The following is a 57671-nucleotide window of genomic DNA, read 5'->3' as shown; positions in this document are numbered from 1 at the left end:
ATTATGTCCTCGACATCGGTCCGGCTGCCGGCATCCATGGCGGCCGCATCATCGCCCAGGGCACGCCGCAGCAGATCATGGCGACACCCGCCTCGATCACCGGCAAGTACCTGTCGGGCGAACTCGAAGTGGCGACGCCAGCGGTGCGCCGCGAGGCGAAGAAGAACCGGCGCATCAAGGTGGTCGGCGCGCGCGGCAACAATCTGAAGAACGTCACTGCGGAAATCCCGCTCGGCACCTTCACGGCTGTCACCGGCGTGTCGGGCGGCGGCAAGTCGACCTTCCTGATCGAGACGCTGTTCAAGGCGGCCTCGCGCAGGATAATGGGCTCGCGTGAGCATCCGGCCGAGCACGACCGCATCGAGGGGCTGGAATTCCTCGACAAGGTCATCGACATCGACCAGTCGCCGATCGGCCGTACGCCGCGCTCCAACCCGGCGACCTATACCGGCGCCTTCACGCCGATCCGCGACTGGTTCGCCGGGCTCCCTGAGGCCAAGGCGCGCGGCTACCAGCCGGGCCGCTTCTCCTTCAACGTCAAGGGCGGCCGCTGCGAAGCCTGCCAGGGCGACGGCGTGATCAAGATCGAGATGCACTTCCTGCCGGACGTCTACGTCACATGCGACGTCTGCCACGGCAAGCGCTACAACCGCGAAACGCTGGACGTGCTTTTCAAGGGCAAGTCGATCGCCGACGTGCTCGACATGACGGTCGAGGAAGGCGTCGAGTTCTTCTCGGCGGTGCCCGGTGTGCGCGACAAGCTGGAGACGCTGAAGCAGGTCGGCCTCGGCTATATCCATATCGGCCAGCAGGCGACGACTTTGTCGGGCGGCGAGGCGCAGCGCATCAAGCTCGCCAAGGAACTGTCGCGCAAGGCGACAGGCAAGACGCTCTACATCCTCGACGAGCCGACCACCGGCCTCCACTTCCACGATGTGGCGAAGCTGCTCGAAGTGCTGCATGAGCTGGTCGACCAGGGCAACACGGTGGTGGTCATCGAGCACAATCTCGAGGTGATCAAGACCGCCGACTGGGTTCTCGATCTCGGTCCCGAAGGCGGCGACGGCGGCGGCGAGCTGGTAGCCTCGGGCACGCCGGAAGCGATCGTGCGCGAGAAGCGCAGCTACACCGGCCAGTTCCTGAAGGAGCTTCTGGAGCGCCGGCCCGGGGGTAAGCGCGAAGCGGCGGAGTGATGGCAGGTAACGGCCTGATCTCCATCGAAAGCCGCTTCGATGCCGTCGCGGCCATGGCTGCCGGTATGAAAAAGGCTGTCGCGGCCGCGGCCGGAGCGGGCCAATCATGAGACTTGCCCGCCCCGAAGACCTCGCCGCCGTCGTTGCGCTGACCACGGATGCCTATGCGCCTTACACGCCCATCTTCGGTGGGCCGCCGATCCCTGTGACCCAAGACTACGCGCCGCGTATCGATCGCGGCGAGATCTGGCTTCTGGAAGAAGGCGCCGAACTGGCCGGATTGATCGTTCTCGAACGTCATCCCGACCACGCGATGATCTTCAGCGTCGCCGTCGCGCCGGCCTTCCAGGGCAAAAAACTCGGCATCAAATTGCTGAACTTCGCCGACGAGCAGGCGCGGTCATGGGGCGTGCCGGAGGTGCGGCTCTACACCAATGCGCGCATGGAGCGGAACATCGCGCTCTATTCCGCCTGCGGCTATCGCGAAACGGGTCGCCGCGCCAATCCGTACCGGCCAGGATGGACGCTGGTCGACATGGTGAAGCCGGTCGACCGAGTGGCCTGATCGCAGTTCAAACGGAGGAGGAAAACGATGACTGTCCAAGGAAAAATCCGCGCCGGCATGGGCGGCTGGACTTTCGAGCCCTGGGACACTTCCTTCTATCCGGAGAAGCTCGCCAAGGCCAAGCAGCTGCACTACGCCAGCCGCCAGGTGCCGAGCATCGAGGTCAACGGCACCTACTATTCCAGTTTCAAGGAACCGACCTTCGTCAAATGGGCCAGCGAGGCGCCGGAGGGCTTCGTCTTCTCGCTCAAGGGCAACCGCTTCGTCACCAACCGCCGCGTGCTCGGCGAAGCCGGTGAATCGATGATGCGCTTCCTCGGCTCCGGCGTTGCCGCGCTCGGCGAGAAACTCGGGCCGATCTTGTGGCAGTTCGCGCCGACCAAGAAATTCGATGCCGACTATTTCGAGGCGTTCCTCAAACTTCTGCCCGAGAAGCAGGACGGTGTGCCGCTGCGCCATGCTCTGGAGGTCCGCCACGACAGCTTCATCGTGCCGGAATTCCCGGCGCTCGCCCGAAAATACAATGCCGCGATCGTCTATGCCGACCATGCCAAATATCCGGCGATCGCCGACGTCACCGGCGACTTCGTCTATGCGCGGCTTCAGACCGGCAGCGACGACAACCCCGACTGCTACACGCCGAAAGGCCTCGACGAATGGGCGGGCCGCGTGAAGACCTGGGCCCAAGGCAAGCAGCCTGCCGACCTGCCGCGCGCCGACCCGAAGGCCGATGCGCCGGTCAAGCCGCGCGACGTGTTCGCCTACTTCATCACCGAAGGCAAGGTGCGCGCGCCCTTCGGCGCCATGGCGCTGATGAAGCGGGTGACAGCCTAAAGCGCGTCGCGATCCTTCGGATTCGCTCCATGCGCTTTAGGTCTTTGATTTTACGCATGTATTTATCCCGAAACCGGGTTTCCGGGAGACATGCTTTAGAGCTGCAGCCCTCCACAGCGGCCGTAGTTCAAACGCCAGAGTTTTGTTCGGCGCGCCATGCGACGCTAATCGGCCGTCGGCTTGTCGGAACCTGCCGGCCGTCTTGTCCGTTCTGTCTCAGCGGCTGACCGCGGGAGACCGCTGCGAAGTCGCAACAGCTGCTGAAGGTCGGAACTGGACGCAGCCACCTCGCGAAACGCTTGCCAAGTCCCGCAGCGTCGGAAAGGAGCGAGGAAAGATGATCGTCATCCTCGGTGCCTTGCTTACCATCGCAGGCGTCGTGTACATGGCAGGCGCCACTCTGAGGCGCGGACGACTGAGTGATCCAGCACCTCGTCCGGCGCCGAACTTGGCAACATCGGGCCCGACTTTGGAGCCGCGACGGCGCGGGCTCGGTTTCCTCGGCCTGTCGCAGAATTGGCCGGGTCTGGTGATGATGGCGATCGGCCTTATCCTGCTATTGTCGGTAATGATCCTATAACGCAGGAATCCTCGCATCTTCGCGGCGATCGTAACGTAATCGATACTTCCTTGCTCCACTAATGGTACCTACGTCAGGTTGCAGAAGCCCGGCGCCGGCAAGGACGCGTGCATGCTGCTCGACTACAATTCATTGCTTCTGGCCGTAGGCTTCTCCGCCGCTTGCCTCAGCCTCACCCTGTTTGGAACCTGGCTGGCCGCCCGTTCCGACAAGTTCCTTTTGACCTGGGCGATCAGCGTGCTGGTCGTGGGGTGCGAAGTGTTTGCCTACGACGCCTATATCAAGGCGCCAGGAACGGCCCTTGGCGTGCTGACGCTGGCGGTGCTGCTGCTGGGCTTCTCGGTCATGCTGGGCGCTGCCCATCAATTCAGGACCAGGCGCTCGCCCGTGCCGCTTACAGCGCTTGGCACCGGCATTTCCTATGCTCTCGCGCTGCCGCCCATGGCGCTCGGCTATGACGGTCTGGGCTTCATGCTGGAAAACGCTCTGGCCGCGCTGCTCCTGTTCGGCACCGCGTATGAATATTGGCGGGGCCGCGCCGAGGCGCCCGTCCATCTCATTGGCGTGTCGCTGCTCTATTCACTGACCGCGGCATCCTTCGTGCTGTGCGCGGCCGTGCTGGCGTGGGATCGCAAACTGGTTCTCGGTCACGCGCCGAGCAATTGGGCGGAGGATCTGAGCCTCGTCATCGTGATCGCCTCCATGACCGGTATCGGCGCATTGTCGTTGGCGCTCAACCAGGGTCGGCTCGCCCGCCACCATCAGCGCGAGGCGCAAACCGATGCCTTGACCGGCCTTCTCAACCGCCGCGCTTTGTTCGACCTGCACGGCAGGATGCCCGTCAACGCCTTCACCGCTGTGGTGGTGTTCGACCTCGACGGCTTCAAGGCGATCAATGACGAGTTCGGTCATGCCGCCGGGGACGAGCTGCTCAAGGTCTTTGCCGAGGTGCTTTCCGCCGATCTGCGCTCCACCGACTCCGTCGCCCGCATGGGCGGCGAGGAATTCGCCATGGTTCTGAAACGCACCCTGCCCGAGACAGCCGAAGCGGCAGCCGAACGTGTCAGGGCCTCGCTCGCGGCGCGCATTGTTCAGACCGAGGCCGGGCCGTTGCGCTGCACGGTCAGCGCCGGCTTCGCCTTCGGCAGCAGCGAGGGCATGAGCTTCGACAAAGTGCTCAGCGCCGCCGATAAGGCGCTCTATGCCGCCAAGCGCGCCGGCCGCAATCGTGTCCTGGACTTCCGCCTCGCCGGGTGACCTTTTCCGGCCGCCTGCTCACTCTCAGTGATGGGCAATCACGTCGTTGAAGGCATCAAGGTCGACGTAAAAAACCTTGGTCATTTCGCCGATCAAATCATCCTCGTCATAGCCTTGCGACATCAGGATGTTGATCGCGGTCATGATATCGACGCGCTCCGTGAGGCGCCGCTTCTGATAGTCCTCGACAAAACGTTCCATCGCCATCCCCTGGCAAGATTCTTCTTGGACGCATTGACCGACAATCACTGCGGGGAAAGCTAGGCCGACTTCCTTGCGTGGAACTTGCGGGCGGAGTTCGCGCGCCTTCCCCCTCATTCGCGACTGGCACGGAAAGCGGCCGACTCACCAAGGCCAAGAAAAGACTAGCATGCGGCGTTCGCCGCGCCAGAGTTGGGCAGGGGCGCGCGGGAGAAATATTAAGCTTACTATCGGTTCGCGGTGTCGGTCGAAGTCGAGCAGCTATTTTAAACTGTCAGGAACTTCCGCACATCCGCCCGGTCGAGATCCTCGGCCGGGCCCGTATGCACGATCTGGCCGCGATCCATGATGTTGACCTCGTCGGCAAGCTCACGGCAGAAGTCGAGATATTGCTCGACCAGAAGCACGGCGATCCCCGCCTGGTCGCGCAGATAGCGGATGGCGCGGCCGATATCCTTGATGATCGACGGCTGGATGCCTTCGGTCGGCTCGTCGAGCACCAGCAGCTTGGGTCGCATCACCAGCGCGCGGCCGATGGCGAGCTGTTGCTGCTGGCCGCCGGACAGGTCGCCGCCGCGGCGGCCAAGCATCTGCTTCAGCACCGGAAACAGCTCGAAGACATGGGCCGGGATGTTGCGGTCTGCGCGCCTGAGCGGCGCGAAACCGGATTCCAGGTTCTCGCGCACCGTCAGCAGGGGAAAAACCTCCCTGCCCTGCGGCACGAATGCGATGCCCGACCGGGCGCGGTCATACGCCGCGCTCCGGTCGAGCGCCTTCCCCTCGAAGGCAACGCTTCCGCTCGTCAGCCGGTGGTGGCCGACGATCGATCTCATCAAACTGGTCTTGCCGACGCCGTTGCGGCCGAGCACGCAAGTGATCTTGCCGGCGCCCGCCTTCAGCGAGACACCGCGCAGCGCCTGGGCGGCGCCATAGTGAAGTGTGGCGTTGGAGACTTCGAGCACGGTCAGCCCCTTCTCCAGCGCTTCAGGAAGGCGAAATCGAAACGGTAGAACGGAACCCGCCAGACCATGCTCAGCGCCCCAGATAGACTTCGACGACGCGCTCGTCCGCCGAGACGAAGTCGAGCGTGCCTTCCGAGAGCACCGAGCCCTCATGCAGGCAGGTGACCTTGACGCCGAGCTCGCGCACGAAATGCATGTCGTGCTCGACGACCACCACCGAATGGTCACGGGCGATGTCCTTGAGCAGCCGAGCGGTCTCCTCTGTTTCTGCATCGGTCATGCCGGCGACCGGCTCGTCGACGAGCAAGAGTTTCGGGTCCTGCGCGAGCAGCATGCCGATCTCCAGCCATTGCTTCTGGCCGTGGCTCAGATTGGCGGCGAGCTCGTCGCGCTTGTCGCCGAGACGGATGATGCCGAGTATGTCGTCGATGCGTCGCGCCTCGGCCGCGGAGCGGCGATGGAACAGCGCCGGGAAGATCGAGCGCGGGCCCTTCAGCGCCAGCATCAGGTTGTCCTCGACGCTGTGGCTCTCGAAGACGGTCGGCTTCTGGAATTTGCGGCCGATGCCCATCATGGCGATCTCGGCTTCGTCATGGCGGGTGAGATCGACCTGGCCGTCGAAGAACACCTCGCCCTCGTCCGGCCGCGTCTTGCCGGTGACGATGTCCATCATCGTCGTCTTGCCGGCGCCATTGGGTCCGATGATCGCCCGCATCTCGCCCTTGTCGAGCACCAGCGACAGATTGTTGATGGCGCGAAAACCGTCGAAGGAGACCGAGACGCCGTCGAGATAGAGGATGGTGTTCGACTTGCTCATGACCGCTCACTCCGCCGGCTGCGGTTCGGGGCCGGTGGCCGACCAGGCGCCTGGCGTCCTTGCCGCCGAGCGAACGATCTTTGGCTCCGGCGCCTGCGGATCGGTGCCGGCCTCCGCCGCAAGCGAAGCCGCACGCAGCGCCTTGGCCTGGCCGCGCCAGGCATCCCACATGCCGACGATGCCCTTGGGTAAGAGCAGCGTGACGGCGACGAACAGCCCGCCCAGCGCGAACAGCCAGAATTCCGGCAGCACGCCGGTGAACCAGGATTTGCCCGCATTGACGAGCAGCGCGCCGATGATCGGGCCGACGATGGTGCCGCGCCCGCCGACGGCGGTCCAGATCACCACCTCGATCGAGTTGGCCGGATCGAATTCGCCGGGATTGATGATGCCGACCTGCGGCACGTAGAGCGCTCCGGCGATGCCGGCCATGATTGCCGAGACGGTGAAGGCGAAGAGCTTGACGTTCTCCGCCCGCCAACCGAGGAAACGGGTACGGCTCTCGGCATCGCGCACAGCCATCAGCAGCTTGCCGTATTTGGAACGCACGATGGCCGCGGTCACGAAGACGGCAAGCGCGAGCGTGATGGCGCTCGCCGCAAACAGCGCCGAGCGCGTCGCGTCCGCCTGCACGCTGAAGCCGAGTATGTCCTTGAAGTCGGTCAGACCGTTGTTGCCGCCGAAGCCCATGTCGTTGCGGAAGAAGGCAAGCAGCAGCGCATAGGTCATCGCCTGGGTGATGATCGACAGATAGACCCCAGTGACGCGGCTGCGGAAGGCGAACCAGCCGAAGACGAAGGCGAGCAGGCCGGGCACGGTCAGCACCATCAGCGCCGCAAACCAGAAATGGTCGAAACCGTACCAGAACCAGGGCAGCTCCTTGTAGTTCAGGAACACCATGAAGTCGGGCAGGATCGGATTGCCGTAGACGCCGCGCGAACCGATCTGGCGCATCAGATACATGCCCATCGCATAGCCGCCGAGCGCGAAGAAGGCGCCGTGGCCGAGCGAAAGGATGCCGCAATAGCCCCAGACCAGGTCGAGCGCGAGGGCCAGAAGCGCGTAGCAGAGATATTTGCCGACCAGCGCCACGATGTAGGGCGGGATATAGAAAGCGCTTTGCGGCGACACCACCAGGTTGAGCAGCGGCACGATGACGGCTGCCGCGAGCAGCGCGACGATCGTAATGGCAATGCGATGGTCGGCGGAAAAGAAGCGCTGCGCGATCATGCTTCCACCGCCCTGCCCTTCAGCGCGAACAGGCCGCGCGGGCGCTTCTGGATGAACAGGATGATCAGCACCAGGACGACGATCTTGCCCAGCACCGCGCCGGCATAGGGCTCGAGGAACTTGTTGACGATGCCGAGCGAGAAGGCGCCGACCAGCGTGCCCCACAGATTGCCGACGCCGCCGAACACCACGACCATGAAGCTGTCGATGATGTAGCCGCGGCCGAGATTAGGCGACACGTTGTCGATCTGGCTGAGCGCCACGCCGGCGATGCCCGCAATGCCGGAGCCCAGCGCGAAGGTCAGCGCGTCGACCCAGGGCGTCTTGATGCCCATCGAGGCGGCCATGCGCCGATTGGCGGTCACGGCGCGCATCTGCAGGCCCCACGGGGTGCGCTTCATGACGTAGAGCAGGACGCCGAACACCGCTAGCGCGAACACCAGGATCCACAGCCGGTTCCAGGTGATCGCGAGCTGGCCGATATCGAACGAGCCGGACATCCAGGACGGGTTGCCGACCTCCTGGTTGGTCGGCCCGAAGATGGTGCGCACCGCTTGCTGCAGGATCAGCGAAACGCCCCAGGTGGCCAGCAGCGTCTCCAGCGGACGGCCATAGAGGAAGCGGATGATGCCGCGCTCGATCGCCAGCCCGACAAGCGCTGCGACCAGGAAGGCGAGCGGCAGCGCGATCACCAGCGACCAGTCGAACAGGCCGGGAAACGAGGTGCGGATCACCTGCTGGACGACGAAAGTGGTGTAGGCGCCGAGCATCACCATTTCGCCGTGCGCCATGTTGATGACGCCCATCACGCCGAAGGTGATGGCGAGCCCGATCGCCGCGAGCAGCAGGACCGAGCCGAGCGAAATGCCGTACCAGATGTTCTGGCCGGCATCCCAAAGCGCCAGCGTCGAATTGATACTCGCGATTGCGGCCGTCGCAGCTTCCTTGACCGCTCCGGAGGCGTTGGCCTCGACGGAGGTGAGGAGCGAGAGCGCGTCGCGGTCGCCCCGCGCCCCGATCAAGGCAATTGCGGCGAGCTTGTCCGCATCGGGCTTGTCCGAAACCAATATGGAAGCGCCACGCGCCTGCTCCAGCAAAGCCTTGACGCTCGCCACGGATTCACTGGCGATCGCTGCGTCGAGCGGCTCGATGTTGGCGGCATCAGGTGTCTTGAACATAGTGTTGGCGGCGGCGATGCGGACAGTCGGATCCTTGGAACCAAGCGTCAACGTGCCCAATGCATCGCGGATAGTGCGGCGCAAGGTGTTGTTGACGCCGATCTGGGTTAAGTCATCTGCGGAAGCCTCGCCCGCTGCCTCGCCGCTCAGCGGGTCGAAAAGCTGGATGCTGTCGCTGCCTTCCTTGCCGACAAACACCATCGAGTCGGCGGCGCGAATGTAAAGATTGCCTTCCGCCAATGCAGCAAGCGGCCGTTCGACAGCCGGATCGCCTGTGGCTGTCAACTCGCGAACGATAACTCCAGTCTCGGAAAAGTCCGCAGCTGTCGCGAATTTGGCGATGATGGCACGCAGATCGGCTTCCGCAGCGCCCGAGGACGACAGCGTCGTCAGCAGGAACAAAAGCGTGAGGCCAATCGCACGAAAGATCTTCATCGGTATTTGGTGACCGTTGAGGGTTTAATGGGCGTCCGGACGGTGGAGGAAACCGTCCGGACGCACGCAGTCTTGGGCTTGGACCTGATGGTCCAGTCCAGGGAGGATCAGTTGGTGCCCTTGCCGCCGCACTTGCCGGCCTTGACGTTGAAGTTGCCGCAGCTGAGCGGCGCGCGCCAATCGGAAATCAGGTCCTTGGAATCGGGCAGGTAGTCGGACCATTCGTCGCCCATCACCAGGCCGGGCGTCTTCGAGACCGTCTGGAACTGGCCATTGGCCTGGATTTCACCGATCAGCACCGGCTTGGTGATGTGGTGGTTCGGCATCATCGTCGAATAGCCGCCGGTCAGGTTCGGCACCGAGACGCCGACCATGGCGTCGATGACCTTGTCCGGATCGGTGGTGCCGGCCTTCTCGACCGCCTTCACCCACATGTTGAAGCCGATATAGTGGGCTTCCATCGGGTCGTTGGTGGTGCGCTTGTTGTTCTTGATGAACTTGTGCCAATCGGCGATGAACTTCTTGTTCTCGGGCGTGTTGACGCTCTCGAAATAGTTCCAGGCGGCGAGATGGCCGACCAGCGGCTTGGTATCGAGACCGGCAAGCTCTTCCTCGCCGACCGAGAAGGCCATGACCGGGATGTCTTCGGCCTTGATACCCTGGTTGCCGAGTTCCTTGTAGAACGGCACGTTGGCATCGCCATTGACGGTCGACACAACCGCCGTCTTCTTGCCGGCCGAGCCGAACTTCTTGATCGCCGAGACCTCGGTCTGCCAGTCGGAAAAGCCGAACGGCGTGTAGTTGACCATGATGTCCTCAGCCGGCACCCCCTTCGACTTCAGATAGGCTTCGAGGATCTTGTTGGTGGTGCGCGGATAGACATAGTCGGTGCCTTCGAGCACCCAGCGCTTCACCGAGCCGCCATCGGCGCTCATCAGGTAGTCGACGGCCGGGATGGCCTGCTGGTTCGGCGCCGCGCCGGTGTAGAAGACGTTGCGCTCGCTCTCCTCGCCCTCATACTGGACGGGATAGAACAGGATGTTGTCGAGTTCCGAGAACACCGGCAGCACCGACTTGCGCGACACCGAGGTCCAGCAGCCGAACACGGCGGCGACCTTGTCCTTGGAAATCAGCTCACGCGCCTTTTCGGCGAAGAGCGGCCAGTTGGACGCCGGGTCGACGACCACGGCTTCCAGTTTCTTGCCGAGCAGGCCGCCCTTGGCGTTCTGCTCGTCGATAAGCATCAGCATAACGTCTTTCAGCGTCGTCTCCGAAATCGCCATGGTCCCCGACAGCGAATGGAGGATACCGACCTTGATCGTGTCTTCCGCCGCCTTGGCGGAAGCCGACGCCAGCAGGCCGGCCGCGACGACGCCCGCCGACAGGATTTTTGTTATTTTCGCGAAGTTACCCCTCATATGACACTCTCCCAAGCGTGATTGTTTGCATCGCAGCATAGACTGTGCAAGTGACGTGCCAGACGGGAATGCGCCCAACGGAATTGCGGGATAACGATGAGATTACAGCCAGTTATATAGTAGCCGGGAAACTTTTCGATCTGCCGCCCCCGCGGCCAGATTGAGAAAAGTTTACGCAGCACTGCCTAGTTTTTGCCCAAATGGTAAAAATGCCTTAAATTTCATCACATAGGCAAAGACTGGCTGATCCGACCTGTTGCGGGCCCGGGGCAAAATGGGGCAAGGTCGCTGCGCAAACGAGCGACGTCATGGCCCTACGAACGATCCTGAGCTTCCTGATTCTCCTGTCCGCCGCCGGCGGCGCGCAAGCCGATTTCACCGACGGCAAGCTGCCCGACGGCGCCTATCACTGCGAGGTCTATCTGCTCGGCCTGTTCCTCGACCTCGGCGTGATCACCATCAAGGGCAACCTCTATAGCGGCCCGGTGACCTTCGGCGCCACGCGGCAAGCCTACGACTACCAGATGAACCCCAATGGCGAGATCACCTGGCTTGGTCCGCTCGGCGGATACACCAGCGGCGGCAATTCGATCTCGATGACTCAGGCGACGCTCGACGACCCTAGCGGCCCCTCCTTCGACATCATCATGAAGCAGCAGGACGGCGCCTTCACGGCCTCGACCTGCACCCAAAGATAGCGGCCGGCTTCACACAAAAAAGGCGCGGAACCCGTTTGGATTCCGCGCCAGCAGGCAGTCGGGAGGACAAACGCAATCCAGGAAAAGTGCTCAGCGGTTTTCCATCCGGAATTGCGTGACAAATACCTGGAGCGGCTCGGCGGTAACGCCGAACCGCTTCAGATAGTCTTGGCCGACATCTGCGCGGCGATGTAGTCGGCCTGGCGGATCGCCAGCGTCACGATGGTCAGCGTCGGGTTCTCCGCCGCGCCGGTGGTGAACTGGCTGCCGTCGGAGAGGAACAGGTTCTTGATGTCGTGCGACTGGCCGTGCTTGTTGACGACGCCGTCTTCCGCCTTCTCGCTCATCCGGTTGGTGCCGAGATTGTGGGTCGAAGGATAAGGCGGCGTCGGGAAAGTCCTGGTCGCGCCGACCGCGGCGTAAAGCGCCTGGCCTTGGCTGTAGGCATGGTTGCGCATTGCCTCGTCGTTCGGATGATCGTCGAAATGGACGTCGGCGATCGGCATGCCGTGCTCGTCCTTCTCATCCTTGTGCAGCGTGATGCGGTTCTCCTCGCGCGGCATGTCCTCGCCGACGATCCACAGGCCCGCCATATGGTCGTAATGGTCGAGCGCCGTGGTGAAGGAACGGCCCCAGCCGCCGGGGTTGAGGAAGGCCGCCATGAACGGCAGGCCGAGCGACAGCGTCTCCATCTCGTAGCCGCCGACGAATCCGCGTGAGGGATCATGCCTCGCCTCGTCGCGGATGATGCCGGCCATGGTGGTGCCGCGATACATGTGCACCGGCTTGTCGAAGATGGCGTAGACCGAGCCGGTGGTGTGGCGCATGTAGTTCTTGCCCACCTGCCCGGACGAGTTGGCGAGCCCGTGCGGGAATTTGGACGATTCCGAATTGAGAAGCAGTCGCGGACTCTCGATCGAATTGCCGGCGACGGCGACGATGCGGGCCTTCTGTTCCTGCAGCTTGCCGTCCTTGTCGGCATAGACGACGCCGGTCACCTTGCCGGAAGCGTCATGGTTGATCTTGATCACCATCGAGTTCGGCCGGACCTCCAGGTGCCCGGTCGCTTCGCCCTTCGGGATCTCGGTGTAGAGCGTCGACCATTTGGCGCCCCATTTGCAGCCCTGGAAGCAGAAGCCGGTCTGCTGGCAGGAGTTGCGGTCGTCGCGCTCCACCGAATTGATGGCCATGTTGCCGGTATGACATTCCTTGTAGCCGAGCTTGTCGGCGCCGGCCTTGAGCACCTTGAAATTGTTGTTGCCGGGCAGCCGCGGCCAGTTGTTGGTGCCGGTGACGCCCATCTTGGCTTCAGCCTTGGCGTAATAGGGCTCCATCTCGGCCAACGTCACCGGCCAGTCGAGGAGATTCGCACCCTTGACCTTGCCGTAAGTCGTTGCCGCCTTGAACTCATGCTCCTGGAAGCGCAGCGAGGCGCCAGCCCAGTGCGTGGTCGAGCCGCCGACCGATTTGACGATCCAGGCCGGCAGGTTCGGGAAATCCTTGGCCACGCGCCAGTCGCCCGACGTGGTGCGCTTGTCCTTCCAGGCAAGCTGGGCGAACGATTCCCACTCGTCGTTGATGAAGTCCTCAAGTTCGTGGCGGGCGCCCGCCTCCAGGATGACGACGTCGATGCCTTTCTGCGCCAGTTCGTTGCCGAGCGTGCCGCCGCCGGCGCCGGAGCCGATGATCACGACCACGCCGTCGTTCTTGAGATCAAATGATGCTGCCATGGTTTCCTCCCATGAAATCTGTCGAAATGCGCTTCAGGGCAGAGCGGCCTACAGCCACTCGATGTCGTTGAAGCCGCGTGCGATGTAGCCGCCCTTGGAATAAGACTCGCCTTCGTAGCCAAAGATCGGCCACAGCTCCTTCTGGTTGTAGAGGCTGACGACGAGACCGCCGCGCACCGCCTGGAAGAACGGCGTCTTCTCGATGCCGGTGAGCAGCGCTACCCGCTGCTCCTCCCAGCCAAGCCCGCGATAGCCGCCCTTGCCGGCCTTCTTGTCGAGGTCGGCGATGCCTTTCTCGATCAGTTCCTTGTGGGCTGGGTCCTTGGCGGCCGTCTCGTCATGACCCTTGACGGCGATGGCGTAATATTTGTCCGGCACCTTGTCATGCGGGTAGATATCGCGCGCCATCTGGATAAGCGTCGCCATCGTCCCGGGCTTCAGCGCCGAGGTTTCGAGACCCCAGGCGTGTTCGGGGCTGATGACGGCGCTGCCCGATATGATGAGCAGCGCGCCGGCGCCGCCGCGCTTGAGAAGCTCGCGCCGCGAAAGCCCGGCTTTCTTCTCGTAGCCCGGTTTCTTCTCGTAGACTGTAACCATGATTTCCTCCCTGCTTGCTGTTCGCACCCTGAAAGAGTGCCTTTGCTGGCGCCGCGCCTCTCCGCGGCGGATATCCCTATTGGAAGCGCCCTCCCCGCTGCAGGACCTCGATCTTGTAGCCGTCGGGATCCTCGATGAAGAAGAAGCGGGCGATCCGCACCCCGCCGTGATTGAACTCGACGATCTTCTTCGGATTGAAGCCCAGCGCGCCGATCCGGTCATGCTCGCTGTCGAGATCGGCGACCGAAACGGCGAGATGGCCGTAGCCGTCGCCCAGCGCATAAGGCTCGGTACGCCCCTTGTTCACCGTCAGCTCCACCTCGAAAGGCGAGTCGCCATTGCTGAGATAGATGAGCGCGAAGGTCTCGAAATCGAGCCGCTGCGCGACCTCGAGGCCGAAGGCCTTGTTGTAGAAATCGACGGAACGCGCCTCGTCGAGAACCCTGATCATGGAATGGATCGTCTTCGCCAAATCGGACTCCGTGAGCTCTTCATGCTTTTCGAAGCCGATTATGCGCGCCGGCGAAAAATGGTGGTGGCAGCCGATTACCACGCGTGCGGCTTGAAAACGGGTAGTCTCGCCACGCGTAAGGACGAAAGTCTGATTGCCGTCGCCGGCTATCGGATCGAAGATCAACAGCGCAGGCAGTGTTCAAAAAAGGCGTCGGCTCACTCGATCGGCGCCCAAGACAAACAAAAACGGGAGGTACCGATGTGCAGAGTCTTCGCCGGGCAAGACCCGGAAGGCTACCGGCAGATCAACCGATCGATCCGCATCGACGGTCATTCGACCAGCATCCAGCTCGAGGCGACGTTCTGGGGTCTGCTTGACGAGATCGCCGACAGCCAGGGACTGACGACACCGAAATTCATCTCGAAGCTCTATGACGAGGCGATCGAGATCAACGGTCAGATCCCGAATTTCGCTTCCATGCTGCGCACGACCTGCGCGCTCTATCTGCAGGGCCACCGGCCCAGCGCCGAGGAGCAGACCGCGTTGAAGCGGGAAGCCGCCTAACTCTCTGCCGCGACTTCGAGCGCCAGCTGGGTCATGTCGGTGAAGAGGGCCTGTCGCTCCGAATAATCGGTCAGCTCGCCGGTGGCGACATGATCGACCACGGTGAGCAGCGACAGCGCCCGCGCCCCGAACTGCGCGGCAATCCGATAGAGGGCGCTGGTCTCCATATCGACAGCCAGCGCGCCGAGCGCCCTCGGCTCGTCGAAGCGCGCGCGGCCGTCGGGATGGTGGAACACGTCGCTGCAGATCGTCAGTCCGGCGCTACAGGTAATGCCGAGATCAGCCGCGCGTCGCAGCGCCAGCGCATGGAGCGCCGGATCCGGTCCCGCCGGCTGGTAAAGTCCGAACACCTGTCCGCTGATCGCGCTCTCTGCCCGCACTTCGCTGGAGATGACGAGCCCGCGCAGGGGCACATCTTCCGACAAGCCGCCGCTGGTGCCGGTGCGTATCAGCGTCTTCACGCCATGATAGTCGAGCAATTCATGGGCGTAGATCAGGAAGGATGAAACGCCGATGCCGGTCGCCTGGATGCTGACCGGCTTGCCGCGGAACCGGCCGGTGAAGCCCAGCGCGCCCCTTCGGCGGTTGACGCAGCGCGGTCCATGGAGAAAGGTCTCCGCCATCCATTGGGCGCGCTCGGGGTCACCCGGCAACAGCACCGTTTCGGCATAATCGCCCCTGCCCGCCTCGATATGCGGCGTCACGCGCTACCACCCCCATGATAGATCCATCCAGTTGCCATCATGGCAGGGCCGCCGCAATGTGCAAGCAGTAGCTGTTTTAAAAGCAATTCCAGGGAATTACGTCAAAAACAAAAGAGATGGAGCGGTTAACCGACGAAACCACACTACGATTCCAGCACGTCCTTGACGATCGTCGCCAGTTGCTTGAGCGAGAACGGTTTCGGCAGGAAGCCGAAATGCGCGTCGGCCGGCAGGTTCTTCGCGAACGCGTCCTCGGCATAGCCCGAAACGAACACGAACTTGATGTCGGGCTGGCGCTTGCGCAGCTCGCCGAGCAATGTCGGTCCATCCATCTCCGGCATCACAACGTCGGACACGACGATGTCGACCTTGCCGCCGAGCGCCTCGAACACTTCCAGCGCCTCGACGCCGGACGACGCCTCATGCACGGTGTAGCCGCGCGAGGTCAGCGCCCGCACTCCGCCCATGCGCACGGCGTCCTCGTCCTCGACCAGGAGCACGGTGGCCGAACCGGAAAGGTCCTTCGCGGTATCGGCCGGCTTGGCCGGCGCCGCCGCCGCGGCCGCTGGCGCCTCGCCAGGCTCGGGCTGCTTCTTCACCTCGGCGATATGGCGCGGCAGGAAGATGCGGAACACCGTGCCCTTGCCGACTTCGGAATCGCAAAAGATGAAGCCGCCGGTCTGCTTGATGATGCCGTAGACCATCGACAGGCCGAGGCCCGTGCCTTTGCCCACTTCCTTGGTCGTGAAGAACGGCTCGAAGATCTTCTTCAGCACGTCGGGCGCGATGCCGCTGCCGGTGTCCTCGACGTCGACGAGCACATAATCGGCCGGCGTCAGCTCGCGATAGGCGAAGGATTTGCACTCGTCCGCCGTGACATTGCGGGTGCGTACCGTGAGATCGCCGCCGCTCGGCATGGCGTCGCGCGCATTGACGGCGAGATTGACCACCACCTGCTCGAACTGGCCGATATCGACCTTGACCGGCCACAGGTCGCGGCCATGGTCGATCTTGAGCTTGATGTCGTTGCCGACCAGGCGGGCGAGCAGCATCCTGAGATCGGCCAGGACATCGGTCAGGTTCAGCACTTCCGGACGTAGCGTCTGCTTGCGCGAGAAGGCCAGCAACTGCCGCACGAGCGAGGCCGCCCGGTTGGCGTTCTGCTTGATGTTCATGATGTCGGGGAAGGACGGGTCCGACGGCCGATGGTTGGTCAACAGAAGGTCGGACGCCATGATGATGGCGGTGAGCACGTTGTTGAAGTCGTGCGCGATGCCGCCGGCAAGCTGGCCGACCGCCTGCATCTTCTGGCTCTGCGCCATCTGGCCCTCGAGCGCCTTCTGCTCGGTGGTCTCGACCGCGTAGACGATCGCCGATTCCTCGGCGCCCTCGCCGCCCGCGCTGTCGGCGACGGCATTCACGTAGAAGCGGATATGGCGTTCCTCATTGCCGGGCAGCACGGAGTCGATCGGCTCGATATTGGCCTGCCGCTGCCGGGCCTTCTCGAAGGCGGCGGCAAAGGCCGGCCGGTCGCGCTCGTGGACGATGGTCTCGAAGCGCACCCGCCGGTCGACGGCGTCGCGGTCGACCACGGACGAAAACAGCTGCAGGAACGGCGCGTTGGTGCGCAGGATGCGCCCGCTCGCGTCGACGCCGGCAATGGCCATCGGCGTCGAGTTGAAGAAGCGGGTGAAGCGGACTTCGGAGGCCCTGAGTTCCGCGGAAGCGTCCTCGCCCTGGGTGCGGTTGAGCACGATCGTGCGGGTCGGGCCGTTCACGCCTTCGCGGCTTGCCGAAACCCGGTGCATGAACCGCACCGGCAGCGCCTGGCCGCTCATGGTGGTGAGGTCGAGGTCGATGACCGCGTTGCGGGTCGTGCCGGGATCGGCCTTGACCGAGCGGACCAGCGCCATGCCGTCGCCGGCGATGATTTCCGGCAGCGTGATGGCGCCCGGCGTGAAAGAGGCAAGGTCGATGCCCAGCCACTCGGCAAGCGTGGCGTTGATATAGGTGACGCGACCCTCCTGGTCGGCAGAGAAGAACCCGGCCGGCGCATGGTCGAGATGGTCGATGGCCTTCTGCAGGTCGAGGAAGAAACGCTCCTGCTCCGCCCGTTCCTGCGAGATGTCGGCGAGTTGCCAGGCCAGCATAGGCAGCCTTTGCCCGGGCATGCTGAAGGCGCGGGCACGCGCCCGGTACCAGCGCGCGCCAGGTTCGGCGCCGGGCTTGATCGACTGCGCCAGCCGGAACTCACCGTCGCCCGCCTGGCCGTCGCGCAGGCCCGACGCCAGCCTGTAGATCGTCATCGAGGCCTCGGGAACATCCGACAACAGCCCTTCGACGGTCTTGAGATCGGCCGCCGAGGCGGCACCCGTCATGTCGGCATAGGCGCGGTTGGCGTAGACGACGCGCCCCTTGGTGTCGGTCACCAGCAGGCCCTGCGACATCGAGTCGACAAAGGCTTTCGACAATTCGTCGCCGGTCGAGCGTGGCGCGATCTGCACGAAGCCGATCGCGGTCGCGAACAGGAAGCCGACGCCGATCATGGCGAGCACGCCGAGCATGCCGAGCAGGAAAGGATCGCCGAGCCGCTCACGGAAAAGCCCGAAGACGATCGCGGCGCCGGTCAGGACGACAATGAAGACGATGAGCCTGGTGACGGCGCCCGGACGCGTGTTCTGGTCGACGATCGGTACCGGATAGAAATCGCCGCGCGCTTCCTTGGCCATGTTCCCCCTGCTCGTGATTCCGGTGTCCGACGGGCGCGGACGGCCGGTTGAATCACATTCTCCTGTAACGGAAAAGGCCCCGGCGGCAAATGTCCGATAAAATCAATGATTCATGTTTCAAACTGTTCACGATGGGTGATGTGAACTTGCGGCGGGCCGCCACCGCGGTCTAGTGTCGCCTGACCTCAAGAGGCGATTGGGTGCACCGATGCTGCAGTGGCTGGATAGCGTGGCGGGACCAGGTTATGTCGCTGCAATCCTGTGGACGTTTGCAGCGCTCATTCTGCTTGTCGTCGTCCTGCTCGTCATCAAGGTTGTGCGCAACCTGACCTTCGGCACCTTCGTGGCCGGCGGCAGGAACCGCAAGACGCGCCTCGCGGTCATGGACGCCACCGCCGTCGACAGCCATCGCAGGCTGGTGCTGGTGCGCCGCGACGACATCGAGCACCTGATCCTGATCGGCGGGCCGACCGATGTCGTGGTCGAACGCGATATCAGGCTGGCAGCGCCGCGCCGCCCGGCGCTGACCGGCGACAGCGGCCAGCAGCAGGCAACCGCCGCCGCACGCCCGCGCGCGCCGCAACCGGCGCCTGCGCCCGCACCTGCCAGGCAGGCGCCGCCGCCAGCCGCCCAGCCGGTTGCCGCCACACGCCCGCGTCCCCCGGCGCCTGCTCCGGCGCCCAAGCCGGCGGCGCCGAGCCAGCCGACGGCGAAGCTCATGCCGCTGCCGGGCTACGGGACGACCAACGGCAGTACCAGGTATCCGCCGCCGCCCTCGAACGATTCCATCGACGACACGCTGATGCACGAACTCGAGACCTCTCTCGACGATCAGCATTCCCAGCCGCCGGCGGCAAACAAGCCAGCGGCCAAGCCTTCGCTCGACGACGAGATGACCAGGCTTCTTGGCGAACTGGGCAGCCACAAGCGCTGACCCCAACGGCAACTGCCGGCGGGTCAGCTATTCTCCCCCTTGGCACCGAAACAAAAAATGGCCGGAAATCCGGCCATTTTTGTTGTTCGTTTCCCTGCCCAGTTCGCGTCAGTCGTCGCGATAGACCTTCTCGCGGCGCTCGTGACGCTCCTGTGCCTCGATCGACAGCGTTGCGATCGGACGCGCATCAAGCCGCTTCAACGCGATCGGCTCTCCGGTTTCCTCACAATAGCCGTAGGTGCCTTCGTCGATGCGCTGGAGCGCGGAGTCGATTTTCGATATGAGCTTGCGCTGGCGATCGCGGGCGCGCAATTCGATGGCGCGGTCGGTTTCAGAGGAGGCGCGATCGGCCAGGTCGGGGTGGTTGGCGTTTTCCTGCTGCAGGATTTCGAGAGTTTCACGTGCTTCGCGAAGGATGTCGTTCTTCCAGGTAATGAGCTTCTGGCGGAAGTACGATTTTTGCCGTTCGTTCATGAACGGCTCGTCTTCGGAGGGTACGTAATCGGCGGTAACGATGTCGTTCATTCGACTCACCCAACAACCCCAAATTTGGCGCCTATATATTCGGGGACAAGAGCCTGCACAAGCGCTATCGGCGACAGTTTCACGCAATTGTTAGTCTCGCATCGGCAGCTCCGGCAACGACGTTGTTTCAACGGCATAAAACGAGTTCGCACATGATTCGTTGCAGTTGCTCGCGCCGGCCATTGTGCATGACGTGGTTCTGGTGACTAATCGCGCTTTGCCAGGAAGGCAGCGCCATGGGGGTCCGGTTGAGCAGACTTTATCTGTTGCGGCATGCCAAAGCCGGCTGGGCGCTGCCCGGCGTGCGCGATTTCGACCGCCCGCTCGACGAATCGGGCATGGCCGACGCCGAGGCGATGGGAGAGGCCATGCGGGCCCGCAACTACGTGCCGGACGTCACGCTTTGCTCCAATGCCAAACGGGCACGGCAGACGCTGGAAGGCCTGGCGGGGCGCACCGACACCGGCCGGGTGCTGTTCTTCGACACGCTCTACAGCGAGGATGCGGCCGGCTATCTCGACATCATCCGCAAGAATGCCGGCGCCGACCAGCTTCTGGTGATCGGCCACAATCCGATGACCGAGGATCTGGCCATGGCAGTGTCGGGCGACGGCGACGAGGCAGCGCGCGGCATGATGAAGCACGGTTTTCCAACCTCCGGCCTCGCCGTGGTGCGCTTTCCCGGCAATCTTGCCGAAGCGGCGCAGGGCAACGGCTACCTCGAAGCCTTTCTCACGCCTGCCGACCTCTGAGGCCATTTCAAACGCCCGGCCCAGCGCCTATATCGGGCGCGGACGCGCAATCAGAGGCTGATTTGGCATCATCGCTGACCAATTTCACCGACGAGGCGAGGATTGCGCTCGACACGCTGTCGGGCCGCGCCGCCGGGCTCTTCTCCCCGTCATTGCGTCTTGGCGTTACCGGCCTTTCCCGCGCCGGCAAGACGGTGTTCATCTCCGCCCTCGTCCATAACCTCATTCATGGCGGACGCCTGCCGCTCTTCGAAGCGCAGAAATCCGGCCGCATCGCCCGCGCCTTCCTCGAGGAGCAGCCGGACGATGCCGTTCCGCGTTTCCAGTACGAGGATCATGTCGCGGCTTTGGTGAACGACCGCGTCTGGCCGGACTCGACCCGCGCCATCTCCGAGCTGCGGCTCACCATCGAGTACGAGTCGGCTTCCGGCTGGAATCGGTTGTTTTCAGCCGGGAAACTGTCCGTCGACATCGTCGATTATCCCGGCGAATGGCTGCTCGACCTGCCGCTGCTCGGCAAATCCTTCGCCGATTTTTCGCGCGAAGCGGTCGAGCTGGCCGCCCTGCCCGTCCGCTCCGACCTGTCGCAGGACTGGCGCGAGCTGGCTTCCACTGTCAATCCCGATGCCGACGCGGACGAGATGACGGCGCGGCGCCTGGCCGAAAACTTCGCCGCCTATCTCAAGGCCTGCAAGCTTGACGAACGCGCCCTGTCGACGCTGCCGCCCGGCCGCTTCCTGATGCCGGGCGACCTCGAAGGCTCGCCGGCGCTGACCTTCGCGCCGCTGATGACGCTCGCGCAAGGCCGGCCGCGCTCCGGATCGCTGCAGGCGATGATGGAGCGCCGCTACGAGGCCTATAAGACGCATGTCGTCAAGCCGTTCTTTCGCGAGCACATTACCCGTCTAGACCGGCAGATCGTGCTGATCGACGCCATGCAGGCGCTCAATGCCGGCCCGGCCGCCATGGCGGATCTGGAACGCGCCGTCACCGAGATCCTGTCCTGCTTCCGGCCCGGACGCGGCAATTTCCTCACCGACTTCTTCTCCCGCCGTATCGACCGCATCCTGGTCGCCGCGACCAAGGCGGACCATCTGCACCACGAAAGCCACGACCGGCTGCAGGCGATCGTGCGCCGGCTGACCGACCGCGCCGTCGCGCGCGCTAATTTCAGCGGCGCCGCGGTCGATGTCGTTGCCATGGCCGCGGTTCGCTCGACCCGCGAAGGCACGGTGAAGCAAGGCCGCGAGACGCTGCCGGTCATCATCGGCACGCCGCTGAAGGGCGAGACGATCAACGGCGAGACATTCGACGGAAAGGCCGAAACCGCCATATTCCCGGGCGATTTGCCGGAAAAGGTCGATGCGGTGTTCGACAGTTCCGGATCATCGCCCGACGGCGCCGAACCGGCGATCCGCTTCGTGCGTTTCCGTCCGCCGAAGCTCGAGCGCACCGCTGAGGGCGTCACGCTGTCCTTGCCGCATATCCGGCTCGACCGCGCGCTGCAGTTCCTGATCGGAGATCATCTGGCATGACCGCGCCCCGCAAACCGGCGGCCTTCCGCATCGAGCCCGAGGCCGAGGCGCCGCAACCACCGCGAAATCGCGTCGCCGAAGAGCAGCCCGCGCGCAGGCCACGTGCCGCGAGGGCCGATGTGGCGGTCGTGATCCCTTCGGAGGTCGACGTTTTCGACGAGCCGGACATCGAGGCCGCGGCCCCGCCGCCGGCGACAGCGCCGCGAAAGCGCTCGCTGCTGGCGCGGCTGTTCTTCGGCGCGGTCGGGGCGCTCGTCTCGCTGGCGGTCGGCCTGTGGGCCGACCAGCTGATCCGCGACTTGTTCGCGCGCGCCGAATGGCTGGGCTGGCTGGCGGCCGGCATGGCGGCCATCGCGTTGCTGTCGCTGCTCGTCATCCTGATCCGCGAATTCCTTGCCATTGCCCGCCTTGCCGAAGTCGAAAAGATGCAGAAGCGGGGTCTGGACGCCGTGGCGCGCGACGATCCCAAGGCGGCGCGCGCTTTGGTCGACGAGCTTTCGGCCTTCGTTGCCGCAAAACCCGAGACCGCAGCCGGTCGCCGTTCGCTTGCCGAATTGCGCGGCGAGATCATCGACGGCGCCAATCTGGTGCGGCTCGCCGAGACCGAGATCCTGTCGCCCCTCGATGCCCGCGCCAAGGTCATGATTCTGGAGGCCGCAAAGCGCGTCTCCCTCATCACGGCCGTCAGCCCCCGCGCGCTGGTCGACATCGCCTATGTGGTGTTCGAGGCGGGCCGCCTGATCCGGCGGCTTTCGGAACTCTATGGCGGCCGTCCAGGAACGCTCGGCTTCTTCCGGCTGGCGCGCGGCGTGCTCGCGCATCTGGCTGTCACGGGCTCGATTGCGGTCGGCGACAGTTTCGTGCAGCAGATCGTCGGCCATGGGCTTGCCGCGAAACTCTCGGCAAAGCTCGGCGAAGGGGTCGTCAACGGCATGATGACGGCGCGCATCGGCATCGCGGCGATGGAAACCGCCCGCCCCTTGCCGTTCATCGCCGTGAAGCGCCCGGGCCTCGGGGATTTCCTTTCGGCGCTGACGTCCTTCGCGGCCAAAAAAGACGGTCAGGCGGAGCAATAGGGTAAACGCGAAAACCGCCACCGGAGCCGAATGATTTCAGGTCGAAGCGACCTGAAATCATTCGGCTCTAAATCAAAGAAATGGAGCATGATGTCGTCCGAAAACCGCTTCACACTTTTCGGCATCATGCTCCAGTGACGAAGCATTAACCAATCTTCGCCATGGTCGATCAGGTCCCAAGAATAGACTCTGTCGTGCCGGGTGTCGTCCATGAGAAGCGTAATCCTGTCCTGCGTGCTGCCTGCGACCGTTGCTATTGCCGCGCCGCTCGGATTGGTCGAAAAGGCTTTTGGCGCAGAACCGGACAAGCAGTTCTTCCGCTCCGTCGAAGGCCGATGGGTCGGCCCTGGCGAGATCATTGCCGGCAAGTACAAGGGCACCAAATTCACCTGCGATTTCAACGGCTCGACGCCTGACGGCAAGGTCGGCATGACGTTGGACGGCAACTGCCGGGTCGGCGTCTTCACGCAGAAGATGTCCGCGACCGTTGAGCGCAAGGGTCGCGACGGCTACAGGGGCGCCTTCATGGGCGGCTCGACCGGCAACGGCATGGACATTGTCGGCGGCAACGTCGTCGACGCCCAGAAGGTCGTCTTCACCATCAACCGCAACCAGCTGAACGGCGTCATGCAGGCCCGCGTGCCCGACGACAATTCGATGACCGTGACGGTGGCCGTGCGTGTCGACAAACAGCTGGTGCCGGTGATCGGCATGAGCCTGAAGCGGGTCGACTCGGTCGAAGTCGGCGCCATCGCCAAGAACTGATCTCCTCCGGCGGCCGCCCGCCACCCGCAAAGAAGGCGATTCAGGTCAAAGTCGGGAAGTGGCAGGCGACTTTGCGGCCCGGACGATGTTCCTGAAGCTCCGGCCGCTCAGAACGGCAGCGTTCAGCCGCGATCGGGCATCGCGGGTGGAAACGGCATCCGGATGGAGGTTTTAGCGGGCTCGGCACATCGCCCGTGAGGATGATGCGCTTGCGCACGCCCGTAGGCGTCGTCTCGACGACCGGAACCGCCGAGATCAGCGCCTGGCTGTAAGGATGGGCCGGCGTCGCAAACACCTCTTCCGCAGGCCCCTCCTCGACGATCGAGCCGAGATACATGACCGCGATGCGGGTCGAGACCTGGCGAACCACGGAGAGATCGTGGGCGATGAAGATGTAGGTGAGCTTCAGCTTCTCCTGCAGGTCGGCGAGCAGGTTGACGATCTGGGCCTGCACCGACACGTCGAGCGCCGAGACCGGTTCGTCCAGCACGACGAGGTCGGGGTTCAACGCGATCGCCCGCGCGATGCCGACACGCTGACGCTGACCGCCCGAGAATTCGTGTGGATAGCGCATCACATGGTCCGGCAGCAGTCCGACCAGCTCGAACAGCTCCGCCACGCGCGCCGTGATCTCCTTGGCCGAAAGCTTGCCGTGGATGCGCAGAGGCTCGGCGACAAGATCGCCGACGCGCCGCCGCGGATTGAGCGAGGCTGAGGGATCCTGGAAGACCATCTGCAGGCGCCGGCGCAGCGGCCTGAGCTCGGACAGCGACTTCGAGGTGATGTCGTCGCCCTCGAACAGAAGCATGCCGTCGGTGATGTCGTAGAGCCGCACCAGGCAGCGCGCCAGGGTGGACTTGCCGCATCCGGATTCGCCGACCAGGCCAACCGTCTCGCCGCGCCGCACGGTCAGCGAGACGTTGTCCACGGCGTGGACCGTCCGCCTGCCCTCGGCGGAAAACCGGGTGCCGATCGAAAAGCGCTTGGCCAGAGAGCGCGTCTCGAGGATCGGTCGGTCGGCGTCCATCATTGCTTCGCTCATGCCTGTGCCACCCGAAAGCATGCTGCCGCGTGGGCGCCTTTGCCGAGACCGGGCTTATCGGCCTCGCAAGGCTCGTAGCGGACCGGACAGCGCGGACCGAAGGCGCAGCCTTGCGGCAGCCGCAGCAAGGACGGCGGCGAGCCGGGGATGGCCGGCAGGCGCCGGGGTTTCTGGCCGGTCAACGGCGGAATCGAGCCGAGCAGCGCGCGCGTATAGGGGTGTCGAGGGTCGGAAAACAGTTCCGTGCGCGTGCCGCGCTCGACAACCCGGCCTGCATACATGACCATGACGCGATCGGCGAGCTCGGAGACCACGCCCATGTCATGCGTGATGAAGACCACAGCCGATTTATGCGTCGCGCGCAATTTGCGCACGAGGTCGAGAATGCCGGCCTGCACGGTGACGTCGAGCGCGGTCGTCGGCTCGTCCGCAACCAGCAGCGCCGGATCGCAGGACAGGGCCATTGCGATCACCGCCCGCTGCCGCATACCGCCGGAAAGCTGGTGCGGATAGCGCGACATCGCCTCGCGCGGATTGGGGAAGTTCACCTCCGCCAGCAGCTCTTCGACACGCGCCATCGCCTTGGCTTTGCTGACGCCGCGATGCGCCCGGATCTGTTCGGCGATCTGCCAGCCGATCGTGTAGACCGGCGTCAGCGCCGTCATGGGATCCTGGAAGATCATCGCGATCTCGTTGCCGCGCAGGCGCCGAAGCTCGCGCGGCGGCAGCCCCACCAGCTCGCGGCCCTTATAGCGGATCGAGCCTTCGATGGTGGCGTTCGGGTCGGTGATGAGCCCCATGACGGCGAGCAGCGACACCGTCTTGCCGGAGCCGGATTCGCCGACGACGCCAAGGATCTCGCTTTCCTCGAGGTCGAAGGAAACGCCGTCGATGGCGCGCACCGGCCCGTCATGGGTGCGGAAGGATACTCTGAGATCGCGCACAGACAGGATCATGATGCCCTCAGGCGCGGATCGAGGAGGATATAGACGAAATCGACGACCGCGTTAGCAATCACCACGAACATGGAGGCATACATCACCGTCGCCATGATCATCGGCAGGTCGAGGTTCTGCAGCGCATCATAGGTGAGCTTGCCGATGCCGTGCAGGCCGAACACGACTTCGGTCAGCAGAGCCGAACCGCCCACCAGCGCGCCGAAGTCAAGGCCGAACAGCGTGACGAAGGCGATCAAAGAGGTGCGCAGCGCGTGGCGGAACAGGATGCGGGTCTCCGACAGGCCCTTGGCGCGGGCGGTGCGGATGTAGTCTTCCTGCATGGATTCGATGATGGCCGCGCGCAAGACGCGCCCGTAAATGCCGATATAGAGGATGGCCAGCGTGATCCATGGGATGACCAGCGTCAGGAACCAGCCCTTGGGATCGTCGGAAAAGTTCTTGTAGCCGAGCGGCGGCACCCAGGAGAACGCCCAGCTGTCGTGGTAACGGCTCTGGGTGATCAGGTTCATCACCTCGCCCAGCCAGTAAACCGGCATGGAAATGCCGAGCAGGCCCAGCGCCATCAGCAGCTTGTCCAGCCAGCTGTCGCGGGTGGCCGCGGCGGCGATGCCGATGATGATGGACACGACCACCCACAGGATCGCCGCGCCGAACACCAGCGACAACGTGACGGGGATCGAATCCAAGACGGCCGGCACGACCTTCCAGCCGCGATTGACGAAGGAGGTCAGATCGCCGGTAACGAAGATCTTCTCCATCATCCGAGTGTATTGCACGTAGAGCGGCTGGTCGAAGCCGAAGCTGTGGCGCACCGCCGCCAGCACCTCCGGCGAGGCATTGCGGCCGGCGATGCGCGCGGCGGGATCGGCGCCGGGCGTGGCGAAGAAAATCAGGAAGACGATGACCGAGATGCCGAACATCACGAACAGCATCTGACCGAAACGGCGAAGGATCGCATAAAACATCAGTCGCGCCCCAGCCGGACCTTGGAACGCGGATCGAGCGCGTCGCGCAGACCATCGCCGAAGACGTTGAGCGCCATGACGGAAACGGCGATCGCCAGGCCGGGCACCAGTGCCACCAGCGGCCGCGTGTAGAGCAGCGCCTGGCCGTCCTGGATGATGGTGCCCCAGCTCGCCGCCGGCGGCTGCACGCCGATCGACAGGAACGAAAGCGCCGATTCCGTCAGCATGTTCAGCGCCATCATCAGCGGCACAAAGACGATGAGCGTCGTGGTGATGTTGGGCAGGATGTCGCGCCACAGGATGCGCCAGCCCGGCACGCCCAGATTGATCGCGGCAAGCACGAACTCGCTATGCCGCAGCGCCAGGACCTGCCCGCGAATGGGGCGCGCGACATAAGGTATATAGACAATGCCTATGATGATGATCGGCAGCCATAGGCTGCCCGATTGGATCTCGATCGGTCCGATCGCGATCCCTTGCGCGATGGTGACGATGGAAAGCGAGATTGCCAACAGATAGATCGGAAATGCCCAGAGCACGTCGAGGAAGCGCGACAGCACCGTGTCGGTGATGCCGCCGAAATAGCCGGCGATCAGCCCCGCCAGCGTGCCGAAGATCAGCGTGAAGATGGTGGCAGCGCCGGCGATCAGCAGCGAGTCCAGCCCGCCATAGAGCAGCCTTGCCATGACGTCGCGGCCCTGGCTGTCGGCGCCGAGGAAGTAATTGCCGAGCCGCCAGGTTGGGCCGATCGGCGTGTAGCCAAGCCCCAGCCCCTCGGTCGACTGTTCCATCACCGGAACGTCGGCGCCGTCAATCTGGATGACGGCGTCGAGCGTCGAGGCGAACGGGTCCGTGCCAGCCCATTTCGCGTAGAGCGGCGCGCTGAAACAGGCGAGAACGATGATGAGGAACACGGCCAGGGACGCCATGGCGGCCCTGTCCGTTGCCAGCTTCGCAAACGCGACGGCCCAGGGCCCTCGCGTCTTGCGCGGCATGGCGGCGACTTGGCTGGACACGATGTGCCTTCCGCGGTTCGTTACTGCACCCAAGACTGGGTGATAATCCAGTTGAACTGCGGGTTGAACTTGAAATTGCCGATGCGCTTGCTGACGAAATCGAGCCGCTTTGGCGTGAAGAGGCCGACCGCCGGCGCCTTGTCGGTGACCTGCTTGTCGATCGCGGCCCACAGCTTGTCGGCCGCCCTCTGGTCGGTCACGCCGAGGTCCAGCGCCTTCTGCATCTGGGCATCGATATCCTTGTCGCAGAAGCCGGAGATGTTGATCGAGGCGTCCGAGCCTTCGCGATAGGAGGCGCAGCTGAACAGGATGTTCAGGAAGTCCGACGCCGCCGGGTAATCCTTGTACCACTGGCTGACGGACATCTGCACTTTGTTGTTGGTGTTCTGGATGTAGGTGAACTGCAGGTTGGGCGAGATCGGCTTGACGTCGGCGACATAGCCGATGTTGGTCAGCACGCTCTGCAGATAGACGCCGATCGACCGCGAGATCTCGGTATCCTCGACGATGATGGTCACCTTCTGGCCCTTGGTGCCCGATTCCTCGACGAGCTGCTTGGCCTTGTCGACATCCGGGGCCGACCATTTGGCGCCAGGGTTCTTGGTGAAGGGGCAATAGTCCTCATGTCCGGGGAAGTCCGGCGGCAGGACCTGGCAGACCGGCGAAGCCAGCACCTTGCCGCCGAACAGCTTGACCAGCGTGTTGCGGTCGACCGCATAGGCGACGGCCTGGCGGGCCTTTTCATTGTCGAACGGAGCCATGCGGGTGTTGAGCGGCGCGTACCACCATGCCGAAAGCGGTGAGATGTGCAACTGGTCCATCGATTTGCTGCCAAGTTCGCCGAGACGATCGCTGGGCAGCGCGTCGAACATCCAGTCCGCTTCGCCGTTCTGGATCGCGGTCACGGCCGCCTCTTCCGACAGGCCGAAATCATATTGTACGACATCCGGGTAACCGTCCGGCTGGGCTTCCTCGCTCCACTGCTTGAAATTAGGATTGCGGGAGACCGTCATGCCCTTGTTGGGGTCGAAGGCCGAGATCATGTAGGGACCGGTGCTGGGGATCGGCTTGGAGCCCATATCCTCGGCCGGCGTATCCGCCGGCAGGATCACGGCATGCGGGAGGGCCAGCTTGTAGAGGATCTCGGCGTCTGGTTTGGTGAGATTGAGGGTGATGGTGCCGGCCACCTTGTCGGCGACGACGCCGCCTTCCAGCGTGCAGGTCTTGGCGTCAGCCAGGCATTTATCGGCGCCGACGATGCCGGCATAGAATGTGCCCGACGTCGGCCCGGAGATCTTGAAAATGCGCTGGAAGGAGGCGACGACGTCGTTCACGCCGAGATCCTGGCCGTTGGAGAACTTGATGCCCTTGCGCAGCTTGAAGGTGTAGGACTTGCCGTCATTGCTGACCGTGGGCGGCGCCTCAGCCAGATCGGGAATGACGGAAAAACCGTCGACGCCCTCGGCCTTACGGAAGGTGACCAGGCCGTCATAGATCGGCTGGTACATCTGCCAGCCCTGGTCGGTGTAGTTGATGTGCGGATCGAGCGTTCCGGCAGCCGAGCGGGCGAGCAGGCGGATGGTGCCGCCTCGGTGCTCCTTGAGATATTCAGCCTGCGCCGGAGCCAGCCACAAGCCGGCCAGCAAAGCCGCGGCCGAAGCCGCCAAAAGAACTTTCTTCATGTCGTCATTCCCCTTTTCTCAGTTGTCGTTGTCGTCCAGGAAGCCTCCCACCAGTCTGATGCACGCCTCTTGCTCCTCGACATGCGGCATGTGGCTGGAATGCTCGAATATCCGCCAGCGCGATCCCTTGATGCCGTCCTTGAATGGCTGCACGGTCGCGGGCGTGGCTTCGTCGTAGCGGCCGGAGATGAGGAGTGTGGGAACCTCGATGGCCGGCAGGCGGTCGATGACGCTCCAGCTCTTCAGCGTGCCGATCACGTGGAATTCGTTCGGGCCGTTCATCACATTATAGACGGTCGGGTTGCGAATTATCTGGGCGAAGGTCTCGGTCACCTCGGGCGGGAATGGCAGCACCCGGCAGACATGCCGCTCATAGAACCGCATCGTCGCTTCCTGGTAGGCCGGATCGTCCGTCGTGCCGGCCTGTTCGTGCTTCGTCAGCGTCTCCTGCACGTCCCTGGGCAGATCGGCGCGCAGCCGGTTGGCTTCCTCGACCCAAAGCTTCATGGAAGCCGGAGAGTTGGCGATGGTCAGCGACTTCAAGCCTTTCGGCCGGGTGACACCATATTCGGCGCCCAACATGCCACCCCAGCTCTGCCCGAGCACATGGAAGCCGCCGCGGATCCCAAGATGGTCGACGAGGTTTTCCAATTCGTCGATGAAGAGACCGGGCGTCCAGAAATCGGCGCCCTTCTGCGGCAGCAAGGTGGAGTTGCCGCAGCCCAACTGATCGTAATGGACGACCGCACGGCCGCCTAAGGCGAGAAGCTTGTAGGCGTCGACGTAGTTGTGCGCGGCACCCGGCCCGCCATGCAGGATCACGACGGGCGCCTTGGCGGCATCGAGCTCGCCGCTGATCCGATACCAGGTCTCATAGGCGCCGAAGCCGGCCCGGCCTTCCTTGCTGACGATCTCGGACGACATCCCGGTTTCCTGCTTGGTTGAAGACATCTCGCTGCCGCCTAGTTCGCCGCCAGGCCGGACTGCACCCATTCTTCCAGCATCTGCACGCCGAAGGCCGTGGCGCCCTCCCGGCCCAGCGGCCGGTCCTTGTCGGCCAGTTCCTTGCCGGCAATATCGAGATGCACCCAGGGACGGTCTTCGGTGAAATTGCGCAGGAAGGCCGCGGCATAAGGCGCGTCGCCGTCTTCCATGTCCTTGGCGTGGTGGCGGATATCGGCGAAGGGCGATTGCAGCCCTTGGTCATAGGCCCGGTCGAGCGGCAACTGCCAGAACCGCTCGCCGACCTTTTCCCCGGCCGCGATCATCCGCGAGGCGATGGTGTCGTCGGTGCTGAAAAGACCGGCGAACACCGAGCCGAGGCCGCGCATCACCGAATAGGTCAGCGTCGCCAGGTCGACGATCACCGACGGGTTGAAGCGCGAGGCGGCGTAATAGAGGCAGTCGGCCAGGATGAGCCGGCCTTCCGCATCCGTGTCGAACACTTCGACCGTCTGTCCCGACGCCGTGGTGATGATATCGCGCGGCTTGAGCGCGGTGCCGGACGGCATGTTCTCGGCGATGCCGAGCACGCCGACGGCGTGCACCGGGCTGCCTTGCCGGGCGAGCGCGATCAACAGGCCGACCACGGCGGCCGCACCGCTCATGTCGGCCTTCATGTCGAACATCTGCTCGCCCCGCTTGATGCATAGGCCGCCGGAATCGAAGCAGACACCCTTGCCGACGAAAGCCAGCGGCTGCGCGGGGGCACCCTTGCCGCGATAGCGCAGGACCGCGACGCGCGGTGGCCGCGCCGAACCGGAGCCGACGGCCAGGATCGCATTCATGCCGAGTTCCTTCAGCCGCGCCGCATCGAGTATCTCGATATCGATGCCGGCCTCGCGCAGCGGCTCCAGATGGTCGTGGAAACTGTCGGGGTGGAGATGGTTCGGCGGCAGGTTGACCAGCGTGCGCGCATATTCGACGCCGTCGGCGATGGCGTTGACCCGCGCCAGCGCAGCCTCCAGCTCCGGACCAGCCGCGCCGGTCAATTGCACCCTCAGCGTCCGGTCAGCCCCGGCTCCTTGCCGCCGGTTGCGCATGTCGAAACGATAGCGCCGCAGCCGCATGCCGAGCGCGACCCGCGCCAGGATTTCCGCCGCGGGCAGGTCCACACCGGCGATTGGGTCCAACACCAGAGTGGCCGTGCATTCGCCCTTGCTTTCCAGATGCGCTGCAAGCAGACCGCCGGCCCGTGCCAGGGAAAGCGTGGTTACGGTCTCGGCTCTGCCCAAAGCCAACACCACCACGCGCCGGGCCGATACTGCCTTGGGGGCAATAACGTCGACGCAGGCGCCGGACTCCTCGAGAGCGGCGCGATCGGAGCAGGCGCGGGACAAGATCCCGTCCATCTCGGCATCGAGCGCCGCTGCCCGGAGGCCAAAACCGTTTTGAGCGGGCTGCAGGATCACGACGACCGCGGTTTCCGCGGAAATCTCGTCCGCCGCTTCGAAGACCGGCACCGGCGACTGAGGCATAAAGCTCGTTCTCCCATTTGCGGGGCGGCTCCTGCCAAGTCGGCTGCGTTATCGCAAAGCCTCTCCTGGCAACGGTGAAACCGGTGAGGCCGGTTTGCACCGCTGGGGAAATGGTATCGGAGTACCCGGATAATTGTTTTCTGACGGCGACTTAGTCGCTCTTGCCATTTGGGTATCCCCGAAACCGCCAGGCGATCAAACGCCAATTTTGCCCAAGTCGATTGACAAAAACTCAACTGACAATTCATGATTGGGCAATGGCCCTGCCTTCACTCAACGGCATGCGCGCTTTCGAGGCCGCCGCGCGTCTCGGCAGCATCAAGGATGCCGCGGAAGAGCTGCATTTGACGCCCTCCGCCGTCAGCCGCCACATCCGCGCGCTGGAAAGAAACCTTGGCCAGGATCTGTTCGTGCGCGGCTTTCGTCAGATAACGCCGACCATCAGGGGCTCATATTATGCGCGCAGCCTCTCCGAGGCATTCGAGGCCATCTGGCGGGCCACCGGCGATGTCAGCTTTGTTGACGGGCCGGGGCATGGCAGGACTCAGCGCGTCAGAGTGCTCTGCGTGCCGGCGGTCCTGAATCTCTGGCTGGCCGACCGGCTGCCGAATTTCCGCAAGCTGCACCCGTCCGTGGACCTGGAGATCTCGACATCGGGCAAGCGCGCCAACTTCGATTTGGCCATTGTCGACGAGTTCGTCTACAAGGCCGGCCCGGCCCTGACGCTGCTGATCCCACTGGTCCTGACCCCGGTCTGCGCGCCGTCGCTGCTGGAAGGGCCGGTGCCGCTCAGAACACCCGCCGATCTGGTCAATCATCACCTGATCCACGAATGCGAGAGCATGCGCTGGCGGCGCTGGCTGGAGCAGGAAGGCGTCCTCGACACCACGCCGAAATCCAGCACGACGCTCGATGACTGTACCTTGATCATGCGCGAGGTGATAAACGGCGCCGGGATCGCCTTGGCCGACACCATGATGGCGCAGGATCTTCTGCAGCAAGGCAGGCTCGTCGCCCCGTTCAGCGCCCGCCACACCTATCCCGCCGGCATTTACCTGCATCAGCGCCGCAGCATCGGCAACAAGCCGGCCACCGGCCTTTTCCAGGACTGGCTGCTGTCGGAGGTCGCCGACCACAAACGGGCAATGGCGATAGCCTGAAACGTCTCTGGAAGCTCGAAGCGGAGCGCAAACAAGAAGGCGGCGGCCGCCTGGCCACCGCCTTCGCATTACTCGACGGCTGCGCTTAACCCTTGAAGGTGGCAGTCAATTCGTCATAGGCCTTGCAGGCCTCATCGAGCGTCGTCGCGCCCTGGTACTTGGCGGTCACGGCCTGAGCTTTTGCGGTCAGGTCGGCGGCCTTGCTTGGATCCTTGGTGATCGCCGCCTGAAGTGCGGCAGCCATGTCCTGCGCCTTCTTGGCGGCTATTTCCTGCGTGCATTCCGGCCCCTTGGAGCAAGCCGAGGCGGCCAACGCCGCAACACCTACGGCGACGAGCAAAAACTTCTTCATGTCAATCATCTCCTCAAAAAGGCGGCCGCCCATCGCAGCCGCCTCCAATGGCCGAAGCCCAAAGGCCAGAGCCAAGCGTGCCTTAACCGCTGATTGTGGCGGCACGCAACGACCGGGCCGCATAAACTTGTGTAACCAGGCTGCAATATCGCGGCGGTCCGGGGTGGGGCCGCATAAAAACAACCTGAAGCGCGTCGCATGAGGCCGTTCAGGCGCGACGCGCTTCAGAGCAATTCCAGGAAAAGTGTGAAGCGTTTGGGTTCGGCGACTTCGCCGTAACCTTTCGTCCGGAATTGCGTAAAAACAAAGAGATAGAGCGTCTCACCGTTTTCGTGAAACGGTGAGACGCTCCAGGTCAACTGGGACAAGTTCACCGGCGAGGCTGCAACAGCGCCAGCACGACCGTCGATGCGGCAAGGACAACGGTAAGGGTCAAAGGTCCCGCCGCGCCGTAGGTGTCCACGACATAGCCGCCGACAACCGCGCCGGTGGTGATGGCAACCTGGAAAGAAACGACCATCAGGCTGCCCGCCGCTTCCAGCGCATCAGGTGCCGCGCGCGACAGATTGGTCGGCAGCACCACCGGCGCCATGCCGAATGCCAAGCCCCAAAGCGTGACGAATCCGAAGGCAACTGCGATGTGCACGCCCCAAAGCACCAATGCCAGAGCCGCAAACGCCATCAGCGCCGCGGTGCCCACGAGAGCCATGTGGATGTTGGCGTCGGCCATGCGGCCGCCGGCAACATTGCCGATCACGGCGGCGATGCCAAATCCGAGCAGGGCCAGGGCAATTGGCCCTGTTGCCAGTAGCGTCACATGTTCGAGGAAGGGGCGTACATAGACCGAGCCGGCAAAATGCCCTGTCATCAGCAAAAGAATGGCCAGCATGCCGAGCTGAATGCCACGCCGCCGTGTCAGCCGAAATACATCCGCAAGGCTATTGCTGGCCGTGGCAGGCAAAGTCGGCAGGCTAAGCAACTGCAGCAGCATGGCAATCACGGCCAGCCCCGCGGTCAAGGCCATGGCGCTGCGCCATCCCAGCCAGTCGCTGATCAACGCGCCCGCCGATGGTGCGGCAATGGTGGCGAGCGACACGCCGAGGGTGACGATGCCCATGCCCCGACCTGTCGCACTGGCGCCAACCAGCCTGGCCACGACGGCAACCGAGAGTGCCCAGAAGGCGCTGAGAGCGATTCCGAGCCCGGCCCGGCCCAGCAGCAACAGCCAGAAATTGGGCGCCAGCGCTGCAAGGAGGTTGGAACCGACCGCCAAGGCGCTGAGGCCAACCAGCACAGTCTTGCGGTTCAATCGGCCGATGAGAACATTGCTCAACATGGCCGTCACGGCGCCCACCGAAGCGGTGGCGGTGACGACCTGTCCGGCCGTTCCTTCGCTGATGCCGAGATCGCGCGCCATTGGCGTCAGCAGGCCTGCCGGCAGGAATTCCGCTGACACCAGGGCAAAGCTGGTGGCCGCCAATGAAATGACCGAGAACCAGGTGGCTGCGTTCCACGTGGTTGGCGCCGCGGTGTCGAGGTCTAACGCCGTGTCTTCGTCGTCAAGCTGTAATGTTGTGTCTGTCACTGAAAGATCTCCAAGGTCTGGAGATCTTAAATAGACGAGTCCATTCGGATGATATGTATCTTAAAATCCGAAATTCATGTCCGTTCGTCCGGAAATTGTGCGACGCACAACGCCTGGCGAGACATTGGTGATGCGTTTGAACGCGCGCGCGAAGGATGCTTCGCTATCATAGCCCAAACGGGTAGCAACCTCCGCAACCGACAAGCCGTTTTGCCCCAGCAACTCGCGGGCAAGCTGCATGCGCAGACGGGCGAGATAGTGGGCGGCGCCCTCCCCTAGCACGGCGCTGAAGCGCTCGGCGAAAATCGAGCGCGATTGGCCTGCCAGGCCGGCAAGGCTTTCCAAGGTCCAGTTATGGCCGGGGTCTCGGTGCATGGCTGCCAGCGCGCGGCCGATATGGGGGTCGCGGATAGCGGCGAGCCAACCGGTGGTCGAGGCTCCCGTGCAATTGACCCAGCAGCGGATGAGCCGGGCTGTCAGCAAATCCGCCATGCGCGACAGAATCGTGGCGCTGCCCATCTGCGGCTGCGCGGCCTCGGCCGTCATAGCCGCCAGCAAAGGACGCATGACCGGGTCATTGCCAGCCACGTCGCAGCCTTTGATGATCGGCGGCATCAACGTGATCAGTGGATTGAGCGCACAGACGCCCAAGGCCATGGAGCCGCAGAAAAGGGTGCTTGTCGCGCCGGTCCCTTCCCGCACCACCTCGCAAACATTGCTCCCCAGCTTGGTCACCTGGCAGCCCTCAAGCGAGTCGCCGACGACGTCCGGCGCGCTGGCCAGCCGATGGGCGATGCCTTGCGGCAGCAGCGCCAGATCGCCATCGCGCAACTCCTGCCAGCCTTCCGCTTCGGTATAAATCCAGCACGGACCCTGGCCGACAAAGTGAAAGCGAAGCAGCTTCTGTTGCGGAAAGGCGATGCTCCATGGATGTCGGAGCTCGCAGCGGCCATAATTGACCCCACTCAAGTGAAAATCCTGCAGGACTTCGCTGAGCGCATCCATCGGGATATGGGACGCCGAAGAGGGCCGGGACGAATAGTCAGACATTGAGCTATTATACATGCCGAACGTCCGACAGGCAAGCCGAGGCCGCTTCAAAGGCACAGTCAGTCTTCCCGCCCTTGCCTCCCGCTCCCGGTGCATGCAAGGAGTGCTTCCAACGCATGTCGCCCAGAAGTGTGCAGCGGTTCCGGGACAACGACATGCATCAAGCAAAGACCTAAAGCGCATCGCCTGAGTCTTTTCAGGCGACGCGCTTTGGAGCAACAGGATGACAGGCATGGCAGCTGAAGCGTCGAGCAGCGATCTGGTGCAGGTGGTGGCGCTGCTCGCCGCGGGCGTGGTCGCCGTGCCGATCTTCAAGCGTATGGGGCTGGGCTCGATCCTCGGCTATCTCGCCGCCGGCGTGGTCATCGGCCCGTTCGGCTTGCGCGTCTTTTCCGAATCGGAATCGATCCTCCACGTCGCCGAGCTCGGCGTCGTCATGTTCCTGTTCATCATCGGTCTCGAAATGCAGCCGTCGCGGCTCTGGAGCCTGCGTCGCGAGATCTTTGGACTAGGCGCCCTCCAGGTCGGCGTTTGCGCGGTCCTGCTCACGCTGGTCGGACTGGCTGGAGGCTTTCCCATCGCGCAGTCCTTCGTTGCCGGCGCCGGCTTCGTGCTGACCTCGACGGCGATCGTCATGCAATTGCTGGAAGAGCGCGGCGAGATCGCCACGCCGAAAGGCCAGCGCATCGTCTCCATCCTCTTGCTCGAAGACTTGATGATCGTGCCGCTGCTGGCGCTGGTGGCGTTCCTCGCGCCCGGCGGCGCCGAGACCAGTTTTTCGGAGCGCCTGACCGAAGTCGGCATCGGCATCGCCGCGATCGTCGGACTGGTCGTGGCGGGCCGTTACCTGCTCAATCCGCTCTTCCGCGTCCTGGCGGACGCCCGTGCCCGCGAGGTCATGACCGCCGCGGCCCTCCTGGTGGTGCTGGGGTCGGCTCTCGCCATGCAGCTCTCCGGCTTGTCGATGGCGATGGGCGCCTTTCTCGCCGGCGTGCTCCTGTCGGAATCGACTTTCCGACACCAGCTCGAAGCCGATATCGAGCCGTTCCGCGGCATCCTGCTCGGCCTCTTCTTCCTCGCTGTCGGCATGTCGCTCGACCTTGGCGTCGTCGCCCAGAACTGGCGGCTCGTCGCCATCTATGTCGTCGCCTACATGGTCATGAAGGCGCTCGGCATCTACATCGTCGCGCGCATCCTGAAGAGCGGCCACCGCGAGGCGCTCGAACGCGCCGTCTTCATGGCGCAGGGTGGCGAGTTCGCCTTCGTGCTTTATTCGTCCGCGGCCGCGGTCGGCATCATCGACGGCCAGGCCAACGCCACGCTCACGGCCATCATCATCATCTCGATGGTGCTGACGCCCTTGGCGATCGTGGCGCTGCGCTACCTGACCCCGCGCGACGAGCAGTCCCTCGACGGTGTCGATATCGCCGACGGCCTCACCGGCAGCGTGTTGATCATCGGTTTCGGCCGTTTCGGCCAGATCGCCAGCCAGCCGCTTTTGCTGCGCGGGATGGACGTCTCGATCATTGACAATGAGGTGGAGATGATCCAGGCCGCGGCCGATTTCGGCTTCAAGGTCTATTATGGCGACGGCACGAGGCTGGACATCCTGCACGCTGCCGGCGCCGGCCGGGCCCGCGCGGTGCTGATCTGCGTCGACAAGCCGGACGCCGCCGTGCGCATCGCGCAGCTGATCAAGGCCGAATTCCCGCTGGTTACCATCCTGGCGCGCGCCTTCGATCGCGGCACGGCACTGCAGCTGGTGCGCGCCGGCGTCGACTATCAGCTGCGCGAGACCTTCGAATCGGCGCTGGTCTTCGGCGGCTCGGCGCTGGAGGCGCTAGGCGTCGATCCGGAGGAAGTCGCCGAGGTCATCGAGGATGTGCGGCGCCGCGACGAAGCGCGCTTCGAGACGCAGCTGGCCGAGGGCGTGCGCGCCGGCCAGCGTTTCCTCAAGGGCAATATCGGCACGCCGATCCCGACGCCGCTCACCCAGCCGCGCCGCGCCGGCCGCGCGCTGAACCAGGAAACGGCCGTCGTGCTGAACAAGGCAGAGACCAACAACTGAAGGGCAAGGCATGGCAGAACTCGATCCGCGGGCGCTTTCCGTCACCAAATTCTGGCGCGATGCCGGCGAAGACGCTTGGTTCGAGAAGAACGATGCCTTCGACACCGATTTCCGCAGCCGCTTCCTGGAGCTGCACTACGCAGCCGCACGGCGCGAATGCGACGACTGGAACGCGCATGCCGAAGGCTCATTGGCGCTGATGATCCTGCTCGACCAGTTTCCGCGCAACTGCTTCCGCGGCACCGGTCACATGTGCGCTACCGATCCTCTGGCCAGATACTTCGCCGAGAAGGCAATAGCCGCCGGGCATGACCTGAAATTGGAGGAGCTGGTCCGCGTTTTCCTCTATCTGCCCTTCGAGCATTCCGAATTGCTGGCCGACCAGGAACGGGCAGTGCAGCTCATCGCCACCAGAGCTCCGGGCGATCTCAAATATGCGGAAGAGCACCGCGACATCATCCGGCGCTTCGGACGCTTTCCGCATCGCAACCGGATGCTTGGCCGCGCGACGACGGCCGACGAACAGGCCTTCCTGGACGGCGGCGGCTTCTCCGGCTAACCGGCCGATCTTAGCCGAGCCACCATTCCCGGCCGGACGGCAGCCGCTCGATGCCGGACGTATCGACGGCTTTGAGCCGCTCCGAGACGCTCCTGCTGCCGACCGAAAGCCCGGGCGCGATCTCGGCCAATGGCGCCAGCACGAAGGCGCGCTCCAGCATGCGCGGATGCGGGACTTCGAGCCCGGTCTCGTGGATCACCCGGTCGCCGAACACCAGGATGTCGATGTCGATCAGGCGCGGCCCCCAGCGCTCCTCGCGCACGCGTTTCAGCCGCCTCTCGACGTCGAGGCAAAGGTCGAGCAGCGCGCGCGGTGAGAGCGCCGTCTCGATCGCTGCGGCGGCATTGAGGAAATCGGGCTGGTCGAGCTTGCCCCAAGGCGGCGTGCGATAGAGCGAGGAGACGGCGGTGACGCGCGTCGCATCGTCGCCGTCCAGTATACGCAACGCCGCGCCCATGGACTTCGCCGGGTCGCCAAGATTGCCGCCGAGACTGAGATAGACGACGCTATTCTGGCCAGACAACGGTCACCTCGACATAATCGAGCACGCCCGGCACCGGGGCGTTCGGCTTGCGCACGGTGATCGCGGCCTTCCTGATCTGCGAGAACCGTGCCGTCAGTGCCTTCGCAACCTCCAGCGCCAGCGCCTCGATCAGGAACCGGCGATGTCCGGTCACGATCTTCTCGATGACCGCGAAGGCAACACCGTAATTGACGGTATCCTCAATGGAATCCTCCGCCAGCGGCCGGCTGGGCTCGACGGTCAGCTCGGCATCGACGTAGAAACGCTGGCCAAGCGTCTCTTCCTCGTCCAGCACGCCGTGGCGGGCGAAGAAGGCGCAGTTCTTCATGCGGATGACGTACATGATCAGGGTCCGGGAGGAAGCTCGGTTTCGCGGGCAAGCATAGCATCGGTCAGCGCCAGCGCGTCCACGTTGATTGCGACATCGTGGACGCGAAACAGGTCGGCTCCCTTCAAGCGCAGGATGACGCTCGTCGCCGCCGTGCCAGCGGCCCGATCGCCAGGCTCACGCCCGGTAGCGGTGCCGATGAAGCGCTTGCGCGAGGTCCCCGCCATCAGCGGATAGCCAAGCGCCTGAAGCTCGGAAAACCGCGCCATCAGCTCGAGGTTTTCCGCCGCCGTTTCCTTGGCGAAGCCGAAGCCTGCATCGAGCACGATCTGGCTGTCGGCGACCTTGCCGGCGCGCGCGATCGCCAGCGATTTGCGCAGGAACAGCAACTGATCCTCGATCACGTCGGGCAGCTTCTGCCGCTCGCGCCCGGTATGCATGACGATCAGCCCGGCGCCGGTCTCGGCTGCGACGCGCGCGATGCCAGGCTCGCGCTGCAGGCCCCACACGTCGTTGACGATATGGGCGCCGGCGGCGACCGCGCGCCGCGCGGTATCCTCGCGATAGGTGTCGACCGAGATCAGCGCCGCGCCGGACGCCGCGAGCGCCGCAATGACCGGCAGCACGCGCCCCTGCTCCTCTTCAGCCGTGATCGGCGCGAAACCAGGCCGGGTCGATTCCCCGCCGACATCGATTACGGCGGCGCCCTCTTTCACCATGCGGCGCGCCTGCTCCAGCGCCTTGTCAGGCGCGATGAACAAGCCCCCGTCCGAAAAACTGTCGGGCGTCACGTTGAGGATGCCGACGACGACCGCCTTCGGTCCGAGGTCGAGATAGCGCCCATGCGCCAGCTGCCATCGCCTTGTCGTCATTGTCCATCAACCATGCGTGATCCGCCGGAAATCAATTCCGTTGCGCTGGCGACGGCCCTAAAGCAAGGTGCGTGAAGAGGCAATATGATGAACCGATCCCTGCTCTGCACCTTGATGCTCGCCTTGGCCGCCACGCCGGCCGCCGCTGCGAATCTGGTGAAGACCTACAGCTATTTCAGCGTCGGCGGCCGCACGCTCGACGATATCCAGAACCAGCTGTCCAGAAACGGCCCTGAGGTAAAGAGCACCGGGTCGCGCCATCCCGGCGCCACGCAGATGGCCTTTACCACCCGTATCAGCTACGCGCAGAGCGCCGAATCCTGCCGCATCGCCGACGCGGCCGTCACCGTGAAGGTCAAGGTGATCCTCCCGGAATGGCGGCGCCCGCGCAAAGCCGATCCGGACGTCAGGCTGTTCTGGGACACGCTCTCGGCGGATATCAAGCGGCATGAGGAGCGCCATGTCGAGATCGCCAAGAACCATGCGCGCTTGCTCGAGGATGCGCTGAAGGCCAGCCCCGCGCAAAAGACGTGCGAACAGGCAAAGGCGGAGGCCGCGGCGATCCAGGCAGCCGAGCTCGCCAGGCACGATCAGGACCAGGTGCGGTTCGACCGCGTCGAGGCCGTCAATTTCGAAAGCCGTATCATTCGGCTGATGCGCTATCGGATGGAGCGCACTGAAGCCGGCCAGTTGCCGCCGCCCTGACAGAGGCAAGGCCATCCGGGCCAATTTTGTCCAAGCATCGTGCCAGATCGGAAAAACTTTCGAGCGGCGGTCGAAATCGGCCTATACCGACCGACATATAGCGGGTTCGAAATATCCAGGTCTTGAACCAACCCGAGCCTCGGACATCGAAGAGAAATGACAGGCGCCAGGCGCAACGGACCGGCCAGGACCGCCTTGGCGCACTGAGCATCAGCCTTTGAAAGAATGACGCATGGACCAGACCGTCGAGAACCAGGCGATGGCGCCGAAAGCCGCGCCGCTGATAAGCGAGAGCGAGAAGAACGCCATCATAGGCGGCGTGCTGTTGTCGATGCTGCTGGCGGCCCTTGACCAGACAATCGTTGCTCCCGCGCTGCCGACGATCGCGCGCGCGCTCGGCCATGCCGAGTATCTGCCGTGGATCGTCACGGGTTATCTTCTGACCGCGACGGCGATGTCGCCGCTCTACGGCAAGATCTCGGATGTCTATGGCCGCCGTCCCGTCATCTATGCCGCGATCCTGATCTTCCTGCTCGGATCGCTGGTCAGCGCGCTGGCGCCCAACATGCTGGTGCTGGTCATCGGCCGCGCCATTCAGGGTGCCGGTGGCGGCGGTCTCTTCGCGCTGGCCCAGACGGTCATAGGCGATCTCGTGCCGCCGCGCGAGCGCGCCCGCTACGCCGCCTGGATCGCCGGCACATGGGCGGTCGCCAGCGTCGCCGGCCCGCTGCTCGGCGGCGTGTTCGCCGAACACCTGCACTGGTCGCTGATCTTCTGGATCAACCTTCCCATCGGCTTCCTGGCCATGGCGATCATCAACAACCCGCTGAGGAAGCTGCCGATCGCAGCCAAGAACCATAGCATCGACGGCTTGGGCGCCGTGCTGCTGGTGATCGCGACGTCGCTGCTGCTCCTGGCGCTCAACTGGGGCGGCAGCGCCTATCCCTGGTTCTCCCGCGAAATCCTTGGGCTGGTGGCCTGCTCGGCCCTGTTCTGGGCCTTCTTCGCGCTGAGGCTGCTCAAGGCCGCCGAGCCATTGATCTCGCTCGACGTGCTGGGCAACCGGATCGTGCTCGCCGGCACGCTATCGATGTTCCTGCTGCAGGCGGCAAACATCGGCGCCTCGGTTTACCTGCCGGTCTACCTGCAGTCGGTGGTCGGGCTTTCGGTCAGCCAATCCGGTACCGCCATGCTCGGCCTCCTGCTCGGCACGGTTGCCGGCGCCACTTTCAGCGGCCGCATGATCCCGCGTTTCGTCCACTACAAGCGCATTGCCATGATCGGCGTCAGCCTGGCCATTGTCTGCATTGGCGTGCTCAGTGCCATTGCGGCACACGCCTCGCTGCTCGAGGTCGAAATCCTGACGACACTGATCGGCCTTGGCAGCGGCACGACTTTCCCGGTCAGCACCATTTCCGTGCAGAACGCCGTCGATCGCGCGCATCTCGGCGTCGCGACGGGCGTTCTGACTTTCCTGCGCACGCTGGGCGGCGCGCTCGGCGTCGCCATGCTCGGCGCCGTCGCGTTTGGTTATGGGCTGCCCTTGGCAGCCGAGGGCTCGCAGACTCCTATCCAGCTGACATCGGCGATGCCGTTCGTGATGATCTTCCTCACCGCCGGCGTCACGCTTGTCCTGGCGCTGATCGCGCTGGCGCTTATGCCGGAAAAACCGCTGCGCGGCCATGACGAGCAAGCGGCACCCGTGCTCGCGGAATAGATCTCCTTGAGGTGTGTCGAGATTCAGGTCAGTCGTGGACGCCGAGCTTCTTCTGCAAGCTGGTCGACGAGGTCGTGTACTGGAAGACGATGCGCTCGCCCGGGCTGATAATGCGCTTGGCGGCCTGCGCCATCAGTGCCACCTCGTGGAAGCCGGACAGGATCAGCTTCAGCTTGCCCGGATACCAGTTGATGTCGCCCACCGCAAAGATGCCCGGGATCGACGACTGGAACTTCTCGGTATCCACCGGGATCAGGTTCTCGTTGAGGTTAAGGCCCCATTCGGCGATCGGTCCGAGCTTCATGGTGAGGCCGAAGAAAGGCAGCATGCGGGTGCATGGCACTTCGACGTCGCCGTCCGGACCGCCCTTGATGGTCGCCGATGACAACTGGCCGTCGGCCCCGGCAAGCCCGCTGACCTGACCGACCAGGAATTTGACCTGCTTCATCTCCTGCAAGGCATACATCTTGTTGACGCTGTCGGGCGCCGCCCGGAATTCAGGGCGGCGATGCACCAGCGTCACGCTTTTGGCGATCGGTTGCAGGTTGAGTGTCCAGTCGAGCGCCGAGTCGCCGCCGCCGACGATGACGAGATCGTGGCCGCGAAATTCCTCCATGCGCCGAACCGAATAAAAGACGCTCTTGCCTTCATAGGCCTCGATGCCCGGAATGGGCGGGCGCTTGGGCTGGAACGAGCCGCCACCGGCGGCGATCACCACCACCTTGGCCTCGAACAACTCGCCCTCGTCGGTGGCGACGCGGAAGCTGCCGTCGTCGAGCTTTTCCAAGCTCGACACCATGCGGTTGAAGGTGAAGTCCGGCTTGAACGGATGGATCTGCTCCATCAGCTTGTCGACCAGGCCCTGCGCGGAGATCATCGGCCAGCCGGGAATGTCGTAGATCGGCTTTTCCGGATAGAGTTCGGCGCATTGGCCGCCCGGACGGTCGAGGATGTCGATCAGATGACACTTCATGTCGAGCAGGCCAAGCTCGAACACGGCGAACAGACCCACCGGCCCTGCCCCGACAATGAGAACGTCCGTTTTGATCGTATCAGTCATGCGCTGCGCCCCGTTGGCAAACGGTGCGAGACTGCATGAGCTATCGACCGCTGCCAAGCAGCCAGCGCGAAGAAAACTGGAAGTCGACTTTAACCCTGGCGCTCGGGAACGCGCACGACCAAGCCATCCAGTGCGTCCCGCACCTTGATCTGGCAGGAGAGCCGGGAGTTCGGCCGGACGTCGTAGGCGAAGTCCAGCATGTCCTCTTCCATCGCCTCCGGCTCGCCGACCTCGGCCGTCCATGCCTCGTCGACATAGACATGGCAGGTCGCGCAGGCGCAGGCGCCGCCGCATTCGGCCTCGATGCCGGGCACCGCGTTGCGGATCGCGTTTTCCATGACGGTCGAGCCATTTTCGGCCTCCACGTCGAATTGGGTCCCGTCATGGGCGATGTAAGTCAGCTTGGTCATTAAGTCACCTGAGGAGTCGCGACGGAGATAATCACTCCACCGGACAAGTCAACTGCGGCGCGAAAGCGCCACGAAATGACGTTTTTCAAAAAGATAGTGCTAGCGGCTGATGCCCGCGATGAAGTCGCGCACTTCCTCGATCAGCATGCCGAGCCGCTTGAGCGCCCGGACATCTTCCGGCTGCTTCTCGATGATCGCCGCGCATTCGGCGACCGCGAACGCGCCGATGCCGCGCGCCGAGCCCTTCAAGCCGTGCGCCAGAAGTATCCTCTGCCTGGCGTCGGCATCCGCGATCTGGTCGCAGACGGTGAGCGACTGCTGCACGAACAGCGCCAGCACCTCCCGTTCGAGGTCCCGGTCACCCATTGTCTGGCGCGCCAGATGGCCGAGATCCACAGGTCTGGCTCCAGCCGTTCCGGAGGCATCTCCCCCCGGCATGGAAAACGCAATACCACTTTCGCCACGCATACGCACTGCAACTCCACAAAGCGGGCAGATGAGCCCAAGAAAATAGGCGATTCCGGTCGCCAACGGGTTAACGATTGGAGGGGAAAAATGTTGTTACGGAGGCGGCCGGATCACGCTTCCGTTAACCTTATATTTAAAGTTTTACGTATCGCCCGGAATGCATGTTTTCTTTACCCCAGTGTGTCATTACGATACGAAGGTCCATTTTTCAGCCTCCTGCTCGGGATATACAAGCCAGAATCGGGCCAGAATCAGGCCAAAATCATAAGTCCCGCGGCAGCTAGTACAGGGTAGCGAAGGCATGGCTAAGAAACCAACGACGACCAAGTCTCTCGACAGCGACGTAGCCGCGGAACTGGAAAAGGCGCTTGACCTTGACCTTGGTGGCGACGAAGGCGGCCTCGACATGGCGGCGTCGATGGAGGACCTCGAAGCGCAGATCTCGGCGGCGGCCGACGAACTGGCGCGCGAAGGTCGCAGCCAGCGGACAGAGCCGGCGAACAACCCTCAGCCCGCCACCCCCCAGCCTCCAAGGGCGCCCGCGCCCAAGCCAGCCGAGTTGCGCCCTGTCGAGCCGCGCAACGGACAACCGTCCGGCTTCACGCCGCCCGCTGGCTTCACGCCCGCCAATGACGACCGCCAGAAGGACTACAAGACGCTGCTGCACAGCCTCAACCGGCGTGCATCGAGCACCGTCTACTGGGTCATCGCCTTTATCTCACTGGCCTGGATCGCGGGCGCCGGCGGCCTGGCCAATCTCCTGTTCGGCTCGGGCATCTGGAAGATCCGCACCTTCGACCAGTTCTTCGCCCGTCCCGAGTTGATCGGCCTGGCGGTTGCCGCGATCGTTCCGGTCATCCTGTTCTGGGCGTTCGCCGCCATGATCCGGCGCGCGCAGGAGATGCGCATCGCCGCGCAGTCCATGACCGAGGTCGCCTTCCGCCTGGCGGAGCCGGAAAACCTCGCCCAGGATCGTGTCATGATGATCGGCCAGGCCGTTCGCCGCGAGGTGGCGGCAATGGGCGAAGGCATCGAGCGGACGCTCGCCCGCGCCGTCGAGCTCGAAACGCTCGTCCACGGCGAAGTCACCCAGATCGAACGCTCCTATTCCGAAAACGAGGCCCGCATCCGTTCGCTGGTCGATGGTCTGGGTAGCGAGCGCGAGGCGGTCGTCACCCATGCCGAGCGCGTGCGCGCCTCGATCGCGAGCGCGCACGAGACGCTGCGCGACGAGATCGGCGCTGCCAGCGACATCATCCGCGACTCGATCCTCAACGCCTCGACCAAGCTATCGATGACGATCAACAATTCCGGCGACACGCTGATTGATCGCATCAATGAAAGCTCGACGTCGATCTTCGATTCCGTCGAGTCGCGCCTGGACAACATCACCGACCGGCTTTCGACCTCCGGCGAAGCCTTCGCCAGCCTGCTCGACACCCGCATCGCCAAGCTGACCGACACCACGGACGGCCTCACCCGCTCGCTGACCGACCTGCTCGACGACCGCACGAATGGGATGGTCTCACTTCTCGGCGGCGCTGCCCGCACGCTGAACTCCGAATTCGAGGCGAGCCTCAGCGGCATCGAACGGACGCTGGCCGAACGCGGCCAGGCGCTGATCAGCGAATTCCAGACCCGCGCCGAAGCGCTCGACACCGGCACGCAGAAGCTCAACGCCGCCCTCGAAGCGCGCGCCCGCCAGATCAACGAGACGATGGTGGAGCGCGCGAAAGAGATCGCCCACGCCTTCGCCGAGAGCAAGGACACGCTGTCGGCGATGATCGATCAGGGCAAGACCCAGATCGGCGCCGATATGGCCGATATCATCTCGTCGACCTCCTCCATGCTGGAAGCCCGCGCCACCGACTTCGCCGGCCGCATGGAAGCAGCCCGGCATGTCGTGTCGCGCTCCTTCGATGCCGACATCCAGCGGCTGGCCGATGCCCGTGTCGGCATTGAGGAAGCCGTCGAAAACCACAGCCGCGCGCTTTCCGAGAGCCGTGAACGCATGGCCGCCGCCATGCAGGAGGACCTGGCGAAATTCGCCGAGGGCCGCGCCGAGATCGATGCCGCCGTCACCAACCAGGTGCAGAAGCTGGCCGAGGGTCGCAACCTGATCTCGCGCGCGCTGGAAGAAGACCTGCGCAAGGTGAACGAGTCGCGCGCCGCCATCGATGCATCGCTTGGCAGCCATCTGGAACAGCTCGAAGAGGGTCGCAGCCGCCTCTCCCAGGCCTTGAACGAAGACTCGGGCAGACTCGTCCAAGCCCGCTCAATGATTGACGAAATGGTCGCCGGCCATGTCGGGAAACTGGCCGAGGGCCGCAACATCCTGGCGCGCGCCCTGGAAGCCGATCTCGGCAAGCTGCAGGACAGCCGCGCCTCGATCGACGGCCTCGTCGCCGGCCAGGTCGAGAAGATCGCCGAGGGCCGCGCCGTGCTCGCCAAGGCGCTCGAAACCGACATCATCGGTATCAGGAACCTGATCGAGACCCATTCGACCAAGCTCGCCGAGGACCGCGGCGAACTCAGCCGCGCGCTTGAAAGCGATCTGAGCGGCATCCGCGGCCTGATCGATGGCCACGCCGGCAAGCTTGCCGAAGACCGCAGCCTGTTGTCGCAGACGCTGGAGGCCGACCTCGCCAAGCTGGCCGAAAGCCGCGCCTCGATCGACGGCCTCGTCGCCGGTCAGGTCGAAAAGCTCGCCGAGGGCCGCGATATCCTCAAGCGCGCCTTGGAGGCTGACATCAACACCATCAAGGGCGCCATTGCCGGCCACTCCGAGAGGGTGCTTGACGATCGCTCGCAGCTGTCGAAGGCCCTCGAAGCCGATCTGCAGGCCGTCAGCGGCGCCATCGCCGACCATCAGAACCGGCTCGTCCAGGACCGTTCGGTGCTATCGAAGTCACTGGAGGACGATCTCGCCAAGCTGGCGGAGAGCCGCTCCTCGATCGACGGGCTTGTCGCCGGCCAGGTCGAAAAGCTCGCCGAGGGCCGCGACATTCTCAAGCGCGCGCTGGAGGCCGATCTCAACACGATCCAGGGCGCGATCGTCGATCATTCGCAGAAGATCACCGACCACCGCGCCGACCTTTCGCGCGCGCTGGAGGCCGATATGGCCAGCGCCAGCGGCCTCATGCAGACCCATGCCGACCAGCTGTCGCAGAACCGCGCGAGCCTGTCCAAGGCGCTCGAGGATGATCTTGCCAAGTTGGCCGAGAGCCGCTCCAGCATCGACGGCCTGGTCGCCGGCCAGGTCGAGAAGCTCGCGGAAGGCCGCGATATCCTCAAGCGCGCGCTGGAAGCCGACCTTGCCAAATTGGCCGAGAGCCGCGCCTCGATCGATGGCCTTGTCGCCGGCCAGGTCGAGAAGCTCTCGGAAGGCCGCGATATCCTCACGCGCGCCCTTGAAGCCGACCTTGCCAAGCTTGCCGAAAGCCGTGCCGGCATCGACGGCCTCGTCGCCGGCCAGGTCGAAAAGCTCGCCGAGGGCCGCGATATCCTCACGCGCGCCCTTGAAGCCGACCTCGCCAAGCTTGCCGAAAGCCGTTCCGGCATCGACGGGCTCGTCGCCGGCCAGGTCGAGAAGCTCGCGGAGGGCCGCGATATCCTCAAGCGCGCCCTTGAAGCCGACCTTCAGAAACTGACCGAAAGCCGGTCCGAGATCGACAACGTCATCGCCGGCCACGTCGGCAAGCTGTCCGAAGGCCGTGACATGCTGGCCCGCGCGCTTGAGGACGATCTCGCCAAGCTCGCCGATGCGCGCAAGGACGTCGACCGTTCGGTGTCCGGCCATATCGACCAGATCGCCGCCAGGAGCGGCGACATCTCGGCTGCCATCGCCGCCGATGTCGAGAAGATCGAGCAGGCCTTCAGCCGCCAGACCGGCGTCATCGAAGAACGCGCCAGCACCATGGAGCGCGCGCTGTCGACCGGTGTCGACAATGTGCGCGGCGTGCTGGAGAAGACCGCGGTGTTCGTGGCGGGCGCGTTGCGCGACAAGGTCATGGAAGTCACCAGCACCCTGCATGAGCAGGCCGGTGCGGCCTTCAGCGATGCCGATCGCAAGATCGCCGAGCGCGCCGAGCAGACCTCCGCCGCGCTGCTTGCCAGGGCCGAGGACATTGCCCAGGCCTTCGAGGCGGCCGACCGTCGCCTGCACGAGCGTGCCCAGGATACGTCCAACATGCTGATGGCGCGCGCCGACGATGCGTCGAACGCGCTCATGGCTCGCGCCGAGGAAACCGCCGACAAGCTTGCGACGCGCGCCGGCGAGATCGCCAGCACCTTCGACACGGCCGACCAGAAGCTGGTTGCCCGCGCCGTCGAGACGGCGCAGTCGCTGGCCGCCCGCGCCGGAGACATCCTGCGCAACTTCGAGGGCGCCGACGAGCGGCTGTCGATGCGCATCACCGAATCGGCCGAAGCGTTGGCCGCTCGCGCCAGCGATCTCGGCCGCATCTTCGACGGCGCCGACCAACAACTGATGGCGCGCATTGCCGAGGGTTCGGAAGCGCTTTCCGCCCGCGCCGGCGAGATCGGCCGGATCTTCGACGACGCCGACAACCGCCTGGTGTCGCGCATCGCCTCGACCAGCTCGACCATCGGCGGGCATGCCGACACGATTATCGGCGCCTTCGCCGCCACCGAACAGCGTGTCGCCGACCGCGCCCGCCAGACCGGCCAGGAGCTCGCCGTGCACGCCCGCGAGATCGAGCAAGCGCTGGCCGGCGCCGACGAGCGGCTTGCCGCAAGCGCCGCGGCTACCGCCGCGCGCGTCGAGGACCAGGTCGCGAGCGTGGAAAACCGCCTCGCCTACACCGCCGAGACGATGGGCCAGAAGCTCAACGAGCAGGTCTCCAGCGCCGAGGCCCAGCTGATCTCGCGCGCCAACGTCATCGCCGAGACCTTCACGGCGGTCGGCCAGCATATCGGCCAGAGCACCAACGAGGCCGCGCGCACGATCGGTGCCAACACCCGCGAGCTCAACACCATGCTCGCGGCGCGTTCGACCGAGATGGCGAAAATCCTCGACGAGACGGCCAAGCCGCTGGTCGAGCGCTTCGCCCAGGGCGGCTCCGAACTGCAGCGCAGCATGGAGGAGGTCGCCGAACGCGCGGCCGAGAAGCTGCGCAGCGAGAACACGAACCTCGTCAATGCTCTCGCCAGCCGCACGGCCGAAACGCTGTCGGCCGTCGAAGGCGCGCGTTCCTCGCTTGCCGACAGCGTGACCGATCTCATCGGCCGCATGACGACCTCCAGCGCGCAGCTTGGCCAGCTCATCGAGCAGGCTGCCGTCAATCTCGGCCAGGTCGAGGAGCGGCTCTCCGGCAGCACGCAGAGCTTCGCCGCGACCACGGAGAAGGCCGCCCAGACCTTCGCCAGCTCGGCGCGTCTGGTCGATTCCAACACGACGCGGCTCACCGACCTGTCCTCGGCGACGCTGCGCGAGGTGGCCTCGATCGCGACCAAGTTCGACGAGCACAGCCGGCTGCTCTCCAGCGCCTCGAATTTGCTCAGCTCCGCGCAGAGCAACCTCGAGCACACGCTGGAGCGTCAGTCCTCGCTGGAGGACCTCGCCGTGGGCCTGGTCAAGAAGTCGGAAGACCTCGAAAAGGTGATGCGTTCCTTCGAAAGCCTCGTCGGCCAGACGATGCAGACCGCGGAAGGCCGCACGATGGAGTCGGCGGAAAAGATCCGCACGGCGATCGCCGAGGTCGTCGATTCGGCAACGCGTCGCTTCGCCGACGCCACCGAGGAGATGCGCCGCACCGCGAGCTCGATCAAGAGCGAGCTCGACCTGACCCGCGCCGAACTGAAGAAGGGCGTCATCGAGATGCCGGAAGAGGCCAAGGAATCGACTTCGGCCATCCGCCGCGCCGTCTCCGAGCAGATCAATGCGCTCAAGGAACTGTCGGATATCGTTGCGAAATCCGGCCGCAGCGGCAGCAGCGAACAGGGCGAACCGCGCGGTCTGCGCCCTGCTCCGCAGCCGGCGCCGGCCCGCGCCGCCGAACCGCCGCTGCGCCGTCCGCCGGCTCCGCAGCCGCAGCCGCAGCCGCAACCGGCGCCTCGCGCTCCGCAGGCGCCGCTGGCCGAGACCACGCTGCGTGGCACGCTCGATCTCGAACGCCCGGCCGAAGCGCAGCGCCGCGAGCCGAACGGCAAGCCCACGCAGGGCGGCTGGGTGCGCGACCTTCTGACCAACGCCTCGCGCGAGGAAGAGCTGCGGCCGGCGGCGCCGGCGGAAGCGCCGCGCGCGACGCCTGCCCAGCGCTCGCCGCTGCATGTCATGGAGTCGCTCAACTCGCTCTCGGTCGACATTGCCCGCGCCATCGACCACGACGCCTCGATCGAGCTCTGGAACCGCTACCGGCGCGGCGAGCGCGACGTGTTCACGCGCCGCCTTTACACGCTGAAGGGCCAGCAGACCTTCGACGAGATCCGCCGCAAGTACCAGGCCGAGGCGGAATTCCGCGCCGCGGTCGACCGCTACTGCGAGGATTTCGAAAAGCTGCTCAAGGATGTCTCGCGCAACGACCGCGACAACATCATGGCGCAGACCTATCTGACGTCCGACACCGGCAAGGTCTACACCATGCTGGCCCACGCCAGCGGCCGGCTGCACTGACGCGGCCAAGCGGAATCAGAAACTAAAAAGGCGGGTCTCGGCCCGCCTTTTTCATGTCCACGATGTCGATTGTCGGCTCGGCCGGCGTTCAGATCGTCTGGTCCGTCCAGCGGACGATATCCTTGGCCGCCTGGCCGAAGGCATTGTCCAGCGCGCCAACGTAAGCCGCGTTGCCGCTGCCCGAGACCGGCGCGCTCGCGGTGAAGTCCTTCGAGGCGCGCACCTCGCCGTTGCGGTCGTTCAGGATGCGCACGAACAGATCGACCTCGGCATGCTCGCCGCCATTGACGCGCACCTCGAAGGAGCGCACCTCGACGATGATCTGATAGTCGATCGCCAGCCCCTCGCCCGGCTTGCCGACGCCGGCAAAGCTGCCGGAGCGCTGGAAGGTCTCGGCCAGCCTCGCCTGCACGATCAGCGGCAGCCGGTCCGCCCACTGCGCGCCTTTCAGGAACTGGATCGACTGGTCCGAAGGCCTGATGACGATGTTCTGGCTGTCCAGCGCCTTGAGCGCGGATGGCTGGGCGATCAGGATCTGGCGGCGGCTGTGGGCGCGCACGTCGACCGACGGCGCCGACAATTCGAACGTGTCGAGCGGCGCCGGCTTGCCGCCCAGAACCGCGCAGCCGGCAACCGCAAGTACCAGCAATGCCGCCGCGGATGATCTCAAACTACCCGCTACCACCCTGACCGACTTCACGCGTGATCCCCGTTGTCCCCGATCAACCCGCATTCGCGGTTCATTTTCTTGGCGGTCGCGGCGGCCGAAGTCAACGCCGTGCCCTTCCGTCGAACTGACGAACCTCGCCCTCGCCGCCGGACAGGATGCGCTGTGGATTGCGGCTGAGATCGGTCACCGCTTCCTCGATGCGGTTGATCGAGCGCCGGCTGTCCTGCACCAGCGCTTCCACATTCTGCAGCCCCGAGCCTGAGAAGCGCGACAGGTTGTCGACGATGGTGCCGAGGCGGGAGTTCAGCGTGTCGGCCACCTGCTTGAAGGATTTCAGCGTCGCCCTGGCGTCGGCCATCACGCCGTTGGCCTCGCCGGAGCCGAGGAGATTATCGACCTTGGCCAGGATGCCGTCGACGCGCACCGAGGCGTCGTTGAGGCGCTGCGCAAGCTGGCGGGCATTCTTGATCGTGTCATTGATGTCGTCGGAGCGGTTGGCGATCTTGTCGGTGACCTTGGCGATGTCGGAGGCCGCCTTGTCGGCGTTGGCGCTGGCCTTCTGGATGTTGGCCAAGGCGGCCTTGACATCGGCCGGATCGATGCCGTCGAGCACGCCGTTGACCTTGGCCAGCGTCCCTTGCGTCTGCTTGGCGAAATCGTTGATCGAGCCGACCGCCGTGTTGACGTTGTCGATGACCGTATCGAATTGCTTCGAGGTCTCCTTCAGGTTCGCCGTCACCGTATCGACATTGGCCACGATGCTCTTGATCTGGTCCTTGTCGACGGAATTGAGCAAGCCTTCGGCCGCTTTCAGCGTGCTGTCGAGCCGGCCCGAGACATTCTTCAGCTGGTCCGAAAGTGAGCTCACCGCCGACAGGAACTTGTCGATGCCGTCGGAGTTCTTGGCCAGCGCATCCGAGAAGGTCTCGACATTCTTGACCGTCTGCGTCAGCGGGCCGCGTACGTCCTTGGTGAAGCCTTCGAGCTCGCTAAGCACCTTGTCGGCGCGGGTAAAGATGTTCTGCGCCGTCTGCAGAAGGTTGGTGACCGCGGACGGGTTGGCGACGATCTCGGCGACCCTGCCTTCCTTCTCCGCCTCGTCGAGCAGCCTGGCTTCCTTGGGGTCGGCTCCCTTGAGTTCGATATTGGCCTGGCCGCTGAGGCCGGTAAGTCCGATGTCGGCCTGCGTCGACTTGGTGATCGGCGTCCAGCGGGCGATTTCGGTGTCTGCGATGGCGACGGTCGGATCGTCGCCATCGATATAGACGTTCTTCACGTCGCCCACTCTGACGCCATTGAACAGCACCAGGCTGCCGCGGCTGAGGCCGGAGGCCGAGCCTGGGATGCGCACGCGCAGCATCGCCGTTTCGCCCCGGTCTCCGATCGCAGCCGTCCAATAGACGAAGGCGAAGGCCGCCAGGATCGCGCCCAGCGTGAAGATGCCGACGATTACGTAGTTGGCTCTTGTTTCCATCGCCCCACTTATCGCTATGCGCGCGCCGCAAGATCAAGTTGCCGGGCGCGTTTTCCGCGGAAATAGGATTTCACCCACGGCTCGTCGCTTTTCAGCATGTCGTCGATCGTGCCTTCCACCAGCACCCTCTTCTTGCCGAGCACCGCCACGTGGTCGCAAGCGGTGAACAGCGTGTCGAGATCGTGCGTGACCATGTAGACGGTGAGATCCATCGTGTCGCGCAGCTTGACGACCAGTTCGTCGAATTCGGCCGCGCTGATCGGATCGAGCCCGGAGGTCGGTTCGTCCAGAAAGACGATGTCCGGATCGAGCGCCAGCGCCCGCGCCAGCGCCGCGCGCTTGATCATGCCGCCGGAAAGCTCGGACGGGAATTTCTGCGCCGCGTCGGGCGGCAGCCCGACCAGCTCGATCTTGAGCATGGCGAGCTCGTCCATCAGCGCCTTGGGCAGGTCGAGATATTCGCGCATCGGCACCTGCACGTTCTCCAGCACCGTCAGCGCCGAAAACAGCGCGCCATGCTGGAAAAGGACGCCAAGCCGCATATCGATGCGCAGGCGGTCTAAGTCGCTCGCCTTGTCGACGTCGACGCCGAACAGGCTGATCGTGCCCGACTGCTTCGGCATCAGCCCCAGTATGGTGCGCAACAGCACCGATTTGCCGGCGCCCGAGGCGCCGACGAAGCCGAGGATTTCGCCGCGCTTGATGTCCAGCGAAAGCTTGTCGAGGATCAGCTTGTCGTCGATGGCGACGGTGACGTCGCGCACCGAAAGTACGATCTCGTCGTCGTCTGTGGCTTCCTCGGTTGCCGCGCCGCCGCTCGCCATCTCAGAACCCGATCGCTGCGTAGAACATGGCGAAAAGCCCGTCGAGGATGATGACGACGAAGATCGATTTCACCACCGAAGCGGTGACATGCAGGCCGAGCGATTCGGCGCTGCCGCCGACTTTCATGCCCTCGACAGACGCAATGATGCCGATGATCAGGGCCATGAACGGCGCCTTGATCAGGCCGGCGAAGATGGTGCTGAGATCGATGGCGACACGCAGCCTGTCGATGAACGCAGCCGGCGGGATGTCGGAATAGAGCCAGGCGGCGACGATGCCGCCGGCAAGTGCGGCAAAATTGGCGATGATGGTGAGGCAAGGCAGCCCGATCACCAGCGCGACGAGCCGCGGAAAGACAAGCACGCCAATTGGATTGAGGCCGATCACCTTGAGCGCGTCGACCTCCTCGCGCATCTTCATCGAGCCGATCTCGGCCGTGATGGCGCTGCCCGAGCGGCCGGCAAGCATGATCGCGGTCATCAGCACGCCGAGCTCGCGCAGGATCAGCACGCCGACAAGGTCGACGACGAAGATATTGGCGCCGAAATAGCTGAGCTGATAGGCGCCCTGCTGGGCAACGATGGCGCCGACGATGGCCGACATCAGCACCACCACCGGGATCGCGCCGACACCCATGCGATCGATCTGGTTGAAGATCGCGGCGGGATTGACCGCGTGACCGCGCCCGAGCTTCATCTGCGCGCCGCGGATCGTGGCGCCGAGGATGTTCATCGAGGCGAAGAAATCGTCGCGCATCTCGTAGACCCGCCGGCCAACCAGCTCCAGCGCGCGCAGGATGATGTTGGGCGGCCCGGACGGGCCCGATTCGGGCTCGCGGCGGACCGCGTCGCCGACCGCGCCGAGCAGGATCGAGGCGACCTCGCTTTGCCCCTGAAAATGGACCTCGACGCCTTTCTTCTCGAAGGCGCTGGCCAGCCGGTCGATCAGCCAGGCGCCGGCCGTGTCCATCTTTTCGATGTGGGAAAGGTCGAGCGTCAGCTGTTTCGCGCCACTTCTCCGCTCGATCTTACGCATGTCCGCATCGACCGCCGCCACAGTGCGTGTCGTCCACACGCCGGAAAAGGCGCAGCTCAGCACGCCGCCTTCCTCGCCCACGGCAACGCGTGGCTGGTGCTCGGCGTCCTTGGCGGCCTCACCGCTTGCGTCGCGTTTGCGGATGGTCAACATGGCGTACTGTTTAGCCTGACGGGACTGGCGTGTCGATTTGCCGGCAGACTGGTGTCGCACAGCCGGAGAAGAAAATTATGGCGCGTGTCATTTCGGTCGAAATGGAGCGATTCCCGATCGCCGGCACCTTCACCATCTCACGCGGATCCAAAACCGAGGCCGAAGTCATCACCGTAACGATCGCTGACGGGGGACGTTCCGGGCGCGGCGAGTGCGTGCCTTACAAGCGCTATGGCGAGACCATGGACGGCGTATACGCCGCCATCGAGGCGATGCGCGACCAGATCGCCGGCGGACTGGGCAGGACCGCGCTGCTTGATGCCATGCCGGCAGGCGCGGCACGCAATGCCATAGATTGCGCGCTGTGGGATCTGGAAGCCAAGCTGACCGGCACGCCCGTGGCGGCGGCGATCGGCTTCCTTCCGTCCAAGCCGCTGGAAACCGCCTACACGCTGTCGCTTGCCGAACCGGAAGCCATGGCCGCGCAGGCGCGCGCCAATGCCGCGCGGCCCTTGCTCAAGGTCAAGATCGGCGGCGACAACGACATGGCGAGGATACGCGCGGTGAGAGAAGCCGCTCCAGACAGCCGCCTAATCCTCGACGCCAATGAAGGCTGGACCGATGACGACATCGAAGCCAATCTAGCCTTTGCCGCCGATCACGGCATCGCGCTGATTGAGCAGCCCCTGCCCGCCGGCCGCGACGAAATCCTGCGCCGGATAGCGCATCCGGTGCCGATCTGCGCCGACGAAAGCGTGCACGCGGCGAAGGACCTCGACGCGCTGGTCGGCCTCTACGACGCCGTCAACATCAAGCTCGATAAATCCGGCGGCCTTACCGAGGCGTTGAGATTGCGCGACCGTGCCCGCGATCTGGGCTTCGGGATCATGGTGGGCTGCATGGTCGGCACCTCCCTCGCCATGGCGCCTGCGGTTTTGCTGGCGCAGGATGCGGACTTCGTCGACCTCGATGGCCCGCTGCTGCTTGCGCGCGATCGCGAGCCCGGCCTCGTCTATCAGGGGTCGCTGGTTTCACCCCCTGACAGAGAGCTTTGGGGCTGAGCGCGCGGCAAGACCGATCAGCGCCATGCCGATGATCGCGATCGGGATCATCGCCCAGAAACCTTCGACGCCGAAGCGGTCGTAAAGCGGGCCGGAAGCAAGCGTGACGGCGGCCATGAAGAAGCCGTTGAAGAAATAGGCGATGCCTTGCGCCGCGCCCGTGCGCTCCTCGGAAACCGTCTCGCCGATCATTTTCTGCAGGCCGATCAGCACCATCGCGACCGAAACCGAGTGCAGGGACTGGACAAGGAAGAAGCCGGCGACGCCAAGCCCGAGCGGCCAGACGAGCGGAAAGGCGATCCAGCGCACGACCGAACCGATGCTGGCGATCACCATCACCCGCACGACCGAGACGGAGGCGAAAATGCGGTTGAAAAACAGGAACATGCAAACTTCGGATACCACGCCCCAGGCCCATAGCAGGCCAACGACGGAATCGCCGATGCCGATCGACTTCCAGTAGATCGACACGAAGCCGTAGAGGAAGGCGTGGCTGGCGGTGATGACGCCGACGCCGAGCGTGAAACAGAGGAAATAGGCGTTGAACAGGCTGGGCGCCTGGTGCTGGATCTCAGTGGCCGACAGTGGCGAGGCCTTGCGCGGCCGCCCCATGCGCGGCGCCCAGAGCCCGGCAGCGAGGGCCGCGCCGAGCGCCACGAAGATGATCACCGGAACCGCCTGCGGGCCGGTGGCCGCCAGGATGAATCCGCCCACCACATTGGCGCAGAGGTAGGAGATCGAACCCCATTTGCGCATTGCCGTGTAATTGGAGCCGAAGCGCCGCACGCCCGACAGCGCCAGCGAATCGGCCATCGGCGAGTGCGGAGTCCAGACGATGGTGAGCAGCAGCGACACGGCAAGCACGATCGCGTAGGTGGCCGGCAGGAAATAGCCGGCGGAGACGACCATCGAGGCCGCGACCAGTGCGATATAGACATTGGCGCGGTCCTTCGCCCGGTCGGCAAGCGCAGTGAGCATCGGCGTGGTCACGACCCGCAGGAACATCGGCGCAGCAAGGATCACCGCGATCTGCTCTGCATGGAACCCTTTCGCCTGCAGCCAGAGCGGAAAGTATGGCAGATGCGTGC

General features: G+C 64.3%; 52 protein-coding genes (2 of these 52 only partly in view). 19 read left to right on the top strand and 33 right to left on the bottom strand.

Annotated elements, in window-relative coordinates; all coding sequences use genetic code 11:
• From uvrA to EN862_RS09600, 5 genes are all read left to right on the top strand, one after another.
• Positions 1–1193, top strand: partial view of an excinuclease ABC subunit UvrA gene (gene uvrA / locus EN862_RS09620; RefSeq protein ID WP_127863843.1) — the final stretch only. It extends 1729 nt beyond the left edge of the window; only the last 1193 of its 2922 coding nucleotides appear in the window; its start codon lies beyond the left edge, outside the window; its stop codon occupies positions 1191–1193.
• A 106-nt stretch (positions 1194–1299) separates the two neighbouring features.
• A complete protein-coding gene (locus EN862_RS09615) occupies positions 1300–1758 on the top strand; it encodes a GNAT family N-acetyltransferase (RefSeq protein WP_127863842.1) in 459 nt (152 codons plus the stop codon).
• Positions 1759–1785: 27 nt separating this feature from the next.
• Positions 1786–2592, top strand: coding sequence for a DUF72 domain-containing protein (locus tag EN862_RS09610; RefSeq protein ID WP_127863841.1), 807 nt, complete (start codon positions 1786–1788; stop codon positions 2590–2592).
• Between the two features lie 337 nt (positions 2593–2929).
• Positions 2930–3172, top strand: coding sequence for a hypothetical protein (locus EN862_RS09605; RefSeq protein WP_127863840.1), 243 nt, complete (start codon positions 2930–2932; stop codon positions 3170–3172).
• A gap of 111 nt (positions 3173–3283) precedes the next feature.
• A complete protein-coding gene (locus EN862_RS09600; protein WP_127863839.1) occupies positions 3284–4429 on the top strand; it encodes a GGDEF domain-containing protein in 1146 nt (381 codons plus the stop codon).
• A 24-nt stretch (positions 4430–4453) separates the two neighbouring features.
• On the opposite strand, the gene EN862_RS09595 is transcribed toward EN862_RS09600, so the two are convergent.
• The 6 genes from EN862_RS09595 to urtA form a co-directional block, all read right to left on the bottom strand.
• Positions 4454–4630 carry a hypothetical protein gene (locus EN862_RS09595; RefSeq protein WP_095818617.1) on the bottom strand — a complete coding sequence of 59 codons (177 nt, stop codon included), beginning with the start codon at positions 4628–4630 and terminating at the stop codon, positions 4454–4456.
• A gap of 266 nt (positions 4631–4896) precedes the next feature.
• Positions 4897–5592: an urea ABC transporter ATP-binding subunit UrtE gene (gene urtE, locus EN862_RS09590; RefSeq protein ID WP_041000655.1), complete on the bottom strand. Its 696-nt coding sequence runs from the start codon at positions 5590–5592 to the stop codon at positions 4897–4899.
• Positions 5593–5662: 70 nt separating this feature from the next.
• Positions 5663–6409, bottom strand: coding sequence for an urea ABC transporter ATP-binding protein UrtD (urtD, locus tag EN862_RS09585; RefSeq protein WP_127863838.1), 747 nt, complete (start codon positions 6407–6409; stop codon positions 5663–5665).
• Between the two features lie 6 nt (positions 6410–6415).
• The gene (gene urtC / locus EN862_RS09580; RefSeq protein WP_127863837.1) at positions 6416–7639 is read right to left on the bottom strand and encodes an urea ABC transporter permease subunit UrtC; all 1224 of its coding nucleotides are present in this window, start codon (positions 7637–7639) and stop codon (positions 6416–6418) included.
• The gene (urtB, locus tag EN862_RS09575; RefSeq protein WP_127863836.1) at positions 7636–9252 is read right to left on the bottom strand and encodes an urea ABC transporter permease subunit UrtB; all 1617 of its coding nucleotides are present in this window, start codon (positions 9250–9252) and stop codon (positions 7636–7638) included. Before urtB ends, urtC begins: the two co-directional genes overlap by 4 nt.
• Before the next feature lie 107 nt (positions 9253–9359).
• Positions 9360–10670: an urea ABC transporter substrate-binding protein gene (gene urtA, locus EN862_RS09570; RefSeq protein WP_127863835.1), complete on the bottom strand. Its 1311-nt coding sequence runs from the start codon at positions 10668–10670 to the stop codon at positions 9360–9362.
• A 308-nt stretch (positions 10671–10978) separates the two neighbouring features.
• Here urtA and EN862_RS09565 point away from each other — a divergent pair, with 308 nt between their 5' ends.
• On the top strand, positions 10979–11368 hold the full coding sequence (locus EN862_RS09565) for a hypothetical protein (RefSeq protein WP_127863834.1): 390 nt from the start codon (positions 10979–10981) through the stop codon (positions 11366–11368).
• A 158-nt stretch (positions 11369–11526) separates the two neighbouring features.
• On the opposite strand, the gene EN862_RS09560 is transcribed toward EN862_RS09565, so the two are convergent.
• The 3 genes from EN862_RS09560 to EN862_RS09550 form a co-directional block, all read right to left on the bottom strand.
• Complete coding sequence (locus EN862_RS09560) at positions 11527–13098, bottom strand: GMC family oxidoreductase (RefSeq protein WP_127863833.1); 1572 nt, start codon at positions 13096–13098, stop codon at positions 11527–11529.
• Positions 13099–13146: 48 nt separating this feature from the next.
• Positions 13147–13695 carry a gluconate 2-dehydrogenase subunit 3 family protein gene (locus EN862_RS09555; RefSeq protein ID WP_127863832.1) on the bottom strand — a complete coding sequence of 183 codons (549 nt, stop codon included), beginning with the start codon at positions 13693–13695 and terminating at the stop codon, positions 13147–13149.
• Between the two features lie 76 nt (positions 13696–13771).
• The gene (locus EN862_RS09550) at positions 13772–14167 is read right to left on the bottom strand and encodes a VOC family protein (RefSeq protein WP_127863831.1); all 396 of its coding nucleotides are present in this window, start codon (positions 14165–14167) and stop codon (positions 13772–13774) included.
• Between the two features lie 240 nt (positions 14168–14407).
• On the opposite strand from EN862_RS09550, the gene EN862_RS09545 reads away from it, so the two are divergent.
• On the top strand, positions 14408–14713 hold the full coding sequence (locus EN862_RS09545; RefSeq protein WP_127863830.1) for a ribbon-helix-helix domain-containing protein: 306 nt from the start codon (positions 14408–14410) through the stop codon (positions 14711–14713).
• On the opposite strand, the gene EN862_RS09540 is transcribed toward EN862_RS09545, so the two are convergent.
• A complete protein-coding gene (locus tag EN862_RS09540) occupies positions 14710–15417 on the bottom strand; it encodes a DeoD-type purine-nucleoside phosphorylase (RefSeq protein WP_127863829.1) in 708 nt (235 codons plus the stop codon). The genes EN862_RS09545 and EN862_RS09540 overlap by 4 nt on opposite strands.
• A gap of 143 nt (positions 15418–15560) precedes the next feature.
• Positions 15561–18146 carry an ATP-binding protein gene (locus EN862_RS09535; RefSeq protein WP_127863828.1) on the bottom strand — a complete coding sequence of 862 codons (2586 nt, stop codon included), beginning with the start codon at positions 18144–18146 and terminating at the stop codon, positions 15561–15563.
• Between the two features lie 208 nt (positions 18147–18354).
• On the opposite strand from EN862_RS09535, the gene EN862_RS09530 reads away from it, so the two are divergent.
• Complete coding sequence (locus tag EN862_RS09530) at positions 18355–19080, top strand: flagellar biosynthetic protein FliO (protein ID WP_189400795.1); 726 nt, start codon at positions 18355–18357, stop codon at positions 19078–19080.
• A 108-nt stretch (positions 19081–19188) separates the two neighbouring features.
• Here the strand turns inward: EN862_RS09530 and dksA are convergent, their stop codons facing one another.
• On the bottom strand, positions 19189–19605 hold the full coding sequence (gene dksA / locus EN862_RS09525) for an RNA polymerase-binding protein DksA (protein ID WP_040972254.1): 417 nt from the start codon (positions 19603–19605) through the stop codon (positions 19189–19191).
• Positions 19606–19853: 248 nt separating this feature from the next.
• Between dksA and EN862_RS09520 the strand changes: the two genes are divergently transcribed.
• From EN862_RS09520 to EN862_RS09505, 4 genes are all read left to right on the top strand, one after another.
• Positions 19854–20357 carry a histidine phosphatase family protein gene (locus tag EN862_RS09520; RefSeq protein ID WP_127863827.1) on the top strand — a complete coding sequence of 168 codons (504 nt, stop codon included), beginning with the start codon at positions 19854–19856 and terminating at the stop codon, positions 20355–20357.
• A 62-nt stretch (positions 20358–20419) separates the two neighbouring features.
• A complete protein-coding gene (locus tag EN862_RS09515; RefSeq protein WP_127863826.1) occupies positions 20420–21892 on the top strand; it encodes a YcjX family protein in 1473 nt (490 codons plus the stop codon).
• On the top strand, positions 21889–22968 hold the full coding sequence (locus EN862_RS09510) for a TIGR01620 family protein (protein WP_127863825.1): 1080 nt from the start codon (positions 21889–21891) through the stop codon (positions 22966–22968). The genes EN862_RS09515 and EN862_RS09510 overlap by 4 nt, the downstream gene beginning before the upstream one ends.
• A gap of 210 nt (positions 22969–23178) precedes the next feature.
• A complete protein-coding gene (locus EN862_RS09505; RefSeq protein WP_095818606.1) occupies positions 23179–23733 on the top strand; it encodes a hypothetical protein in 555 nt (184 codons plus the stop codon).
• 40 nt (positions 23734–23773) lie between these two features.
• Here EN862_RS09505 and EN862_RS09500 read toward each other — a convergent pair whose 3' ends face one another.
• Genes EN862_RS09500 through EN862_RS09470 form a run of 7 tightly spaced genes read right to left on the bottom strand, consistent with a single transcriptional unit; the run spans position 23774 to position 31874 of the window.
• Positions 23774–24763, bottom strand: coding sequence for a dipeptide ABC transporter ATP-binding protein (locus EN862_RS09500; RefSeq protein ID WP_127864038.1), 990 nt, complete (start codon positions 24761–24763; stop codon positions 23774–23776).
• Between the two features lie 8 nt (positions 24764–24771).
• Positions 24772–25731 carry an ABC transporter ATP-binding protein gene (locus EN862_RS09495; RefSeq protein ID WP_127863824.1) on the bottom strand — a complete coding sequence of 320 codons (960 nt, stop codon included), beginning with the start codon at positions 25729–25731 and terminating at the stop codon, positions 24772–24774.
• The gene (locus tag EN862_RS09490; protein WP_127863823.1) at positions 25728–26699 is read right to left on the bottom strand and encodes an ABC transporter permease; all 972 of its coding nucleotides are present in this window, start codon (positions 26697–26699) and stop codon (positions 25728–25730) included. The genes EN862_RS09495 and EN862_RS09490 overlap by 4 nt, the downstream gene beginning before the upstream one ends.
• On the bottom strand, positions 26699–27715 hold the full coding sequence (locus tag EN862_RS09485) for an ABC transporter permease (RefSeq protein ID WP_127863822.1): 1017 nt from the start codon (positions 27713–27715) through the stop codon (positions 26699–26701). The genes EN862_RS09490 and EN862_RS09485 overlap by 1 nt, the downstream gene beginning before the upstream one ends.
• Positions 27716–27735: 20 nt before the next feature.
• Entirely contained in the window at positions 27736–29397 is a 1662-nt protein-coding gene (locus EN862_RS09480) for an ABC transporter substrate-binding protein (protein WP_127863821.1), read from the bottom strand.
• A gap of 18 nt (positions 29398–29415) precedes the next feature.
• Complete coding sequence (locus tag EN862_RS09475) at positions 29416–30321, bottom strand: proline iminopeptidase-family hydrolase (RefSeq protein ID WP_127863820.1); 906 nt, start codon at positions 30319–30321, stop codon at positions 29416–29418.
• Between the two features lie 38 nt (positions 30322–30359).
• Positions 30360–31874: a leucyl aminopeptidase gene (locus EN862_RS09470; protein WP_127863819.1), complete on the bottom strand. Its 1515-nt coding sequence runs from the start codon at positions 31872–31874 to the stop codon at positions 30360–30362.
• A gap of 257 nt (positions 31875–32131) precedes the next feature.
• Between EN862_RS09470 and EN862_RS09465 the strand changes: the two genes are divergently transcribed.
• Complete coding sequence (locus EN862_RS09465; protein WP_127863818.1) at positions 32132–33034, top strand: LysR substrate-binding domain-containing protein; 903 nt, start codon at positions 32132–32134, stop codon at positions 33032–33034.
• Positions 33035–33119: 85 nt separating this feature from the next.
• On the opposite strand, the gene EN862_RS09460 is transcribed toward EN862_RS09465, so the two are convergent.
• The 3 genes from EN862_RS09460 to EN862_RS09450 form a co-directional block, all read right to left on the bottom strand.
• Positions 33120–33419, bottom strand: a complete 300-nt coding sequence (locus tag EN862_RS09460) for a hypothetical protein (RefSeq protein ID WP_245519532.1) — start codon at positions 33417–33419, stop codon at positions 33120–33122.
• Between the two features lie 337 nt (positions 33420–33756).
• On the bottom strand, positions 33757–34971 hold the full coding sequence (locus EN862_RS09455; RefSeq protein WP_127863817.1) for an MFS transporter: 1215 nt from the start codon (positions 34969–34971) through the stop codon (positions 33757–33759).
• A gap of 60 nt (positions 34972–35031) precedes the next feature.
• A complete protein-coding gene (locus EN862_RS09450) occupies positions 35032–36021 on the bottom strand; it encodes an AraC family transcriptional regulator (protein ID WP_189400798.1) in 990 nt (329 codons plus the stop codon).
• Positions 36022–36253: 232 nt separating this feature from the next.
• On the opposite strand from EN862_RS09450, the gene EN862_RS09445 reads away from it, so the two are divergent.
• Positions 36254–38089, top strand: coding sequence for a monovalent cation:proton antiporter-2 (CPA2) family protein (locus EN862_RS09445; RefSeq protein WP_127863816.1), 1836 nt, complete (start codon positions 36254–36256; stop codon positions 38087–38089).
• A gap of 10 nt (positions 38090–38099) precedes the next feature.
• The gene (locus EN862_RS09440) at positions 38100–38648 is read left to right on the top strand and encodes a DUF924 family protein (RefSeq protein ID WP_127863815.1); all 549 of its coding nucleotides are present in this window, start codon (positions 38100–38102) and stop codon (positions 38646–38648) included.
• Positions 38649–38658: 10 nt separating this feature from the next.
• Here the strand turns inward: EN862_RS09440 and folK are convergent, their stop codons facing one another.
• From folK to folP, 3 genes are read right to left on the bottom strand one after another with little or no spacing between them, the layout of a single operon-like run.
• Positions 38659–39171: a 2-amino-4-hydroxy-6-hydroxymethyldihydropteridine diphosphokinase gene (gene folK / locus EN862_RS09435; protein ID WP_127863814.1), complete on the bottom strand. Its 513-nt coding sequence runs from the start codon at positions 39169–39171 to the stop codon at positions 38659–38661.
• Positions 39155–39514, bottom strand: a complete 360-nt coding sequence (gene folB, locus EN862_RS09430; RefSeq protein WP_127863813.1) for a dihydroneopterin aldolase — start codon at positions 39512–39514, stop codon at positions 39155–39157. Before folB ends, folK begins: the two co-directional genes overlap by 17 nt.
• Before the next feature lie 2 nt (positions 39515–39516).
• Positions 39517–40371: a dihydropteroate synthase gene (folP, locus tag EN862_RS09425; RefSeq protein WP_127863812.1), complete on the bottom strand. Its 855-nt coding sequence runs from the start codon at positions 40369–40371 to the stop codon at positions 39517–39519.
• An 84-nt stretch (positions 40372–40455) separates the two neighbouring features.
• Between folP and EN862_RS09420 the strand changes: the two genes are divergently transcribed.
• Together EN862_RS09420 and EN862_RS09415 are read left to right on the top strand one after the other, a co-directional pair.
• Entirely contained in the window at positions 40456–41076 is a 621-nt protein-coding gene (locus EN862_RS09420; protein WP_127863811.1) for a DUF922 domain-containing protein, read from the top strand.
• A gap of 232 nt (positions 41077–41308) precedes the next feature.
• Positions 41309–42793 (top strand): MDR family MFS transporter, encoded by a 1485-nt coding sequence (locus tag EN862_RS09415; protein WP_127863810.1) that lies wholly within the window; start codon positions 41309–41311, stop codon positions 42791–42793.
• A gap of 28 nt (positions 42794–42821) precedes the next feature.
• Here EN862_RS09415 and EN862_RS09410 read toward each other — a convergent pair whose 3' ends face one another.
• The 3 genes from EN862_RS09410 to EN862_RS09400 all read right to left on the bottom strand — a co-directional run bounded on the left by EN862_RS09410 (position 42822) and on the right by EN862_RS09400 (position 44731).
• Positions 42822–43853, bottom strand: a complete 1032-nt coding sequence (locus EN862_RS09410; RefSeq protein WP_127863809.1) for an NAD(P)/FAD-dependent oxidoreductase — start codon at positions 43851–43853, stop codon at positions 42822–42824.
• Between the two features lie 89 nt (positions 43854–43942).
• Positions 43943–44263 carry a 2Fe-2S iron-sulfur cluster-binding protein gene (locus EN862_RS09405; protein WP_127863808.1) on the bottom strand — a complete coding sequence of 107 codons (321 nt, stop codon included), beginning with the start codon at positions 44261–44263 and terminating at the stop codon, positions 43943–43945.
• 99 nt (positions 44264–44362) lie between these two features.
• Entirely contained in the window at positions 44363–44731 is a 369-nt protein-coding gene (locus tag EN862_RS09400) for an Hpt domain-containing protein (RefSeq protein WP_127863807.1), read from the bottom strand.
• Positions 44732–45032: 301 nt separating this feature from the next.
• Between EN862_RS09400 and EN862_RS09395 the strand changes: the two genes are divergently transcribed.
• Positions 45033–51365 carry a kinesin gene (locus EN862_RS09395; RefSeq protein ID WP_127863806.1) on the top strand — a complete coding sequence of 2111 codons (6333 nt, stop codon included), beginning with the start codon at positions 45033–45035 and terminating at the stop codon, positions 51363–51365.
• Positions 51366–51453: 88 nt separating this feature from the next.
• Here the strand turns inward: EN862_RS09395 and EN862_RS09390 are convergent, their stop codons facing one another.
• The 4 genes from EN862_RS09390 to EN862_RS09375 are packed head-to-tail and all read right to left on the bottom strand — an operon-like array spanning position 51454 to position 55522.
• On the bottom strand, positions 51454–52098 hold the full coding sequence (locus EN862_RS09390) for an ABC-type transport auxiliary lipoprotein family protein (RefSeq protein WP_127863805.1): 645 nt from the start codon (positions 52096–52098) through the stop codon (positions 51454–51456).
• 37 nt (positions 52099–52135) lie between these two features.
• Positions 52136–53509, bottom strand: coding sequence for an MlaD family protein (locus EN862_RS09385; protein WP_127863804.1), 1374 nt, complete (start codon positions 53507–53509; stop codon positions 52136–52138).
• Positions 53510–53523: 14 nt separating this feature from the next.
• Positions 53524–54333, bottom strand: coding sequence for an ABC transporter ATP-binding protein (locus tag EN862_RS09380; protein ID WP_127863803.1), 810 nt, complete (start codon positions 54331–54333; stop codon positions 53524–53526).
• Position 54334: 1 nt separating this feature from the next.
• Entirely contained in the window at positions 54335–55522 is a 1188-nt protein-coding gene (locus EN862_RS09375) for an ABC transporter permease (RefSeq protein WP_127863802.1), read from the bottom strand.
• 77 nt (positions 55523–55599) lie between these two features.
• On the opposite strand from EN862_RS09375, the gene dgcA reads away from it, so the two are divergent.
• Positions 55600–56583: an N-acetyl-D-Glu racemase DgcA gene (gene dgcA / locus EN862_RS09370; protein ID WP_127863801.1), complete on the top strand. Its 984-nt coding sequence runs from the start codon at positions 55600–55602 to the stop codon at positions 56581–56583.
• Here dgcA and EN862_RS09365 read toward each other — a convergent pair.
• Positions 56554–57671, bottom strand: the 3' portion of a protein-coding gene (locus EN862_RS09365; RefSeq protein ID WP_127863800.1) for an MFS transporter. 97 nt of this gene lie beyond the right edge of the window; 1118 of the gene's 1215 nt are visible here — the last part of the coding sequence; its start codon lies off the right edge, out of view; its stop codon occupies positions 56554–56556. The two genes, dgcA and EN862_RS09365, sit on opposite strands and share 30 nt — an antisense overlap.

Source organism: Mesorhizobium sp. M2E.F.Ca.ET.219.01.1.1 (assembly GCF_004016445.2).
Taxonomy (GTDB): domain Bacteria; phylum Pseudomonadota; class Alphaproteobacteria; order Rhizobiales; family Rhizobiaceae; genus Mesorhizobium.
The sequence above is the reverse complement of the archived record's forward strand: the minus strand, read 5'-3'. Positions and strand labels throughout refer to the sequence as shown.

Coding starts and splice junctions, on each gene's coding strand:
- EN862_RS09475 (WP_127863820.1), bottom strand. CDS start 30,321: ATGTCGTCCGAGATCGTCAGCAAGGAAGGCCGGGCCGGCTTCGGCGCC.
- EN862_RS09390 (WP_127863805.1), bottom strand. CDS start 52,098: ATGCGGGTTGATCGGGGACAACGGGGATCACGCGTGAAGTCGGTCAGG.
- EN862_RS09530 (WP_189400795.1), top strand. CDS start 18,355: ATGCTGCAGTGGCTGGATAGCGTGGCGGGACCAGGTTATGTCGCTGCA.
- EN862_RS09440 (WP_127863815.1), top strand. CDS start 38,100: ATGGCAGAACTCGATCCGCGGGCGCTTTCCGTCACCAAATTCTGGCGC.
- EN862_RS09410 (WP_127863809.1), bottom strand. CDS start 43,853: ATGACTGATACGATCAAAACGGACGTTCTCATTGTCGGGGCAGGGCCG.
- EN862_RS09555 (WP_127863832.1), bottom strand. CDS start 13,695: ATGGTTACAGTCTACGAGAAGAAACCGGGCTACGAGAAGAAAGCCGGG.
- EN862_RS09490 (WP_127863823.1), bottom strand. CDS start 26,699: ATGTTTTATGCGATCCTTCGCCGTTTCGGTCAGATGCTGTTCGTGATG.
- dksA (WP_040972254.1), bottom strand. CDS start 19,605: ATGAACGACATCGTTACCGCCGATTACGTACCCTCCGAAGACGAGCCG.
- EN862_RS09385 (WP_127863804.1), bottom strand. CDS start 53,509: ATGGAAACAAGAGCCAACTACGTAATCGTCGGCATCTTCACGCTGGGC.
- EN862_RS09545 (WP_127863830.1), top strand. CDS start 14,408: ATGTGCAGAGTCTTCGCCGGGCAAGACCCGGAAGGCTACCGGCAGATC.
- EN862_RS09610 (WP_127863841.1), top strand. CDS start 1,786: ATGACTGTCCAAGGAAAAATCCGCGCCGGCATGGGCGGCTGGACTTTC.
- EN862_RS09500 (WP_127864038.1), bottom strand. CDS start 24,763: ATGATGGACGCCGACCGACCGATCCTCGAGACGCGCTCTCTGGCCAAG.
- urtC (WP_127863837.1), bottom strand. CDS start 7,639: ATGATCGCGCAGCGCTTCTTTTCCGCCGACCATCGCATTGCCATTACG.
- EN862_RS09595 (WP_095818617.1), bottom strand. CDS start 4,630: ATGGAACGTTTTGTCGAGGACTATCAGAAGCGGCGCCTCACGGAGCGC.
- EN862_RS09460 (WP_245519532.1), bottom strand. CDS start 33,419: ATGGGCGGCCGCCTTTTTGAGGAGATGATTGACATGAAGAAGTTTTTG.
- folP (WP_127863812.1), bottom strand. CDS start 40,371: ATGACGACAAGGCGATGGCAGCTGGCGCATGGGCGCTATCTCGACCTC.
- EN862_RS09615 (WP_127863842.1), top strand. CDS start 1,300: ATGAGACTTGCCCGCCCCGAAGACCTCGCCGCCGTCGTTGCGCTGACC.
- EN862_RS09495 (WP_127863824.1), bottom strand. CDS start 25,731: ATGATCCTGTCTGTGCGCGATCTCAGAGTATCCTTCCGCACCCATGAC.
- EN862_RS09395 (WP_127863806.1), top strand. CDS start 45,033: ATGGCTAAGAAACCAACGACGACCAAGTCTCTCGACAGCGACGTAGCC.
- EN862_RS09405 (WP_127863808.1), bottom strand. CDS start 44,263: ATGACCAAGCTGACTTACATCGCCCATGACGGGACCCAATTCGACGTG.
- folB (WP_127863813.1), bottom strand. CDS start 39,514: ATGTACGTCATCCGCATGAAGAACTGCGCCTTCTTCGCCCGCCACGGC.
- EN862_RS09510 (WP_127863825.1), top strand. CDS start 21,889: ATGACCGCGCCCCGCAAACCGGCGGCCTTCCGCATCGAGCCCGAGGCC.
- urtA (WP_127863835.1), bottom strand. CDS start 10,670: ATGAGGGGTAACTTCGCGAAAATAACAAAAATCCTGTCGGCGGGCGTC.
- EN862_RS09450 (WP_189400798.1), bottom strand. CDS start 36,021: ATGTCTGACTATTCGTCCCGGCCCTCTTCGGCGTCCCATATCCCGATG.
- EN862_RS09465 (WP_127863818.1), top strand. CDS start 32,132: ATGGCCCTGCCTTCACTCAACGGCATGCGCGCTTTCGAGGCCGCCGCG.
- EN862_RS09605 (WP_127863840.1), top strand. CDS start 2,930: ATGATCGTCATCCTCGGTGCCTTGCTTACCATCGCAGGCGTCGTGTAC.
- EN862_RS09560 (WP_127863833.1), bottom strand. CDS start 13,098: ATGGCAGCATCATTTGATCTCAAGAACGACGGCGTGGTCGTGATCATC.
- EN862_RS09400 (WP_127863807.1), bottom strand. CDS start 44,731: ATGCGTGGCGAAAGTGGTATTGCGTTTTCCATGCCGGGGGGAGATGCC.
- EN862_RS09470 (WP_127863819.1), bottom strand. CDS start 31,874: ATGCCTCAGTCGCCGGTGCCGGTCTTCGAAGCGGCGGACGAGATTTCC.
- EN862_RS09420 (WP_127863811.1), top strand. CDS start 40,456: ATGATGAACCGATCCCTGCTCTGCACCTTGATGCTCGCCTTGGCCGCC.
- EN862_RS09565 (WP_127863834.1), top strand. CDS start 10,979: ATGGCCCTACGAACGATCCTGAGCTTCCTGATTCTCCTGTCCGCCGCC.
- EN862_RS09600 (WP_127863839.1), top strand. CDS start 3,284: ATGCTGCTCGACTACAATTCATTGCTTCTGGCCGTAGGCTTCTCCGCC.
- EN862_RS09505 (WP_095818606.1), top strand. CDS start 23,179: ATGAGAAGCGTAATCCTGTCCTGCGTGCTGCCTGCGACCGTTGCTATT.
- dgcA (WP_127863801.1), top strand. CDS start 55,600: ATGGCGCGTGTCATTTCGGTCGAAATGGAGCGATTCCCGATCGCCGGC.
- EN862_RS09380 (WP_127863803.1), bottom strand. CDS start 54,333: ATGGCGAGCGGCGGCGCGGCAACCGAGGAAGCCACAGACGACGACGAG.
- urtD (WP_127863838.1), bottom strand. CDS start 6,409: ATGAGCAAGTCGAACACCATCCTCTATCTCGACGGCGTCTCGGTCTCC.
- EN862_RS09415 (WP_127863810.1), top strand. CDS start 41,309: ATGGACCAGACCGTCGAGAACCAGGCGATGGCGCCGAAAGCCGCGCCG.
- EN862_RS09535 (WP_127863828.1), bottom strand. CDS start 18,146: ATGGCCAAGGAAGCGCGCGGCGATTTCTATCCGGTACCGATCGTCGAC.
- EN862_RS09480 (WP_127863821.1), bottom strand. CDS start 29,397: ATGAAGAAAGTTCTTTTGGCGGCTTCGGCCGCGGCTTTGCTGGCCGGC.
- urtB (WP_127863836.1), bottom strand. CDS start 9,252: ATGAAGATCTTTCGTGCGATTGGCCTCACGCTTTTGTTCCTGCTGACG.
- EN862_RS09445 (WP_127863816.1), top strand. CDS start 36,254: ATGGCAGCTGAAGCGTCGAGCAGCGATCTGGTGCAGGTGGTGGCGCTG.
- EN862_RS09375 (WP_127863802.1), bottom strand. CDS start 55,522: ATGTTGACCATCCGCAAACGCGACGCAAGCGGTGAGGCCGCCAAGGAC.